This is a genomic window from uncultured Dokdonia sp., from assembly GCF_947492815.1.
Taxonomy (GTDB): domain Bacteria; phylum Bacteroidota; class Bacteroidia; order Flavobacteriales; family Flavobacteriaceae; genus Dokdonia.
Map to the genome: position 1 here is coordinate 1 of NZ_CANLOB010000035.1, position 47,325 is coordinate 47,325.

At 34.5% G+C, this 47,325-nt stretch carries 41 protein-coding genes; 19 read left to right on the plus strand and 22 right to left on the minus strand.

The window, feature by feature from the left end:
• Positions 1 to 794: 794 nt before the first annotated feature.
• The 6 genes from Q1A01_RS21400 to Q1A01_RS21425 form a co-directional block, all read right to left on the minus strand.
• A complete protein-coding gene (locus Q1A01_RS21400) occupies positions 795 to 974 on the minus strand; it encodes a CPXCG motif-containing cysteine-rich protein (protein ID WP_299684959.1) in 180 nt (59 codons plus the stop codon).
• Between the two features lie 32 nt (positions 975 to 1,006).
• A complete protein-coding gene (locus Q1A01_RS21405) occupies positions 1,007 to 2,365 on the minus strand; it encodes a TolC family protein (protein ID WP_299684961.1) in 1,359 nt (452 codons plus the stop codon).
• Between the two features lie 7 nt (positions 2,366 to 2,372).
• Positions 2,373 to 3,083: a hypothetical protein gene (locus Q1A01_RS21410; protein ID WP_299684963.1), complete on the minus strand. Its 711-nt coding sequence runs from the start codon at positions 3,081 to 3,083 to the stop codon at positions 2,373 to 2,375.
• 1 nt (position 3,084) lies between these two features.
• The gene (locus Q1A01_RS21415; RefSeq protein WP_299684965.1) at positions 3,085 to 6,324 is read right to left on the minus strand and encodes an efflux RND transporter permease subunit; all 3,240 of its coding nucleotides are present in this window, start codon (positions 6,322 to 6,324) and stop codon (positions 3,085 to 3,087) included.
• Between the two features lie 2 nt (positions 6,325 to 6,326).
• Positions 6,327 to 7,496: an HlyD family efflux transporter periplasmic adaptor subunit gene (locus tag Q1A01_RS21420; protein ID WP_299684967.1), complete on the minus strand. Its 1,170-nt coding sequence runs from the start codon at positions 7,494 to 7,496 to the stop codon at positions 6,327 to 6,329.
• A gap of 121 nt (positions 7,497 to 7,617) precedes the next feature.
• Positions 7,618 to 9,534, minus strand: a complete 1,917-nt coding sequence (locus Q1A01_RS21425; RefSeq protein WP_299684969.1) for an ABC-F family ATP-binding cassette domain-containing protein — start codon at positions 9,532 to 9,534, stop codon at positions 7,618 to 7,620.
• An 81-nt stretch (positions 9,535 to 9,615) separates the two neighbouring features.
• Here Q1A01_RS21425 and Q1A01_RS21430 point away from each other — a divergent pair, with 81 nt between their 5' ends.
• Positions 9,616 to 10,011: a DUF983 domain-containing protein gene (locus Q1A01_RS21430; RefSeq protein ID WP_299684971.1), complete on the plus strand. Its 396-nt coding sequence runs from the start codon at positions 9,616 to 9,618 to the stop codon at positions 10,009 to 10,011.
• On the opposite strand, the gene Q1A01_RS21435 is transcribed toward Q1A01_RS21430, so the two are convergent.
• The 11 genes from Q1A01_RS21435 to Q1A01_RS21485 all read right to left on the minus strand — a co-directional run bounded on the left by Q1A01_RS21435 (position 10,008) and on the right by Q1A01_RS21485 (position 23,764).
• Complete coding sequence (locus tag Q1A01_RS21435) at positions 10,008 to 11,066, minus strand: FAD-dependent oxidoreductase (RefSeq protein WP_299684973.1); 1,059 nt, start codon at positions 11,064 to 11,066, stop codon at positions 10,008 to 10,010. The two genes, Q1A01_RS21430 and Q1A01_RS21435, sit on opposite strands and share 4 nt — an antisense overlap.
• Positions 11,067 to 11,174: 108 nt before the next feature.
• The gene (gldN, locus tag Q1A01_RS21440) at positions 11,175 to 12,074 is read right to left on the minus strand and encodes a gliding motility protein GldN (RefSeq protein ID WP_299684975.1); all 900 of its coding nucleotides are present in this window, start codon (positions 12,072 to 12,074) and stop codon (positions 11,175 to 11,177) included.
• Positions 12,075 to 12,086: 12 nt separating this feature from the next.
• Positions 12,087 to 13,646: a gliding motility protein GldM gene (gene gldM / locus Q1A01_RS21445; protein ID WP_299684977.1), complete on the minus strand. Its 1,560-nt coding sequence runs from the start codon at positions 13,644 to 13,646 to the stop codon at positions 12,087 to 12,089.
• 49 nt (positions 13,647 to 13,695) lie between these two features.
• Positions 13,696 to 14,337 (minus strand): gliding motility protein GldL, encoded by a 642-nt coding sequence (gene gldL, locus Q1A01_RS21450; RefSeq protein WP_299684979.1) that lies wholly within the window; start codon positions 14,335 to 14,337, stop codon positions 13,696 to 13,698.
• Positions 14,338 to 14,404: 67 nt separating this feature from the next.
• Positions 14,405 to 15,778, minus strand: coding sequence for a gliding motility lipoprotein GldK (gene gldK, locus Q1A01_RS21455; RefSeq protein ID WP_299684981.1), 1,374 nt, complete (start codon positions 15,776 to 15,778; stop codon positions 14,405 to 14,407).
• A gap of 109 nt (positions 15,779 to 15,887) precedes the next feature.
• Entirely contained in the window at positions 15,888 to 17,054 is a 1,167-nt protein-coding gene (locus Q1A01_RS21460) for a formimidoylglutamase (RefSeq protein ID WP_299684983.1), read from the minus strand.
• 3 nt (positions 17,055 to 17,057) lie between these two features.
• Positions 17,058 to 19,547 (minus strand): type I DNA topoisomerase, encoded by a 2,490-nt coding sequence (gene topA, locus Q1A01_RS21465; RefSeq protein ID WP_299684985.1) that lies wholly within the window; start codon positions 19,545 to 19,547, stop codon positions 17,058 to 17,060.
• Between the two features lie 154 nt (positions 19,548 to 19,701).
• Positions 19,702 to 20,472, minus strand: coding sequence for a hypothetical protein (locus Q1A01_RS21470; protein ID WP_299684987.1), 771 nt, complete (start codon positions 20,470 to 20,472; stop codon positions 19,702 to 19,704).
• 98 nt (positions 20,473 to 20,570) lie between these two features.
• A complete protein-coding gene (locus Q1A01_RS21475) occupies positions 20,571 to 21,800 on the minus strand; it encodes a hypothetical protein (RefSeq protein ID WP_299684989.1) in 1,230 nt (409 codons plus the stop codon).
• Between the two features lie 93 nt (positions 21,801 to 21,893).
• A complete protein-coding gene (locus tag Q1A01_RS21480) occupies positions 21,894 to 22,838 on the minus strand; it encodes a lipid A deacylase LpxR family protein (RefSeq protein ID WP_366520125.1) in 945 nt (314 codons plus the stop codon).
• 65 nt (positions 22,839 to 22,903) lie between these two features.
• The gene (locus Q1A01_RS21485) at positions 22,904 to 23,764 is read right to left on the minus strand and encodes a hypothetical protein (protein ID WP_299684993.1); all 861 of its coding nucleotides are present in this window, start codon (positions 23,762 to 23,764) and stop codon (positions 22,904 to 22,906) included.
• Between the two features lie 149 nt (positions 23,765 to 23,913).
• Between Q1A01_RS21485 and miaB the strand changes: the two genes are divergently transcribed.
• From miaB to Q1A01_RS21540, 11 genes are all read left to right on the plus strand, one after another.
• The gene (gene miaB, locus Q1A01_RS21490; protein WP_299684995.1) at positions 23,914 to 25,368 is read left to right on the plus strand and encodes a tRNA (N6-isopentenyl adenosine(37)-C2)-methylthiotransferase MiaB; all 1,455 of its coding nucleotides are present in this window, start codon (positions 23,914 to 23,916) and stop codon (positions 25,366 to 25,368) included.
• 61 nt (positions 25,369 to 25,429) lie between these two features.
• Positions 25,430 to 26,713: a sigma-54 dependent transcriptional regulator gene (locus tag Q1A01_RS21495; protein WP_299684997.1), complete on the plus strand. Its 1,284-nt coding sequence runs from the start codon at positions 25,430 to 25,432 to the stop codon at positions 26,711 to 26,713.
• Between the two features lie 61 nt (positions 26,714 to 26,774).
• Entirely contained in the window at positions 26,775 to 27,290 is a 516-nt protein-coding gene (locus tag Q1A01_RS21500) for an LptE family protein (protein ID WP_299684999.1), read from the plus strand.
• Positions 27,290 to 28,198 carry a hypothetical protein gene (locus tag Q1A01_RS21505; RefSeq protein ID WP_299685001.1) on the plus strand — a complete coding sequence of 303 codons (909 nt, stop codon included), beginning with the start codon at positions 27,290 to 27,292 and terminating at the stop codon, positions 28,196 to 28,198. Before Q1A01_RS21500 ends, Q1A01_RS21505 begins: the two co-directional genes overlap by 1 nt.
• 6 nt (positions 28,199 to 28,204) lie before the next feature.
• A complete protein-coding gene (gene secG / locus Q1A01_RS21510; RefSeq protein ID WP_299685003.1) occupies positions 28,205 to 28,543 on the plus strand; it encodes a preprotein translocase subunit SecG in 339 nt (112 codons plus the stop codon).
• 182 nt (positions 28,544 to 28,725) lie between these two features.
• Complete coding sequence (locus tag Q1A01_RS21515; RefSeq protein WP_299685005.1) at positions 28,726 to 29,001, plus strand: co-chaperone GroES; 276 nt, start codon at positions 28,726 to 28,728, stop codon at positions 28,999 to 29,001.
• 68 nt (positions 29,002 to 29,069) lie between these two features.
• Positions 29,070 to 29,420, plus strand: coding sequence for a four helix bundle protein (locus Q1A01_RS21520; RefSeq protein WP_299685007.1), 351 nt, complete (start codon positions 29,070 to 29,072; stop codon positions 29,418 to 29,420).
• A 55-nt stretch (positions 29,421 to 29,475) separates the two neighbouring features.
• Positions 29,476 to 31,110 carry a chaperonin GroEL gene (gene groL, locus Q1A01_RS21525; RefSeq protein WP_299685009.1) on the plus strand — a complete coding sequence of 545 codons (1,635 nt, stop codon included), beginning with the start codon at positions 29,476 to 29,478 and terminating at the stop codon, positions 31,108 to 31,110.
• A 279-nt stretch (positions 31,111 to 31,389) separates the two neighbouring features.
• The gene (locus Q1A01_RS21530; protein ID WP_299685011.1) at positions 31,390 to 32,889 is read left to right on the plus strand and encodes a sodium/proline symporter; all 1,500 of its coding nucleotides are present in this window, start codon (positions 31,390 to 31,392) and stop codon (positions 32,887 to 32,889) included.
• 39 nt (positions 32,890 to 32,928) lie between these two features.
• Positions 32,929 to 34,671 carry a redoxin domain-containing protein gene (locus Q1A01_RS21535; protein ID WP_299685013.1) on the plus strand — a complete coding sequence of 581 codons (1,743 nt, stop codon included), beginning with the start codon at positions 32,929 to 32,931 and terminating at the stop codon, positions 34,669 to 34,671.
• Positions 34,672 to 34,753: 82 nt separating this feature from the next.
• Positions 34,754 to 35,899, plus strand: coding sequence for a serine hydrolase (locus Q1A01_RS21540; protein WP_299685015.1), 1,146 nt, complete (start codon positions 34,754 to 34,756; stop codon positions 35,897 to 35,899).
• Between the two features lie 247 nt (positions 35,900 to 36,146).
• Here Q1A01_RS21540 and Q1A01_RS21545 read toward each other — a convergent pair whose 3' ends face one another.
• The 4 genes from Q1A01_RS21545 to xrtF form a co-directional block, all read right to left on the minus strand.
• Positions 36,147 to 36,476 (minus strand): hypothetical protein, encoded by a 330-nt coding sequence (locus Q1A01_RS21545; RefSeq protein WP_299685017.1) that lies wholly within the window; start codon positions 36,474 to 36,476, stop codon positions 36,147 to 36,149.
• Between the two features lie 94 nt (positions 36,477 to 36,570).
• Positions 36,571 to 37,128, minus strand: a complete 558-nt coding sequence (locus Q1A01_RS21550) for a hypothetical protein (protein ID WP_299685019.1) — start codon at positions 37,126 to 37,128, stop codon at positions 36,571 to 36,573.
• Positions 37,129 to 37,162: 34 nt separating this feature from the next.
• Positions 37,163 to 37,597, minus strand: coding sequence for an exosortase F system-associated protein (locus tag Q1A01_RS21555; RefSeq protein WP_299685021.1), 435 nt, complete (start codon positions 37,595 to 37,597; stop codon positions 37,163 to 37,165).
• Complete coding sequence (gene xrtF / locus Q1A01_RS21560; RefSeq protein ID WP_299685023.1) at positions 37,594 to 38,139, minus strand: exosortase family protein XrtF; 546 nt, start codon at positions 38,137 to 38,139, stop codon at positions 37,594 to 37,596. Before xrtF ends, Q1A01_RS21555 begins: the two co-directional genes overlap by 4 nt.
• Positions 38,140 to 38,173: 34 nt before the next feature.
• Between xrtF and Q1A01_RS21565 the strand changes: the two genes are divergently transcribed.
• A complete protein-coding gene (locus tag Q1A01_RS21565) occupies positions 38,174 to 38,629 on the plus strand; it encodes a GAF domain-containing protein (protein WP_299685025.1) in 456 nt (151 codons plus the stop codon).
• A gap of 76 nt (positions 38,630 to 38,705) precedes the next feature.
• Here Q1A01_RS21565 and Q1A01_RS21570 read toward each other — a convergent pair whose 3' ends face one another.
• Positions 38,706 to 39,962 (minus strand): ABC transporter permease, encoded by a 1,257-nt coding sequence (locus tag Q1A01_RS21570; protein ID WP_299685027.1) that lies wholly within the window; start codon positions 39,960 to 39,962, stop codon positions 38,706 to 38,708.
• 145 nt (positions 39,963 to 40,107) lie between these two features.
• On the opposite strand from Q1A01_RS21570, the gene purH reads away from it, so the two are divergent.
• The 6 genes from purH to rodA all read left to right on the plus strand — a co-directional run bounded on the left by purH (position 40,108) and on the right by rodA (position 47,297).
• Positions 40,108 to 41,640 (plus strand): bifunctional phosphoribosylaminoimidazolecarboxamide formyltransferase/IMP cyclohydrolase, encoded by a 1,533-nt coding sequence (gene purH, locus Q1A01_RS21575; protein ID WP_299685029.1) that lies wholly within the window; start codon positions 40,108 to 40,110, stop codon positions 41,638 to 41,640.
• Between the two features lie 109 nt (positions 41,641 to 41,749).
• Positions 41,750 to 42,778, plus strand: a complete 1,029-nt coding sequence (locus tag Q1A01_RS21580) for a rod shape-determining protein (protein ID WP_299685030.1) — start codon at positions 41,750 to 41,752, stop codon at positions 42,776 to 42,778.
• A gap of 14 nt (positions 42,779 to 42,792) precedes the next feature.
• Positions 42,793 to 43,626 carry a rod shape-determining protein MreC gene (gene mreC, locus Q1A01_RS21585; RefSeq protein ID WP_299685032.1) on the plus strand — a complete coding sequence of 278 codons (834 nt, stop codon included), beginning with the start codon at positions 42,793 to 42,795 and terminating at the stop codon, positions 43,624 to 43,626.
• Complete coding sequence (locus tag Q1A01_RS21590; RefSeq protein ID WP_299685034.1) at positions 43,616 to 44,122, plus strand: rod shape-determining protein MreD; 507 nt, start codon at positions 43,616 to 43,618, stop codon at positions 44,120 to 44,122. The genes mreC and Q1A01_RS21590 overlap by 11 nt, the downstream gene beginning before the upstream one ends.
• Positions 44,119 to 46,041, plus strand: a complete 1,923-nt coding sequence (gene mrdA, locus Q1A01_RS21595; protein WP_299685036.1) for a penicillin-binding protein 2 — start codon at positions 44,119 to 44,121, stop codon at positions 46,039 to 46,041. Before Q1A01_RS21590 ends, mrdA begins: the two co-directional genes overlap by 4 nt.
• Positions 46,038 to 47,297 carry a rod shape-determining protein RodA gene (gene rodA, locus Q1A01_RS21600; protein WP_299685038.1) on the plus strand — a complete coding sequence of 420 codons (1,260 nt, stop codon included), beginning with the start codon at positions 46,038 to 46,040 and terminating at the stop codon, positions 47,295 to 47,297. Before mrdA ends, rodA begins: the two co-directional genes overlap by 4 nt.
• The last annotated feature ends 28 nt before the right edge of the window (positions 47,298 to 47,325 follow it).

The window sequence follows — 47,325 nt, forward strand, 5'->3', positions numbered from 1 at the left end:
CGTTCATCCTGAGCCAGGATCAAACTCTTCATCGTGTGTCTTTAATATATTTCAACTCACAATAAATAAGAAATTAATCGTCTCAAAATTCTTCTAGTCTTCAATTCTTTTATAGTTCCTATAAACTCATAGAAACTTGTATAATTTAAAAATTATACGCGCTGTCAATTCAATATGTCAATGAACTTAGAATCCTAAATCTTAAAACCTAAAATTCTAATCAAATAATTACTCTTAATAAGTAATCAATTTTCTTGGTTAGTGTAGAGGAATCGAACCTCCTATTTTAATGCTTTAACACACCTGTTAAAACCAATTACCAAATCACTACAATATACTTATGAACTCTTGCGAAATAACCTCCCTCGCAAAGCGGGTGCAAATATACAACTATTATTTTCTTTCCAGCAAAGAAAAAAAGAAAAAAATTAATCTTTTTTTAATCCTTAAAAAACAACACTAAAACTATATAAATGAACAAACGCTTTCTACTTATCTCTCCTACATAAATCCCTCTCTCAAAGCGGGTGCAAATGTACAATTATTATTCCTTCTAAAACAAATTAAAAAAATATTTTTTTTCAACCTATTCCTACAAACAAACAACAACTTTATAAAGAACTCTTTTCGCGAAAGCGGACCGCAAAGATAACACCTCTTTTTTAACTGAAAAGAAAAATAACAGCCTTTTTTGAAAAAATATGTAAATGACTGAAAAACAAATAACTCTAACCAATAGAAAACTCACCAGCACTCCTTCTTATATGTACACTAAATTTGTAAAGAAAGACGCTTTATTGTTCGATACTTTCGGCTTGAAAAGATTGTAACTCTCCTTGATCAAAAGCAACTGATATCTGAATAGGGTTACAGCAAATCTCACAGTCTTCTATATATGATGTATTTACAGAAGGATCTATTAACATAGACACTTCTTCCCAACAGTGCGGACATTGAAAAAAATGTTCAAACATACTCGTATTCTTAAAGTATAATATCTCTATACTTAAAAAGCAACATTAAGAAGTTGTCCTGTAAGTTGTAATAATTGTAGCTCTGCTAATTTTGCAGTATACTTTGCTGTATTCTTAGTGACTTGTGCATTTAACAGGTTTAATTGCGCTTGTCTAAACTCAACACTTGTGATTTGCCCAAGCTTTAAACGTTCTTGTGAACGTTTAAAATTATCTTCATTAGTTTTTACATTTTGAGTTTGAAGATCATAAATTGTCAGTGCATTTCTATAATCTCCTTTGGCATTGGCAATATCTCGTTGCACCTGCTGTTTTAGTTGTTCTTTTACCAATTCTTGACTTTCTCTAAATATCTTAGCGTTTTTAAGCGCAATTATTGATCTACCACCATCAAAAATATTCCAACGCAAGCTTGCTCCTGCCGCAAGTGAATTAGAAGTAGACGTTGTACTAGGAAAAAAGGCTGAAGCTGGATTATTGGATTGGTTCCATCCGTAACTTCCTGTCAAACCTACTGTGGGCAAGAATAATGCTCTGGCACTTTTAATCTGATAATCACTAATCACTATATCTTGTTCAGATTGAAGTAGGGTTACATTATTTTGTATTGATTGTTCTATATGACTATCAATAACTAATGCATTTACAAAAGTAATAGTAGTATCTGCCTGAAAAGTCTTTTCTAAATCTCTATTAAGCACTACATTCAAATCGCGTTGTGCATTTCTGAAATTTTGACATGCATTCAACACATTAATACTATCTGTCGTAATATCTACTTTTGCATTCAGGACTTGAAGTTTATTTACCTGTCCATAATCAAACTGATATTGTGCCCGAACAGCTCTATCTTTACTTACACGAAGCGCTTCTTCTAGTATAAGAACATTTTCTTTCAGCCTCGCCACTTCATAATATACAGAGAATAATTGCAACATGGTATTCTCTATCGTTTCTCTCGCTTGTAATTGTGTAAGATTGTATTGCTCTTTAAGTTGTTTGTAATTATAATAGCGTCCTAATCCATCAAACAGCGTATAATCTAGATTGATAGATGCATTATATCGAGTGGTCTCAGCTCCTACAATTTCGATATCTGGTCTTGGATTACCATCTTGATCTGTTGCTCCACCAAAATCTGTATTACTCGTTGTCCTATCAAAATTTGCTCCTGCATTTCCCGTAAGACTAGGCAAAAACCCAGCATTCAAGATGCTTGTATTATTTTCAGAGATAGCTACTTGATTATTTGCTAACTGAATTCCAAAGTTATTTTCAAGCATTATCGCTACTGCTTCTTCTTTAGAAAGTATTTCAGACGGGATTTCTTGTGCATACGCTTTCGCGAAAGCGGATAAAAAAATAAGCGCGCTATAAAACCATTTTATCATATAAAAACTATGCTTCTTCTTGTTCATCTTCCTGTACCTCTTCATTATTTTTAATTCTTAAAGCCAATTCTTCTATCGTCATACGCTGAATTAAATTATCAGAGCTTCCCGTGATTACAGGTACATTGCCTAGCGATAGTACAATTTCACCTCCGTTTATTTCAATAGCGACCTCTTCAGGTTTAAACTCCTTAGTTTCTAAGGTGAGATCAAAACGTTTTTTTAATCTTACAAATCCTTTTTCTGACAATAGCTCAAATCCCATATGATCTATGAGTCTTTTAAAACCTGATAGCATATTAAATCCAATGTACCCAATCACCACAACAGCTCCATCTGACAAAAAAGCCATCAAATCAAAAGGAGCATCACCTACAAAACCGAATATAATTTTAATGAACCTAACAAGTCCGAAATAACTTAGTACAACACCTAAAACAATTGCTACAATATCAAGAATAGAGGCTTTTGTCATTCTTATGATCCTTACAGTATCTTCTAATCCTGTAGACTTATATCCTAGATCTTTAAGGTATTCTAAATTTTTAATAGCTTCTGATTTTTCAGCTATTGTATTATTTAAGTCTTTTACATCTAATGCAAGCTTTCTATAAAGAATTTCATCTTTAAGTTGAATTTGCGCTTCATACGTCAATGCTTGTCTTTCTTCAAAGACGCTTAACAATTCTCGATTAGTATGTTCTTTATATAAATTCATACTAGTTATTTACTATTGTTACAAGCTCATCAGGATCTTCTTTGTGATGTTCTTCTTCTTTTAATTCTTTAACAGAACGTTCTTCTTGTTCTTTCTCTACTTTTCTACCAATACTTAATACCCCTATATTAATTTTAACCCAATTACTAAATGACAAGAATATAGGCAACATTATTAGGGTAAGAAGTGTTGCAAAACCAATACCATATGCAATAGAAATTGCCATAGGTTTCAGAAACTGTGCCTGCCTACTTGCTTCAAAAATAAGAGGCGCTAGTCCTGCTATTGTTGTAATAGATGTTAGGAATATAGCTCTAAATCTAGAACGACCTGCTTCAAAGATTGCATTATCAAATGTCATTCCTGACCTTAAATTGGTATTAAACTTTCCTATAAGTACTAAACCATCATTCACCATAATTCCAATAAGCGCTATAATGCCTAACATAGATAGAATATTAATTGGAAATCCATGAATCCAATGTCCCCAAGCTACCGCAGGTAAACTAAACGGGATCAACAACAACAGCATTAATGGTTGACTATAGCTTCTAAAAGTAAATGCTATCGTTATATATATGAGTAATAATACAGCTAAGCCAACAGGTCTTGCAGATCTTATTAATTTTCCAGCCTCTCTATTTTGACCTTCATACGATGGAGTTACTGTTGGGTATTTAGATAAGATTTCTGGCATCACTATATTCTGAATATCTGCCATTACATCTGTAGAACTTGTATTTTTAGGGTCTTTAATATCTGCAGACACTTGAATTTCTCTACGTCCATCCAAGTGATTTACGGCTACATCTCCTCGTTCTATAGTATAGGTTGCTACTTCAGATAAGGGAATACGTTCTCCTGAAGGTGCCACAATACGCATATCATCTAAATCATTGATAGAGGATCTATTGTCTCTATCATAACGTACCCAAACTCTTATCTCGTCTTGACCTCTTTGAAAACGTTGTGGTTGCACCCCAAAAAAGGCAGATCGAACTTGAGACATCACATCTCTGAGGTTTAGTCCTAATGAGTACGCATAATCATTAAGTTCTAAACGTACTTCTTTTATACCAGCAGGATCATTATCTGTTACATCTTTTAGCAACTGATTGCTTTCTAGATTTTGTTTTAGTTCTGCTTTAACTGCTTTTAATTCTGAAATATTATTCCCTAATAAAGAAACAGACACAGGGCGACCCCCAAAATTTCCTCCCGTACCATACACCAAGCTCTCTACTCCTATCACCGGGCCTACTTTTTCGCGTAAGCGATTTGTGACCAGGTCTGAAGTAATCTCATCGGGTCTTTCTTCTCCGGGAAGTAAATTGATTGTTAATGATGCAGCTGAAGCTCCTGGTCCTAGATTTTTAATAAAGTTTTCTACAAGGATTCTATCATCATCCCCAGTAAAATATTCTTTAGACAATTCATCATTAACTTCCATCGCTTTACTTTCGATTAAAGAAATAATACTATCTGTAACCTTCTCATTGGTACCATTAGGCATTGCTAATGTAATTCTAATCTGATCACTGGCTATTTGCGGAAAAAATGCCCCTCGTATAATACCAGCATCAAAACTTCCTTTTGTCAACAAAATAAATACACAGAAAAGAGCGAACATAAAGAATTTATATCTTAAGGAAAATCGAAGTATAGGACTGTATAATGTATCTCGGAGCCAACGCATAATTGCATCTCCAACTTTATTGATATAACGTAATTTTGAGAATAATCTTCCTAATCCTGATTTAGGCTTTTCTTGTTTACGTAATGCTTTAGAGTGCGCAAGGTGTGCAGGAAGAATAATCAAAGCTTCTACTAACGAGACTACCAGCGTTAAAATAACAACCACAGAAACTTCTCCAAAGAAATCACCTATTCGTCCATCTAGAAACAAGAATATTCCAAAGGCAAGTATGGTTGTAATAATTGCAGATACGATAGGTGGAATTACTTCCATGGTTCCATCTACTGCTGCTTGAATAGGAGTTTTTCCGCGCTCATAATGCTGATAGATATTTTCTGCAATTACAATACCATCGTCTACCAAAATCCCGATAACAATAATCATCCCAAATAATGATAATACATTAATGGTTACATTAAAATAGCTTGCAAACATAAACATTCCTAAAAATGCTACTGGCAATCCAAAGGCTACCCAGAAAGCAAGTCTCGTATTCAAGAAAAGGGAAAGAAAAATAAGCACCAGAATCATTCCTACTATTGCATTTTCTGTAAGTAATGCTGTACGCTGCACTAGCGTAATAGAAAGGTCTGTTACTACATTTAGCTGTACGTTATTATATTTTTGATTGAATTCTTCTACATATTCTTTTGTCTTTTCTGCAGAAGAGATAAGATCTTCTGTATTTGTACTAGTGATGGTAACATTTACCGCTAGCTCTCCATCATAGAAATTTGCATTTGGCGTTTCTGCAAAACGATCTCTTACAGTTGCCACATCTTTGAGACGTATAGTTCTTCCTGTAGCTTCTGAACGCACCACAAGGTTTGACAATTCGTTACCATAATACGAACGACTATTTGCTCTAATCAAATATTCTTCTTCCTCAGTCTTAATTGTTCCTCCAGTAGTAATAATATTTGCTCTAGCGACTGCTTGTGATATTTCATTAAATGATAAATCATAGGCTAATAGGCTATTCTCATCTACTGCTATCTCAATTTCTTCTGCGGGGTATCCAGTAACATTAATTTGAGAAATTCCATCAATACCTCTTAAATCATTTTCGACTTGCCGTCCTATCTGTTTTAATGTAGCTAAAGGAATATCTGTACCGCTTATCGCAAATGATATTGTTTGTCTGATGGCTTCTTGTTTTGCTACAACTAGCGGCTCCATACCTACAGGAAATGAAGGGACACGGTCTACTGCATTTTTAACTTCCAGCAACATAAAGTCAATGTCCTTTCCTTTCTCTATTTCTACATTAATATTACCGCTATTTTCCCTTGATGTAGAAGTTACACGCTCTACACCGTCCAATCCTTTTAGGTTATCTTCAATTTTAAGAACAATTCCCTCTTCTACCTCTAGAGGAGAAGCACCGGGGTATGTAACATTGATATTGATATTTTTTGAGCCCACTAAAGGAAAAAAAGAAGATTTCAGTGCTAATGCACCTACTACACCAAACACAAAAAAAGCAAGTACAACTATATTTACAGCTACGTGGTACTTAATAAAATACGTAATAAGTTTGCGCATAATTACTGAGGTGTTTCGGTAGTGCTTTCAGATTCTGTTTCTTTTACTGAATCTCTTTTATTATCGCCTTGGTACACCTTGACTAACATGCCAGCGTATGCTCCTGGGACAGGTTTACTCACAATCGTAGTTCCATTAGGAATACCCTTAACAACCATTGATTTTTCAGAAAAATACACAGGATTTACATCTATAAGATCCAGTATAGAATCCCTTACTACAAATAACTTATCATTAGGCTGCAAGAGCGTTCTATTTAGATTTACGGCATCTGTTTCTTCTTTTGCATTTAAGCTTGCCTCAAGATACATTCCTTCTCGTAGGTTTTTATCCCTTACTTCTATGTATGCATTAATTGTCTGAGAGGCCACATCTATATTACCATTAACTCTAGACACCGTTCCTTCATATTCTTTTTCTCCATCTAACGTAGTTAATGTTACTTTTTTTCCTATTTCCAGTAGGTCTGCGTATCGTTTACTAATGGCTACTTCAAGCTCATAAACATCGGCTTCAATGAATGTTCCTAACTTCTGCCCTTGTCTTACAAGTGTTCCTTCTGTAACGAGTGCTTCTGTTAAAATTCCAGAAAATGGTGCTGTAATTTTATATTTACCTAAACGTTGTTCTAGATTTTTTATATTGTAATATGTAGTCGTAATATTCCTACCAGTTATAAAATAGCTTTCTTTTTCTGAAGTTGCTTCAGGTAGTAGCGGTACTGATTTATTGATATCAAAATTATCGAGATAGGTTTGCCATTTTTTATAAGCATCAGGGTAATCCAAACGTAAATCTGGCATAATTGCCGTAACTTGATTATAAAAGTTACTTTTTTGCGATTGTACCGTAGCGTAATATTCTGAACTATTCAGTCTTAAAAGTGTTTGACCTTTTGAATACAACTGGCCTGGTTTAAATAACTTCCCTCCTTTTTGAAAAACTCCTTGCACTTCTGAAAAAAGTTCTAATCTCCTTTGAGCAACAAGGTTTCCATTAGCAGCTACCCGTATAGGAACAACATCGTTTTGAATTGTATCTACAAAAACTGTTTTTATTACTTTTTTGGGCTTTGGCCGTTCTTTTTGGTTACTTTCTACAATTTTTTGCGCTCCAAAATAGGCAGCAGTAATAAGGATTACTCCTAGCATTGTCATGATAACTTTTCGCATATAAAATTTGAGTTAAGTTTATTAGAGAACAGACCGTTTATCTAATTATGCAAAGCTAAAAACAGCAATATGGAGAAACGTTAAAAAACTGCTAAATTTAAATACACGATAAAAAGCTACATTACAATGTTATAGCGTCTATTTGTTCTGAGGTTTTTTCCCAATCTTCCATTAGCTGATCTAATGTTTTCTTTTTAGCTTGATAATTATCAAAAAAGTTAGGTTGCGCAACAGTAGCATCATAATTGACCTCCATCTCAACATCTATTGCTTTGATTTCGCGTTCTAATTTATTGATTTGAGATTCTATTTTACTTAACTTATTATTTAACCCTTTGAGTTTTTTCTGATCTTCGTATGATTGCTTATTGTCTTTTTTGATTTCTGTCTTTACAGGTTGATCGTCTCTTTTTTCTATTTCGCGTAAGCTTTCAACTGCACGAGCATCCAGATAATAATCTATATCTCCTAGATATTCTTTGATACGATGATCTTTAAATTCGTATACTCGATCTGTAAGGCCTTGTAAAAAATCTCTATCGTGAGATACAACAATAAGTGTCCCTTCAAAGTTTCTCAGGGCATCTTTTAATACATTCTTAGATTTTATATCAAGATGATTGGTAGGCTCATCCATTACCAATACATTAAAAGGTTGCAACATCATTTTAGCAAGTGCTAATCTGTTACGTTCTCCTCCTGAAAGCACGCGTACATATTTATCTACTTCTTCTCCTCTAAAAAGGAAAGATCCTAAAATATCACGAACTCTTGGTCTTGTTTTTTCATCGGCAGCATCTATCATAGTATCTTCCACTGTTTTGCTACCGTCTAGATATTCTGCTTGATTTTGAGCAAAATACCCTATCTGTACATTATGTCCTAATTTAAGAGTTCCATTGTGCTCTAATTCTCCTACAATAATTTTTGCTAATGTAGATTTTCCTTGACCATTCTGTCCAACAAAAGCAGTTTTAGTATCTCGCTCCACCAATAAATCAATGTTTTGCAACACCTTTTTATCCCCATAACTCTTTGCCACATGTTCTGCTTCAACAACTACTTTCCCTGGTGTCACAGACACTGGAAATTTAAGTGTCATCACACTATTATCATCTTCATCTACTTCAATGCGATCAATTTTATCGAGCTTTTTAATAAGTGATTGTGCCATTGTAGCTTTAGAAGCTTTTGCTCTAAATTTCTCAATAAGCTTTTCTGTTTGCTCAATATGTTTTTGTTGATTTTTTTGAGCTGCCAACTGTTGTTCTCTTAACTCTTTACGTAATACAAGATACTTTGAGTAGGCTTTAGGGTAATCGTATATACGACCTAATGATATCTCAATAGTGCGATTTGTCACATTATCCAAAAACATTTTGTCGTGAGATACAATAACAACAGCTCCCGTATAATTTTTAAGAAATCCTTCTAACCAGATAATAGATTCTATATCTAAATGGTTAGTAGGCTCATCCAACAGGAGAATATCATTACTTTGTAATAATAGTTTTGCCAATTCAATACGCATACGCCATCCTCCAGAAAATGTATCTGTAAGTTTATCAAAATCTTCTCTCTGAAATCCTAATCCTTGTAAAATACGTTCGGTATCTCCTTGATAATTGTACCCTCCATGTATTTCATATTGATGTTGGATCTCATTAAGGTCAATCATCAATTGATTATAACTATCACTTTCATAATCTGTACGTTCAGAAAGTTGCGTATTTATTTCTTCAAGCTGTTTTTCTAATTTTTTAATATCAGAAAATGCTTCATAAGATTCTTCTAGTACTGTACGCCCTTCTATAAAGTCAATATCTTGCTTTAGAAATCCAATCTGTATTTCTTTTTCAATAGCAATAGAGCCGGTATCATATTCTTGCTCTCCAGATATAATGCGTAACATCGTAGATTTACCAGCTCCATTTTTTCCAACAAGTCCTACACGGTCTCCGCCGTTAAGTCTATAAGTTATTTCTTCAAAAAGATATTCTCCTTGAAATGATACTGAAAGGTTATGAATATTAAGCATTTCTCAATAGATAAAAATTATGGTCTTCTCTAAAAGAAGAATGCAAAGATGCTTAAATTTGTACTGTAAATCAACATCATTATGGCATTTTTAAAAGGAACAAAAATCAATAGTATACTATTTGGCAAATGTCCTGTTTGCCAGAATGAATCTATGTATACTCAATCTAATCCCTATGTACTATCACAAACATTAGATATGAAAGAGCGTTGTTCTCACTGCAATACTAAATATAAAATTGAACCATCATTTTTTTATGGAGCCATGTATGTAAGTTATCCTGTAGGAATTATTTTTGCAGGTATCGCATTTGCTATTACCTATTTCTTTATTGGAGCCACGTTATTAAATACTTTTTTTGCAATTGTAGGCACTATGGTACTATTCCTACCTATTATTATGAGGCTTTCACGAAATATCTGGATTAACTTTTTCATGAAATATGATAGCACTAAAGATCAATTAGTCAAAGCTTAATCTGACTTCCTCTTTCCGAAGCGACTTATATTCACCTCTTTAAATAGATCTTTTCCGTTTTCTAAATGATCAAAAAGATGCATCGCTAGCATAGCAGACATCATAATACCACGTGTTCCTAAGCCATTAAAAACAACCAACTCAGAATACTCTGGATGGATTCCAAGTAAAGCTCTACGATCACCTACTGTAGGGCGGATTCCTACTTCTTGGTCTACAATTTCGTACTCACAAGAAACTAAAGAAGCTAATTTTTCAATAAGTTCTTCTCTCGCCTCTTTTGACGGCTCTGTATCTTTATCTTTCCAATTAAATGTAGCGCCTACTTTATACAAATCCCCTCCAAGAGGCACCACAAAGAAAGATGTTTTAATAGCTGCTGTTAGCTTCAAGTCTTTTGCCTTTATAATGATATATTCCCCTTTATTTCCTACTAAAGGTAATTGCTTGAAATAAGGATTCTTCTTTACACCATAACCCTCAGCAAATACAATACGTTTTGCTCTGACTTCCTTATACACTACTCCATTAGATGTAAATTCAATTGCTGAGTGTTCAAATTCCGCTTTCGCGAAAGCGTTTTTAGACTCCAAATATGCTTGATACTTTTGTTGAAGTAATTTTATATCAATCCTTCCAGTTTCTAACACTTTTCCATATGCGTATGGCGCTTCAATATACTGGTTACTATCTGGGATTAACTCCGTAGCAATAAAACGTTCCAATTCTGGTTTATCTGAAGCTGCAAACCAATTATTTTGATCTTCTATAGATGAAAAGACTTTTTGAACTGGCAATTCTTGCATACATTGCGCTTGAATCTTTTTTTCAATCTTTTTAAAATAAGGTACTGCAATATCTAATTGTTCTGTCGCCTTCCAAGGCAAAGTATATCGTTTTAAGATCACAGGATTATACAACCCTGCTGCTACGCGACTTGCACCATCTACACCACTATCAAAAACTAAGAACTCTTTATGGGCGTTTTCTAGCTGTTCACAGAAAGCTATACCTGCCAATCCTAAACCCACAATAATATAATCTACATCTCGCATAAAGCAAAGATAACATCTATACACTGAGATTACATATTTAAAAAAGGCAATAAAAAAAGCCACTTAGAATACTTCTAAATGGCTTTTGAATTTTATATTAAAATTACATTAGTAATTCCAAAGATCTTGTTCGAGATTTCGAATTGTTTCTTTAATACGAGTAGATTCTAGTAATTGCATCATCGCATTATTGTTAATATACTCCTTGACCTCTCGATCACCTTGCACATTATCTTCTTGATAAATAACACCACTAAAACGCCTACTATTCAATAAGTGATCAAAGGAAATAGGCATGGAAGTGTTCTTACGATTAAATGCTTTTGCTTTATGTAAAACTTCTCTAGCTCCTGGAAACCATACCCAAAACAATTCCAAAGGTTCTTGACCAAATTGATCTTCCGATCCAATAAAATTAATATCAGTTGATACAGGTGCAATACCCAACAAACGATATTTCAACTCACCTTGACGCTTATCAACATACCAATACCCTCTAATGTGATATGCATTGATATCTTGAGCAGTTATTGTTTTTGTTTCGATATTATAATCAGAAATAGGCAATCCTTCATTAAGCTCTCTAAATCCATCATCTGCAGTATCTGTTACTTTAAGTGCAGCAGAAATATCATCTAAGGTAATTTTATTAGTAAAATATGAATCATCATAGATTGCATCTATAGTTCCGTTCTTAATGTTTTTCATTAAGACTTGGTATAATGAACGTCTATCAGAACCTATCCCTATTGTATCAACAGGGTAATATAAAGGAAAGTTCACACGTTCATCTAGATCTACTACTTCCCATGTATTTTTAGACCAAAGAACATCTCTTTTTTCTACATATCCATATGGAAGTGGTTCGTCATTATCGTTTGCTTTCTGCTCTTCTGTTATTTCAAACATTTCGTCTGGAGTCTTTGCATTAAGGATATTTCCCTGTGCAAATACAGAAGATGTCATTATAAATGCAAACGCTATAAGAATTAAGTTCTTAAGATTCATAATTATTAATTATTAATTTGTTAACTCGATAATCACAGGAGAAACTTTTCTCAGATTATATGATGAGTTTCCTTGTATTTTAGCTTTTATGTCAAATATTTGCACAGTCGAGCCTCTTTTTGCTTTCTTAAGTGCATTTTTAGCAGCAGGGTTTAACTTATTCCCTTGTACTAATACAGTAGCAGATCCTGGCGCTTTAAACTTAAAACTATTCACTCTAAGATTAAGATCAAAATCAAAGTCTACTAATGTTGCTCCAACAGGTGCTCCACCTACTGCTTCTCTAGTCATCTTTAATGCACCACCGTCATCATTACGCATCGTTCCTGTAGGTCTCGGTATATCTTTAATACGGAATTCCTTAGAGTCTCTTGCATCAGCAGCTCCGTCTGGTAATTTTCCAACTACATTAATAGTAACCGTCTTACCTTTTCCAGGACTCATTAGATATGAACTACCTTTAACTCTTCGTAATCCATTTCCACTAGCTGAAACACTATTATCATCAACACCAGCAAAAGAGATAGTCATTGGATTTTCTACACCACGATATACTACATTCATCTTATCTGCAGCAATTGTAGCAGAATTAGGTCTGTTAATTACTGTATATTCTGAAGCAATTGGAATACTTTTTTGCTCTCCTCCTTCTGTATAAAACAATTCACCTTGAATCTTTTTTGTACCTACGTTACCTGTAGGAAGACTCAATTGAACTTGACCTGCTTTTAGATCATTCACTTCTGATCCATTTACAACAACTTTATCAAAGTTTAATGTATTATCAAAACGTCCAAGAACTACTTTTCCTGTAAATTTCTCTCCAGAAAAGAAAGCTGTTTTGTCTGGAATAACAATAGCTTGATAATTTTTAAGAGAAATCTCTTCACTTAATTGTCCTTGTAACATTGCTGAAAGCACCTCAGATTGTGTTGTCTTCACATCATTCTGGAGTCCTGACATTTTAGCAATAGATGCTATTTCTGGGAATCCAAAATAATGATAGTTTAAATAGTCAACTGTAGGACCGTCATTTGTTTTAACTCCATCTGTGTTAAACTTTTGGTTAACAGCATCAACAATATCTTTAAATTGATCTGAATCACCTAAAATTCCAACAACTCCAGTTCTAAATGCATCGATTTTATCTATAAATGCCTGTCCTTCTGGCTTCAACTTATCACCTATGAATAAAAGACCATCAAAATAATCTCCTTTATCCATTAACTCAGCATTTAACTGACCGCTTTCTAAACGTTCTTCTTCAGAAATTGCGCCTTTCTTTAAATCTTCTATGTAATTAGAAAGATCGTCAGCTAATACATTAATCTGATCTGCTTTTGCTTTTAAAGCTTGAAACTTCTCAGGTTGTTCACTTGCTTTTTCGCCAAGATTATTAAGGAACGCCATGTTTCTAGTTGAAGCAGCGCTGTTATTCTCTTCTAATCTATCGTTCATTAAGCCAAATGCTTGAAGTACTTCTTTAGACATATTCAAAGCTAGCATCGCAATGAATATTAAATACATCAAGTTAATCATTTTCTGCCTTGCAGATAATTTTCCTCCTGCCATGTCTTTATATTTTTAAAGGTTAGTTATTAGTTATGGTAACTAACTTAAATTATTTAGACATTGCAGATAACATACCTCCATACACTCCATTAAGAGAAGAAAGGTTTGTTGCTAAGCTTTCCATTTGCTCTTTAAGTTTTCCTGCATTTTGAGTTACTTGCTCGTTAATCTCAGCTTGACGGCTAGAAGACTCAACTTGCACTTTGTAAAGACTATTTAATGACTCCATTTGAGCAGCAGCTAACGCCATCTCTTCACTATATTTCTTAGTAGAAGACATTGCATCTGCTGTAGGAGCAATTCCTTTAGCAGCTCCTTCAAAGTTACGGATGCTATTTCCTAAGCTTGCCATTAACTCTCCATCAATTTTAGCTTCTTTAAGCATACTGTCTAATTTTTGAGAAAGTAATGCTTCAGCATCTTTTGGTGCTTCTTTCTTTTTTCCTTTAGTTTGACCTCCTGCTAATTCAGGATATACTAAAGACCAGTCTAGATCGCTATCTACTGGTTCAAATGCTGAAATTGCAAAAACGATTGCTTCAGTTACTAATCCAATAGTAAGCATTACGTTTCCAGTTAATGGTCCTATCTCAAAATGTATAATTTTAAATAGAGCTCCAATAATTACGATTGCTGCTCCTAGTCCGTAGACCATATTCATTAATTTCTTACTAGCTTTTGACTGTGCCATGATAATTTAGTTTTTTTGTTAAGGTTTAGATTTAGTTAAATATAATTTGGGGTAATTAATTACAATTTTATTTTGGTGCCTTACGAAGGTTCACCTTTTCATCAAGTCCTAAGAAGTCTTGTACCGTTCTGAATCCAATATAGCTACGCGCTGAATCTTGGTATTCATAATCACGAGAACTTACTTGAAGAAAATAAGCTACATCTTTCCATGAACCTCCACGTATTACTTTTCTTCTATTAGAAATATCGTTTACATTAGGATTCATTGTAGACATATATTCATATGAGTTAGGGTCGTAGGATGACGCTACCCATTCTGAAACGTTACCAGCCATGTTGTATAAGTTGTAATCGTTAGGCTCGTATGCATCTGCCTCTACAGTATATAATGCTTGATCTGCACCATAATCACCACGTAAAGGCTTAAAGTTTGCTAAGAAACATCCTCTATCGTTTTTAGCATAAGGACCTCCCCAAGGGAAATCTCCTCCTTCTAGTCCACCACGAGCAGCATATTCCCACTCAGCTTCTCCAGGAAGTCTAAAACGATTAACAAATTGTCTCTTCTTTGTTTTTTGATATTCATTTTTATGAAGTGTTCTCCACTCACAAAATGCTTTTGCTTGCATCCAATCTACACCTACTACAGGGTAATCTCCATAAGCATCATGCCAGAAGTAATCATTATGCATAGGCTCATTATAAGAGTATGCAAAATCTTTAATCCAAACAGTAGTGTCAGGATACACCTTTACTCTTTCTGTCTTGATATAATCTTTACGCTTACCACCTTTAACTCTTGCAGCAGCTTCAATATCTAGATATGTATATCTAAACTCAAGTTTATCTACATCAATAGTACGCTGACCATTGTATGCTTCTTCAACAGGGATATACATTGTATCCATTACTTCTGAGTAATACTCATCTGGATATTCATTTGTATCCCATATAATATCTATATCTTTATTAAGCTTACGGCCTTCAAAACCAGTTTCGCCTAATCCATAATAGTTATCATACATATACTGTTGATATGGATTTAGATTTTCAGTATCTCCATCAGCAAATGCAAAGTCACCGATACCTCCACTACCTGGGGTCTCTCCTAAGTCATCTGCCATAATAGCAAGCTTAGTTCGTACTGTTGAGTCTCTAACCCAATTTACGAATTGTCTATACTCTGAATTTGTAATTTCTGTTTCATCCATGTAGAATGAACGAACTGTCACTGTTTTCGTAGGGGCGTCTTCTACAGCAGCGATGTCGTCGTCACTTTTACCCATTATGAATGCACCTCCTGATATAAGGGTCATTCCGTAAGGTTTTTCTGGATGCCAGCTCTTGCCTTTAACACCGACAAGTTCTCCTCGATCGTTTCCTTTGCCACAACTGTATAACAAAGTCATTATCGCAATAAATGCAACACACTTTTTCATAGGATATAGGTTAAGTATTCTAGATTTTAGGGCGTAAACCTATTTATTTATTTTCAAATAAACAATTTATTTACCTAAAACCTTTCATTCTATTTTTAGTTAGTACTGGTTATACCTCATTCTTTTTACGCGCCTTAAACCATCTTTCAGGAATATTCTGATGAATAGCGTCTAGATAGTCTTGATGCGTGCAAGGTAATAACGTATGCCTTTTCAATTTATTATTCAAACCTGAAATAAATGGTATTTCTATCCACCATCTTTCAGTTTTTTCACTCTTATAAAATGTAAGAACCTCATCATCAACAGGTACTTGATAGGTAATAAAATTACCTTTTTCCACATCTAAATCTTCATTTGTTCTATAATTGACTCCTTCTATAAAATACCAAAGCATTTGAGCTACAAGCATTGCAGCTGTTTCCTCTTGTGAATCATTTTTATATTCAAAAATCCCAAATGAACTTACTTTATCACTTATACCTGCATACCTGCATATGGCGCAAATTTCTTTTCCTTCAAAGCCATTTGGTATTTTATTGTGTCTATAGCTCAACTCACTACTTTTTATAGATCCCATATCAACTGCAACAATATCTGCATCTCTCATTACAGGTTCTACACTTTTTATATTTGCAGTGACATTCCCTAAACGATATGCATCAAAATACAATCGTTTCATCAGATCAATCTCTTCTTGCGGATTAAAATATGTCTGAAACCCTATATTGCTATAATTAAAAAGATTATAAGGCTTATCAACTATAATTCTGCCTACATACGAATGACTTTCTAAAGGCTTACTTGTATCTCCTAGATCAAAACGACTATCTACATTTACGAGATTCACCATTTGATCTAACTTATCATAAGATCTATAAATAGGATATACTAAATCTTGACTACCTCCTAAGAATACAGGAACGATATTTTTTTTAACTAGGGATTCGGTAATGCTTCTCACTGCAAAATAAGTATCTTCCACACTAGCTCCTTTGTCTACATCTCCAAGATCTGCTATAACTGCATGCCAATTTCCAGGAAACAATTCATAAAATGCTCTTCGTATCTCTGTAAATGACAGTGTCTCTCCTAAGTGATTTTGATCTCTTCTATTTTCGCGCAAGCCTATAAGCGCTATTTTAACACCCTCTAAATCAGGATAGCCTTCACGCTCACTATGTACTCTAATTGTATTACCTACGCATTGATGGTGCAACAACTGTATATGCGCAATAGCAACATCTGTTACGGGCAACAAAAAATCAAATATCATCTTTTATTTCTTTTTTGTAGTTGCCTTTTTACGTGTTGTTTTCTTTTTTGGCGCTTGTTTTTCTATGATATCTTGCACTTCAGCTAGCGTCAGCTTTGCTGCATCTACCGTTTTAGGCAATTCAATCTTGATTTTTCCTTTAATAATATTAGATCTCCCCCAACGTGCTTTTTCTACTCGTATTCCTTCAGCTTCAAAATTATGAATCACTTTATCTATTTCTTTCTGCTTCTTATCTTCAATAAGTTGAATGATATCTGCATCTGATAAATTATCAAAGTCATATTTTTTATTAACGTTGATAAACATTCCATTCCATTTTATAAATGGTCCAAAACGCCCTGTTCCTTTTTGAACCGGCAAATCTTCATAGGTGTATATAGGAGCATCTGCAGCTTGTTTTTCTTTAATATACACAATAGCTTCATCAAGATCTACATCCATAGGATCTCTCCCTTTTGGAAGCGACACAAACATTTTACCAAAACGCACATAGGGTCCAAAACGACCATTATTAACCTGCACATCTTCACCTTCATATACTCCTAAATCTTTAGGCAATTTAAAGAGATCCATTGCCTCTTCAAATGTAATACTACCTAATTGCTGATCAGGGCCTAAACTTGCAAATTTTGGCTTTTCTTCATCTTCTACAGTTCCTATCTGAACCATAGGCCCAAATTTCCCTAAACGCACGCTCACAGGTTTTCCGCTTGTAGGATCTGTACCTAATACACGCTCTCCTACTTCTCTCTCAGCATTTTGCTCAACATCTTTTACATGTGGATGAAATTTTTGATAAAAATCCTTCATCATTGTAGTCCACTCTTGCTTCCCTTCTGCTATATCATCAAAATCCTGCTCAACTTTTGCTGTAAAGTTATAATCAAGAATATTTTCAAAATGATTTACTAAAAAATCATTTACAACCATACCCACATCAGTAGGCACTAATTTTCCTTTATCTGAACCTACTGTTTCTGTAAGCTTCTTTGCAGACACTTCTCCATTAGAAAGCGTAAGTACATCATAAGATCGTTCTTTTCCATCTACAGTTCCTTTCTCAACGTATTTACGATTTTGAATGGTCGTAATTGTAGGTGCATACGTAGAAGGTCTTCCTATACCTAGTTCTTCTAATTTCTTAACAAGAGATGCTTCTGTATATCTATATGGAGGTCTTGTAAATCTTTCTGTTGCTGTTATAACTGTATTAGAAAGGACCTCTCCTTCTTTAAGAGCTGGAAGTAATCCTGTCTCTTCTGCATCTTCATCATCATGACCTTCTAAATATACTTTTAAGAAACCTTCAAATTTCAACACCTCACCATTTGCAGTAAAGTTATCTGTTCCTGCAGAAGAAGCAATTTGCACATTTGTACGCTCTAATTTTGCCTCACTCATTTGAGAAGCAATTGCTCGTTTCCAAATAAGTTCATAGAGTCTTGCTTGATCTCTATCTATATTTACTGTATGACGTGAAAAATCTGTAGGACGAATCGCTTCGTGAGCCTCTTGAGCTCCTTTTGATTTCCCTTTATAATTACGCTCTTTACTAAAAGACTCACCATAAGCAGATATTATTTCTGCTTTCGCTGCATTTTTAGCATCTACAGACAAGTTAACACTATCTGTACGCATATATGTAATAAGTCCTGCTTCATATAAACGTTGTGCAAGTGTCATGGTCTTGCTCACTGAAAAATAAAGTTTACGACTTGCTTCTTGTTGTAATGTTGATGTCGTAAAAGGTGGTGCTGGTGATTTTGAAGCTGGTTTTGTTGTAAGAGATGCTACTTTAAATTGAGCATTCGCATTTTTAGCTAAAAAATCTTCTGCTAGATTTTTACTTTTAATATTTTTAGGAAGTTTTCCTTTAAAGGATTTTCCATTTTCGTTCACAAAAGTTCCATCAACGCGATAAGATGCTTGCGCAGAAAACTTCTGAATTTCTCGTTCTCTCTCTACAATAAGACGTACAGAAACTGATTGCACTCTTCCTGCAGACAATCCTCCTTTGACTTTACGCCATAATACGGGAGACAACTCATACCCTACTAAACGATCTAACACACGACGTGCTTGCTGAGCGTTTACAAGGTGGTAATCTATTTTTCTTGGATTTTCTATAGCACGCTTGATAGCCGTTTTTGTAATCTCATGAAAAACAATACGCTTGGTGCGTTCTGGAATCAACCCAAGCTCTTGCTCTAAGTGCCACGCAATAGCCTCTCCCTCGCGATCCTCATCACTTGCTAACCAAACCATCTCTGCTTTCTTAGCGAGATCTTTCAGTTTTTTGACTACCTTTTTCTTATCGTCTGAGACAATATAATTTGCCTTAAAATCACCATCTACATTTACACCTAATTCTTTAGATGGTAAATCTGCAATGTGACCAAAACTACTTTCTACTTTATAGTCTTCTCCTAAAAATTTCTCAATAGTTTTTGCCTTTGCTGGTGACTCCACAATGACGAGATTCTTTGCCATACTTTCCTTTTTTGGGAATACAAAAGTAGATTAAATATTTAATTAAAAAATCTAACCCGCATAATTCTATTTAAAAAAGTTTAAAAAAACGTGTTAAAAATAGCTGTTTCCCAAAAGGTTACGCTTTCGCGAAAGCGTATAAAAAAGAAATTACTTATCGTCCAATTTGAGCAATTGCCTCATCATCTTCGTAAAAACCAACAACTTCTTTATAGATTAAATAGGCAGGAAGGTATACAATTGAAAGCGTAAAATAGACTCCGATAAAACAAGCGATAAGTCCAATGATTACCGCCAATAATCCTAAAACAAATACAAGTCCAAAAGTAACACCCCACTTAGCATTTCCTAATTTAAATGCGGCAGTATAAATATCATTAATTGTCAAGTCTGGATTAAATGCAAAAATGATAATTGCAAATTGCAACGGAACAAAAACATAAAAAATAGGAATCACACAAAGCATCAACGCTACAATTGTGATCCCCATTTGTGCCATAGAAAGCACAAATAGCTTTTTAATATGTTCCTTTTTTAAAAACATTCCAAAATTAACTCCTTGTTCTGTTTGTTTATTTCTATCTCTTACTCTAACTATTCTATAGAAAGCAGCTTGAAGTCCAAAATTAAATGTCGTCACAGCAATTAACACAGCCAAATAAAGTACAAAAAATAAGACCCCTAATACAATAGCCATTACATTAAAATCCCCATCTAAAGATTGTTCATCAACCATAAATTCCATACCAAGCGCTGGTATGTACATAATTAAGGACAAACCATACTGGATAAGAATACCTAACAGTAATAGCAAAAATCCTTGTAACCATACCATTTTAAATAATTCAAAGGCTTTCCCGAATATATCTCCAAAATCTACGGGTGGATTTTTAATTATCTTTTCTTGGATTTCTGAAAGTGTCATTTTGCAAATTTTTGAACAAAAATAACAGAATATATCACATAAAAAAGAGTGCTGTTTACAACAGCACTCTTTTTTATTCTTGCAGCAATTTCTATGTGTTAATTAATTACATACTCACTAAGCAATGAAAGTCCATCTTCTTCATATGTATATTGATACAATACATTATCTGCAATAGCAAGCAATTTATCTTCAAGCGGAATCACATCAAACACATTAATATCTTCTATAACTTCTATAAGCACGAGTTCTTCAGGATTACTTTTATCATAGATATGAAATCCATTAGGACCATCACTTACAAATAACAAATCTTCCTTTATACCTAACCCATAAGGTTCTTGCATTTCATATTGATCTATAGAATATGGATTGCTTTTATCTTCAATGTTAATTACCTCCAGAATACTTAAATCCTGACCGCAGGTATTTCCACCTCTTAATGTAAGATAGGCATAATCACCATCTACTACTACAGGATCACACCCTTCCCAATGACTAATTTCCGAAGTGTATAGAGGTTGTGTTCTATTCTCTATATTATAGATAAGCATTCCGTTTTGACTTCCGATATATAAATAGTCATCTCTATTAAATATGGTTTCTATTTGCCAACCTACACCTTGCTGCCCCACTTGATTTGCAGTTCCAGCAACACTGATATCAAATATATAGAGATCAGCGATATCTATAATATACAAATATGAATCTACAATCTTAAATCTTGCAAAAGACCCACCTTGTCCAGTTACATCGCCAGAAGCACTGTCAGTAGTTTCTAGATCAAAATTCTGAATCTCTACTTGAATTTCTGAATAGGTCCAATCTACAATAAAGGATTCTGAGGAATTATAATTTCCATAATCTATTTGATCGAAAGGCTCTGTGATAGCAGCTTGTGCAAAACCAAAATCATTAAACACATCTTCATATCTATCAACAAGAGTAATATTATCTATATCAGCAATATTGAATAATACTAAGTCAGTATAACTATCTGCATATAATATGTCATTTCGAACTTCGATATCAAAGTTTCCAGGGATTTTCAAAAACGAAATCTTTTGAGGATTTTCTGGATTACGATTATCAATAACGTGTACTCCAAGGTTTCGATCATTTACAAAAACATAATTTGTATACGTAAATATTTTTCCTGATTCGTTAATAGGACGTTCTGATTCAACCGCTATAGAAGCTCGAATTGCGTCTTTACTTTCAAGTACTGCATTAGCAACAATTCTGGTTTCAAACCTAGTATCGTCATCATTACAAGAAAAAAATAAGGTAAAAACACTCAGAAATGATAAAAAGATGATTTTTTTCATAATAGTCTTGTTAATTTGATTGATTGTATACTACTAAGATGTCAAAAATGAGTAAAAGTTGCGTTCCCGACAGATTGGTAACAATTACTTAACTTAGAATAACCTAGCGACTGTGATAGCCGCATATTGTAAACGCCCTTCTCTTAAGGTTTCTTTTGTGTTGTAGTGATATACCACACTATATGTAGTTCTTCTTTTTCTATATACAATACCAGACTCAAACCTCCCAACAGAAGCTATAGCATCTAAGGTAAAAGGAGAATCATCTCCAAAAGGATGTCCTTCAATAACAGCATTATTTATAACATATCGATATGCGACTCCTACATACCCATAAAATTCACGTTCACCTCCTATACGGTTAAAAGTTGAACGTGTTGCCAAAGAAGATTGCTTTCCTATATATGCATTGACACCTTGTTCTACATAAGATAATCTTGTACCTAAAGACACTGTAGAGAGCAATGAAATATTTTTAAAGAAATATGATGTATCCAAATCAATAGCAGCAATATAAGCGCCTTTAAAATTTACATGTGCACCATTAGCTATTTGACCTTCCCACACAGGAATAAAAGTATCTATGAGTTCGTGATATGCCACTTGAATATCTCCTGCAAGAGATTGTGGACCTGTTAAGCCAAATTCTCCTTGAAGTGTCCAAATATGATTCTTTTTAACCTTAGATAACTGACCAGATACAAATAAGTAGCCAGCATAAGGTCGTTCTAAAAGATCAAAGTTTCTTTCAAAGAGTTCTCTTGGTGTATACGTCTCTTGCCCCAAACGTAGGTCTAACTGTATAGGCGCATCTTTTTCTCTTTTAAATATAAAATCCCCTTCTAATAAACGACTATACCCTATAAAAGTACCTGCCGAATAATATCGATCTATTGCAAAAAGAAAATCATTATCATGCTGTAATGACACCTGTTGTTTATATGACTCTTGAGAAAAAGTAGCCACGCTAAAAAGAAGAAGAGTATATTGTAAAACCATATTCCTTAGAACAGACCTACAGTTAAAAAATATATTCATACAACAAATGGTGTTTTTAATAGCATTATAAAATCAATAATTCGTTAGTCGAAAAAAAAGTGAAATTATTTATCCTTTAACGATTTTAATGAAGCTTCTTGATTCTTAAGAAGAGAATCTATTGGAATAAACTCATACGATAGATCAGTATCTTTTGCTTTTGAAAACAGTAACACCTTATTCCAATCTTTTTTAAACCAAAATCCATTTCCCAGAAACACAATACCTTGATCATCTACATACTCAAATTCTGAGGTTTTATACCCCAAATCACCTCCTACCCATAGCACTTGTATACCTCTTTTTTTAACTTCCAACAATTTAGGATACACAGTTGTATAAAAATTATTAGGATTATGACAATGAAAGCAATCTCCTTTATTAGCATTACACACTTTACTTATTTTCTTATCAAGCACAGGGTGATCATTCATAAAAATTAGTTTATGAGTCATTATCAACACAGAACGTGTTTGTATAGTATCTAACACAGAAAACAAAAAGTTTTTTTGATTCCCCACAATAGAACTTAAACTATCTTGAGAGTTTAAGGTGATAAATGTCACATCATCTCTTTGATATAAATGAAATTTATTTTTTAAAGTGGTCTCATAAAATCTTTTATTTGACACATTATCATGATTTCCAACACTCCAAAGAGTATTAGGGCTTTTAAAATCAAAGACACTATCTAAATGAGGAAGTATCACTTTTTTTCTAGAGAAAGAACTCATACTTAAATCTCCTCCCAACAAAGTCATATCATAGCTAGAAAAATCAATACCATAGACCTTATCATATAAACCATCATTAGAATTTATTCTTGTATGAGCTACATATATATACGAACTCGGAGGATCTATAGTAGATTGCTTACAAGAAAAAAGTGTTATCACAACAGCAATCAAAAAAAGTCTTTTACACATACAGATAGCTATATTTAAATAAGTAGGTCTCAATAATTCTCTAAAGTAGTAAAACTAGGTTCAAAAATAAAACTGACACTTTGTCACAATGCGTTCTAAACTGTATCTTTGCACGATCATTGACAATTAATAGTGAGTCAATCAATAGAATGGAGAAAATAATAGACGAAAATAAACAAGGAGAAGCCTTAGTTATAGAAGGGAATGCAAGCAATAGCAAAAAGCTGTTTATAGAAAGCTATGGTTGCCAAATGAATTTTTCCGATAGCGAAGTGGTGGCTTCTATACTTGCCAAAGAAGGATATAATACAACGCAAGATCTTGAAGAAGCAGATCTTGTTCTTGTAAACACGTGTTCTATACGTGAAAAAGCAGAAATTACTGTTCGTAAACGTCTAGAAAAATACCAAGCCGTTAAAAGAAAGAAAAATTCTAAAATGAAAGTAGGCGTTTTAGGCTGCATGGCTGAACGCTTAAAAAGTAAATTTTTAGAAGAAGAAAAGATTGTAGATCTCGTGGTAGGCCCAGATGCCTATAAAGATATTCCAAATCTTTTAAGTGAAGTAGAAGAAGGACGAGATGCCATTAATGTCATCTTGTCTAAAGAAGAAACCTATGGCGATATTTCCCCTGTTCGATTACAAACCAATGGTGTAACTGCATTTGTATCTATTACCAGAGGATGTGATAATATGTGCACATTTTGTGTGGTTCCATTCACAAGAGGACGTGAGCGTAGTCGTGATCCGCAGTCTATTTTAGAAGAAGTACAAGACCTTGTTTCAAAAGGATATAAAGAAGTGACATTATTAGGTCAGAATGTAGATTCTTACTTATGGTATGGAGGCGGACTCAAAAAAGACTTTGAGAAAGCTAGTGAAATGGCAAAAGCTACTGCCGTAGACTTTGCTCAACTCATGGATATGGTAGCGACAGCACATCCAAAATTACGTATTCGTTTTTCTACCAGTAACCCTCAAGATATGACACTAGATGTCATAAAGGTTATGGCAAAGCATAAAAACATTTGCAATTACATACACCTACCTGTACAAAGCGGAAGCGATCGTATTTTAAAGTTGATGAATCGTCAACACACAGCTGCCGAATACAGAACACTTATAGATAATATCAAACGTTTAATTCCAGATATTGGAATTAGTCAAGACATGATTACAGGATTCCCAACAGAAACCGAAGAAGATCATCAAGATACATTAGCACTCATGGACTATGTAAAGTATGATTATGGATTTATGTTCTATTATTCAGAACGTCCAGGCACATTGGCCGAGCGTAAGATGGAAGATGATATCCCTCTAGAAGTTAAAAAACGTCGCTTGCAAGAAGTAATTGATTTACAACGAGACATGTCTCGTGATAATTTAAAGAAGTATTTACACCAAACCGTAGAAGTTCTTATAGAAAAACAATCTAAAAAGAACGAAAACGAATGGAGCGGACGTAACGATCAGAATATTGTAGCAGTTTTCCCTAAAGGAAATTATAAAATTGGGGATTATGTAGATGTAAAAATCACAGAATGCACTACGGGAACACTTATAGGTGAGCCTGTAGGATATGCCGCATACTGGCAAGAATAACTAATACTTTATACGCTTTCGCGAAAGCGTGTAAAAGAATACACCCGTTGAAGACATACACATGGAAGGAATACAAACTACAAAACAACGATTTGGAATTATAGGAGATGATCCTAAATTAAATCGTGCTATTGAAAAAGCAATTCAAGTAGCACCTACAGATATTTCAGTATTAGTAACTGGAGAATCTGGTGTAGGAAAAGAAAGTATTCCAAAAATTATCCATTCATTATCACATAGAAAACACAATAAATACATTGCCGTAAACTGTGGAGCTATTCCCGAAGGAACGATAGATAGTGAACTTTTTGGCCATGAAAAAGGAGCTTTTACAGGAGCTACTCAAACCAGAAGTGGATACTTTGAAGTAGCCGATGGCGGTACGATCTTTTTAGATGAAGTAGGCGAACTTCCATTACCTACACAGGTACGTTTACTCCGTGTTTTAGAAAATGGAGAGTTCTTAAAGGTAGGATCTTCCAAAACGCAAAAAACAGACGTACGTATTGTCGCAGCTACCAACGTACACATGTTTGAAGCGATTAAAGAAGGGAAATTCCGAGAAGACCTTTACTATAGATTAAGTACTGTTGAGATTAATTTGCCTCCATTAAGAGAACGCAAAAATGATATTCACTTATTGTTTAGAAAGTTTGCATCAGATTTTGCAATGAAATACAAGATGCCAACCATTCGTCTTGATGAGCTAGCCACACAATTATTGGTTCAATACAGGTGGTCTGGTAATATTAGGCAATTACGAAATGTGGCAGAACAGATTTCTGTTTTAGAACAAAATCGTTCTATCACTGCAGATACCATTCGCAATTACCTCCCTGACACTGGCAGCAAGCTTCCAGCCGTCATAGAGAAAAAAGAATCTTCAGATTTTTCTAATGAACGTGAGATCTTGTATAAGGTCTTATTTGATATGAAAGCAGATCTTAATGACCTTAAGAAGCTTACATTAGAACTCATGAAAAATGGGAATACCGCAGATGTAAGAGAAGAAAACGAGTCTCTTATCAATAAGATCTATAATAAGGAAGACAGCTACGATACTGCGAATGAGGTTATGGAAGTATTGCACATTCCAGAACAAGCCACTCCTGCGACTCCCGTTACTCCTATCACTTCTCCTCTTCCTACTCAAGAAATTAAAGAAGACCCATATCATTTTGCAGAAGAGATAGAAGAAGAAGAAACACTTTCTTTACACGATAAAGAATTAGAGCTTATTAAAAAATCACTAGAACGTCACAATGGCAAACGTAAAGCTGCTGCAGATGAGCTTGGAATAAGTGAACGCACATTGTACAGAAAGATTAAACAATTTGACTTATAATTTTATAAGATCATTGTATATTGCTTAAGGAATTTTAACAGACATTAGCCGTTATATTGGAATGAAAAAAACAATTACCATACTATGTGCCTTTTTATGCATGCTCACCTTTCAAGGGTGCGGGATTTATTCATTTAATGGCATCTCTATTGACGAAAATATAAAAACCTTTCAAGTCAATTTTTTCCAAAACCAAGCGCCTATTGTAGAGCCTGGTATTGACCGTACCTTTACATTCGCATTGCAAGATTTAATTCAGGATCAAACAAATTTAAGTCTTGTTTCTAATAATGGCGAACTCCTTTTTGAAGGAGAAATTGTAGAATATTATATCGCGCCACAAGCATCTACATCAGAAAATACAGCCGCTCAAAATAGGCTGACCATCAGTGTAAACGTACGCTATTATAATAATACCAAAACTGATGGAGAAGATGATTTTGAAAGACGCTTTTCTTTCTTCTCTGATGTTCCTGCTACCACACAATTAGTAGGAAGTGAATTAGATACTGCTCTAGAAGAGATTTTTGAACGTATCACTCAAGACATTGTTAATGAATCACTCGCTAAGTGGTAATGAATAAACAAGCACTTACATACCTATTAGAAAACCCTGAGAATATTTCAAGTTCTCAAACTACAGAGATTAGAGGACTAATAGATGAGTTTCCGTATTTTCAAAGTGCCCATGCCTTATACATTAAAGGTCTTAAAAATCAAGAAAGTTTTGCTTATAACAAAGCACTTAAAATAACAGCAGCACATACAACAGACAGATCTGTTCTATTTGAATACATCACCTCAGATATATTTATTCAAAATGAAATAAGTACTCAAATAAAAGAACAAGAAACACATCTTAGAGCATTACACGTAGACGGCTTACAAGATATCTCATTACAACTTCAAGAAGAAAAGCAAGAAAAAGCTACAAAAATTTTAGATCCTAATTTATTTGTAGAAAAAGAAAACTCAGAAATCACAAAGCGTTCTCCCAAAGAAATACTCTCAGTAGGAAAACCGTTAGACTTTAATCAAAATGAAGTACATTCATTTCAGGAGTGGCTACAACTCTCTAGATTTTCTCCTATAAAAAGAGAAACTCCTTTAGAAAAAACAGCTTCAAAAGAAACAACTCTAACACATGAGAGTACAGAAAAAACATCTCCTTCTCAACAAGCAGCAATTCAAGATACTGACCTCATTGTAAAGAAGCGTAAACAAGATATTATAGACTTTTTTATAGAATCTAATCCTAAAATTGAGTTTTCACCAACAACAGCACCGCCTAAAAAAAATCTTTCAAAAGAATCTCTCATACCTTCTGAGTCCTTAATGACAGAGACTTTAGCACGTGTTTATGTAGAGCAAAAAAACTTTAAAAAGGCAAAGCAAGCATATCGAATTTTAAGTTTGAAATATCCAGAAAAAAGTGGTTTCTTTGCAGACCAAATTCGAGCAGTAGAGCAATTAGAAGAAAAATAAAGAATTATGAGTACATTTTATATATTTTTAGTACTAATCGTTATCGTAGCATTTTTACTAGTCGTAGTAATCATGGTACAAAACCCTAAAGGTGGAGGATTATCTTCTTCTTTTGGAGGAGGAGGAACACAGCAATTAGGTGGTGTTCAAAAAACAACCGACTTCTTAGACAAAGCAACTTGGGGATTAGCGACCTTATTATTGGTACTTATACTATTAAGTAACATTCCTATTTTTGGAGGAAATGGAAACGAGTCTCAAGTATTTGATGAAAATGCAGCACAAACTACAGCTCCAGCTCCATTAAACACACCAGCAACAAACGATGATACATCGCAAGAATAATATATCGCATGTAAATGCCTCTAAAATGCCAGCTTAAAAAGCTGGCATTTTTTGTTTGACATCATCGTGTCATTTGCGCTGTAAATTTGTCAGCCCAGTAGTGTTGGCATAATTTCTGACTATCTGACTACTAGAGATTATAAAATTTAACTTATTTAACCTTAATAAATACGAATCAAAAAATGGCTTTAAACATTAAACCACTTGCTGATCGTGTAGTGATAGAACCACTACCAGCAGAGACACAAACCGCATCTGGACTTTATATTCCTGATTCGGCGCAAGAGAAACAACAAAAAGGAAAAGTTGTTGCTGTAGGCTCTGGTAAAAAAGACCACGATATGACTGTAAAGACAGGGGATATTGTTATTTACGGAAAGTATGCTGGTACAGAACTTAAATTAGACGGCAATGATTATATGATTATGAAGGAAGAAGATATTCTTGCTATCGTATAATATATGATGGCTTTAGGCAATATGCTTTAAGCACCATGTGGTATACCTTAAATAATAAAACGAAGTAAATGAGAGATTTTAGAAAATATAATATCTGGAAGTTAAGTCATTCACTTACGCTAGATATATATACAGTTTCTAAAAACTTTCCAAAAGCTGAAGTTTATGGTCTTACCTCACAAATACGAAGAGCTGCTTCTTCTATTCCAACAAATATAGCTGAAGGTTGTGGTAGAGATAGTGATGCAGAATTCAATCGCTTTTTAACAATAGCAATGGGTTCCGCAAGTGAAACAGAATACTTACTTATCCTATCTAAAGATCTTCAATATATAGATAACACTTCATACGAAGATTTAAACTCAAAAGTAAACATCTGTAAACAAAAGATGTATTCTTTAAAACAAAAATTAAAATAACTTAGCATATAGCTTAACGCTTATTGCTTAAAGCTTTTTTTAAAAATTTAAAAATATGGCAAAAGATATAAAATTTGACATCGAAGCACGTGACGGTATTAAACGTGGTGTAGATGCACTTGCAAATGCAGTAAAAGTAACATTAGGACCTAAAGGACGTAATGTAATTATAAGTAAATCATTTGGTGCTCCTCACGTAACAAAGGATGGGGTTACTGTTGCAAAAGAAATCGAACTAGAAGATGCTCTTGAAAATATGGGAGCTCAAATGGTGAAAGAAGTAGCTTCAAAAACAAATGATCTTGCAGGAGACGGTACTACTACAGCTACTGTTCTTGCACAGTCTATCGTAAAAGAAGGACTTAAAAACGTAGCCGCTGGTGCGAATCCAATGGATTTAAAACGCGGTATCGACAAAGCAGTAAACGCAATTACTGAAAATTTAGAAAAGCAAACAACAAAAGTAGGTAACTCTTCAAAAAAGATAGAGCAAGTAGCATCTATCTCTGCAAATAACGACAGTGTTATTGGAGAGCTTATTGCTGAAGCTTTTGGAAAAGTAGGAAAAGAAGGTGTCATTACTGTAGAAGAAGCTAAAGGAACAGAAACGTATGTTGATGTTGTAGAAGGAATGCAGTTTGATCGCGGATATTTATCTCCATACTTTGTAACAAATAGTGAGAAAATGCAGGCAGAATTAGATAGTCCATACATCTTGCTTTTTGATAAGAAAATCTCTTCTATGAAAGATTTACTTCCTGTATTGGAGCCTGTAGCTCAAACAGGAAAACCACTTCTTATTATTGCAGAAGATGTAGATGGTGAAGCACTTGCTACATTGGTTGTAAATAAACTACGTGGTGCATTAAAAATTGCTGCTGTAAAAGCACCAGGATTTGGAGATCGTCGTAAAGCAATGCTAGAAGATATCGCTATCTTAACAGGTGGTACTGTAATCTCTGAAGAGCGTGGATTTACATTAGAAAACGCAACAATCGATATGTTAGGAACTGCAGAGACCGTAACTATAGATAAAGATAATACGACTGTAGTAAACGGGGCTGGTCAAAAGAAAATGATCAAAGCACGTGTAGGAGAGATCAAATCTCAAATAGAAACTACTACTAGTGATTACGATAAAGAAAAATTACAAGAACGTCTTGCTAAATTAGCAGGAGGGGTTGCTGTACTTTACGTAGGTGCTGCTTCAGAAATTGAAATGAAAGAAAAGAAAGACCGTGTAGATGATGCACTTCATGCAACACGTGCTGCCGTAGAAGAAGGTATTGTTGCTGGTGGAGGTGTTGCACTAGTACGTGCAAAAAGCGTTCTTGCAAAAGTAAAAACTGAAAATGCAGACGAAGCTACAGGTGTACAAATCGTAAATCGTGCTATAGAAGAGCCATTACGTACTATTGTTTCAAATGCAGGTGGTGAAGGATCTGTTGTTATTGCAAAAGTAATGGAAGGTAAAAAAGACTTCGGATACAATGCAAAAAATGGAGAATATACAGATATGATCAAAGCTGGGATCATCGATCCTAAAAAAGTAACGCGTGTTGCTTTAGAAAATGCAGCTTCTGTATCTGGAATGATCCTTACGACTGAGTGTGCTCTTACAGATATTAAAGAAGATGCTGCTCCTGCAATGCCACCAATGGGTGGAGGCGGAATGCCAGGCATGATGTAGCCACAGCATGGCAGGCAATTATTTAGCTATTCCTGAATAGACAACTAATTGTTCAGTTATATATAGAATATAAAAAGGTCTTTGTTTCGCAACAAAGACCTTTTTATATTTCTAAAGAATCGAAAACAATCATTATATCGTTTAATGTTCTTTTTACGCTTTCGCGAAATGAAATGAAGCTGAAGTTTATACTGAGCTTGACGAAGTATGAAAGCATATACAACCACACACCAATGCTTATTCAAAAATCCGTACATTACAAATTCTAAACAATACCATATGCTTACAAAACTGATTGTCTTAGGATTATATTTTGCTATTCTTGTTATTATAGGTGTTGTTGCCTCTAGAAGAGTAAAAGGAGTTAGTGATTTTTATGTAGGTGGTAAAAAACTAGGCTATTGGGCAGTTGCATTTTCTGCAAGGGCCACTGGGGAATCTGGATGGCTCCTTTTAGGACTCACAGGAATGGGAGCTATAGCAGGGTTTTCGGCATATTGGGTAGTTTTAGGAGAAGTATTAGGCGTAGGCATTTCATGGTTTTTTATGGCCAAACGTTTTAAACGCGCTACAGATACATACGACTCTATTACTGTGCCTGATTATTTAGAAAGTCATTTTGATACAGGCAGAAAAACCATTCGTAAAGTAGCCGCTACTGCACTTTCATTATTTGTGGTTATCTATGTGAGTTCGCAAATAGATGCTACTGGAAAAGCTTTTGAATCATTATTAGGTATTAACTACTTTACCGGAGCTATTTTAGGCTTTGTTATTGTAATGGCCTATGTATACATCGGGGGATTTCTAGCGGCTGTTTGGTCAGATTTCTTTCAAGGTGTTCTCATGTTTTTCGGACTTGTTTGTTTGCCGTTTATTGCATGGTTATCTATTGATGATGGAGGGAGTATTGTAGAAGGGCTTACACAAATAGATCCAAATCTTACCAGTATTTGGGGAGATACTTCTTCTCCACTACTTACGGTATTTAGCATTTTAGGTTTTGCCATGATTGGACTTGGGTTTTTAGGTTCTCCACAGATTTACGTACGATTTATGTCTGTAAAAAATGAGGCAGAAATAGACAAAGGAAAATGGGTTGCTATCTTATTTACACTCCTCACCGATTTTGCCGCAGTAACCATTGGTTTATTAGGTCGCTATTTATTCACATCAGTTGGGCAAGACCCAGAAACTGTACTTGGTACAGCAGGAGAAGGTGTTTTAATTACTATGATAGAAAACTTATTACCTCTTGCCATTGTAGCTATTTATATTGCCATTGTATTATCGGCAATCATGTCTACGATAGACTCTCTTATAGTAGTAGCTTCAAGTGCATTATCCCGAGATTTTTATCAAAAAATCATCAATCCTGCAGTAGAACAAAAAAAACTAACTCGAATTTCAAGAGTCATCACATTGGCACTTGCTGTTGTTGCTTTAATCATAGCAATGACTGTTGCCGTACTATCACCAGATAGAACTATTTTCTGGTTTGTGATTTTTGGATGGTCAGGGATTGCAGCTACTTTCTGCCCTGTTATTATTTTATCCTTATTCTGGAAATCTTATTCAGAAAAAGGAGCATTAGCTTCTATGATTACTGGATTTTTAAGTGTCCCCATATTCAAGTTTGTTGTTCAAGAAATTGATGGTATTGGAATTTATTTCGAAAAACTGGATGTGCTCGCGCCTTCTTTTTTATTATCAATTATTGCAGGAGTTATTTTCACAAAACTGTATCCTAGGAAGAACAAAAGCATATTGCCATTTTAACAACAATAATCCGTACGATTTATCTATTTTTGTGTCCTAATGAAAAAGATATTTATATACCTGTTTTTATGCTTATTGTGCCTATCTGCATGTAAAGAAATTCCTGTAGCAATTCCTGACGCCAGAATAAATGATTATGCACTGTATGATGAGACAGGTGATTTTCACAGACTATCTACCTATAATGACAGTAAGGCTATTGTATTATTTGTTCAGGGAAATGGTTGTCCTATTGTACGCAATGCACTATCAGATTTCCATGAAATAGTAAATGACTATCAATCGGAAGGGTTTACCTTTTTTATGATCAACAGTAATATGCAAGATCATAGAGATGCTATCGCAAACGAGGTTAGTGATTTTAAATTTGAAGTTCCTGTATTACACGACGATGTACAATTAATAGCAGATAAATTAGATATTACGATTACTGCAGAAGCTATCATATTAGATCCTACATCTAGGAATATTATTTTTAGAGGACCTCTCAATAACAGGTTGGACTATGAAACCCAAAAAACAAAACCTACTGAAACTTACTTGAGAAATGCGCTTGATGCTATTCTAGAAAACAAGGCACCTATCAGTAAGCAAGAAGTTGCTAGAGGCTGTAGAGTTACTAGAAGAAACACCATAGAAAAAGATACACTCACCTTCACAAAAGACATTGCCCCTATTCTAACAAATCATTGTGTTCGGTGTCATATAGACGGTGGTGTTGCTCCATGGTCTATGACCGATTATGATAAAATTGTTGGCTGGTCTGCGATGATAGAGCAAGTAATGCTCAGTAAACGTATGCCCCCTTGGAAAGCAGATCCTACGATTGGTTCATTTAGTAATACCTTTGGACTTGCTGAAAAAGATCGTAGAAAATTAGTCCGTTGGATTAATGATGGAATGAATTATGGAGAAGGAAACGACCCTTTAAAAGCATTAAAACCTCAAGAAGCGCTTATTCCTGAAACTACTTTAGTACCAGATACTACTATTGTTCTTAAAAAAGAAATCATACCTGCCACAGGACTAATCGATTATCGTCATCAAAGAATTAAACTAAATCTTCCTGAAGGAAAATGGCTTGCTGGGGTAACGATTGTACCTGGTAATCCTAAGGTGGTCCATCACGCTACATTAGCAAGTTCTTCAAAACCTCAACTTGTCGTAGACCGACCAGAAAGACAATGGATTGATAATCTTATTGCAGTAGTTGCAAGCGGAACTTCCAAGTCTACTATCTTTCCAAATAAATCTGGAATTTATATCGATAAGGATATAGAATTAATATTACAAACACATTACACAACTACTGGAAGGCAAGAAGAAGACATCACTAAAATTCATTTGTATTTTCATGATGAAAAACCTGAAAAGCAATACTATTCTTTAGGGGTATTCTCTGAAAATTTTGAAATACAACCGTATGAAAAAAGTACACCAGCTGTAGCGCAAGACAAGATAACAGAAGATGTATATGTACATAGTATTTTCCCACATATGCATTTTCGTGGTAAGCAAATGAAAATTACAGCTCAAAAACCTGATGGCGAAATAATTGATTTAATTTCCGTACCTGATTTTGACTTTAACTGGCAACTAGTATATACTTATACAGAGCCTATATTATTACCTAAAGGAACTGTCATTACTGCTAAAGGTATTTTTAATAATTCTTTTCAAAACCCTCTAAATCCTGACCCTTCTAAAGAAGTAACTTTTGGATATCAGAGTAGTGACGAAATGTTTATGGGACTTGTAAATTATACAATTGTAGGAGAATAAGTAGTGTATCTTTAGTTTCTGAACGTAAGTATTTAAAAAATACGTGTACTAATCATTTTAATACTCGTCAAACACTATTTATATGAAGTTGCAACGTTACCTTATACTATTAAGCTTTCTCTTTCTTTTAAATTCGTGCCACGTAGGTAGGTTTTTCTATTGGAATTTTGCTGACACAGGTGATTTAGAAAAGTTTGAAAGTGTTCCTATTAAAAAAGGAGGGGCTCCCTTTTTATTTAAAGAAGTCAAAGACGACATCAACTTTGTATTTCCAGAAATAGATGAATTTGAGAAAGTACTTGAAAAAAGTAAGACCACCGCTTTTTTAGTGATTAAAGATGATCAAATCTTATATGAAAAATACTTTAATGAGTACACCAAGGCGACTGACCACCCATCATTTTCTGTATCAAAATCGTTTATCTCTGCGCTTATTGGAATTGCTATCCAAGAAGGACATATTACATCCCTAGAAGATCCTATAAGAAAATATCTTCCTGAGCTTGACGCTTCTTTTGATCCGGTTACTTTAGGTGATGTTATCAATATGCAATCAGGCATTAAATTTAGCGAAGGCTATTTCAATCCTTTTGGAGAGGTTGCAAAATTCTATTATGGAACCAACTTAAAAAAGTATGTCAAGAAATTAAAAGTAAACGAAACCCCTGGTCTTGTCTGGAAATATAAAAGCGGAAATACACAATTATTGAGTCTCGCTTTAGAAAGCGCTACTCAAAGACCTCTACATGAGTATTTTCAAGAAAAAATATGGCAACCATTAGGAATGGAGTATGATGCATCGTGGAGCATAGACAGTAAAAAACATCAAACTGCAAAAGCATTTTGCTGTTTAAATGCCAAGGCTAGAGATTATGCAAAGTTTGCTCGGTTATACCTTAAAGAAGGCACTTGGAATAACACACAAATTGTTCCTAAAGAGTGGATATCTAAAACCACCTCATTTACAGATAAAAGAAGTAAGTATATATACTCACATCATTGGTGGCGAAATATCACAAGAGAAGACTATGTCAAATCTCAAAAAGATACCACAAAACTAATACTTAAAGAAGCTAAAGCGCCTTATACAGATTATCAAGCTAGAGGTATTTTAGGTCAGTTTATGTATATCAATCCTGAAAAAGATATTGTTATTATACGACTAGGAGATCGGTTTAAGGGTGTGAATTGGTCGTCACTCTTTAGAGATATTGCAGATCTAAATTAGTGATACCGTTTACTATTCAACTATGCTCTCTTTTTCCATTGACGGATTGAAACAACGATAAGTACTATTAGTATAGGAAGACTTACGAACAGATCTTTTCGTGTTTCCAAATTGTTCTCTAGAAGATGTTCCGTTAGATATATTTGGATATTACGTTCCCACACAAGAAAAAGTATTACAAAAGCAATGGTAATTAATTGAAGTGTACTTAATTTTCTTTTTTTCATAATTATGATAAACGAGATTCTTACTCTAAGATTAACAAACTTCCAGGTAATGGTCTAATTACTTTTTCATCAATTCTAATTTCTTTCCAGCTTTGATTTTTGTCAGATTCAAAATCTTCTACTATCCTATATTGAACACAAGCTGTTTGAGTTTGAGTTGGTGGCAATTTCACTATTGATTTATCTGGATCAATATCAAAGTCTTCTCCTTTTTTCAACCACTTAATAGCCATCTCAACCATTCTTTTTTCAGAAACTAACGCTTCTGTTTGTTGTCTTTTAAGTGCTGTAATGATATCTTTTCTTCTTTTTTCGAGTATTATTATGGGGGTTTTATAATTAGTTTTCATGTCCATAATTCTCATCTTAAATCCAAAACCATTTAAAACTACTCAAATGATCATTATATTTACTCGCTTTCAAATAAGTTAATATACAAGCAGCTTATTTAATTTCTTTTTCTACAACACCACATTTAAGCATTTGATCTCCAAAATAAGGATTACGAACCTCGTTAGAGTTTGATAACCAATAAGCACCTTTACCATTAAAAGCCATAGGACAGTATTGCTTATACACAGCTCCAGAAATAATTTTTTCGTTGGCTATTTGTACTTCTACCGCTGCAGATACTTTTTCAAAAATAGTACGTCTTTCTTTTACGGTTGTTGCCTCCGTAAAAGGTATTGTTGCAGTATGTATAGCAGCATAAGTTTCGTCACCTTTTAAAAGCATAAAAAAGGCACGTGTTGAAGCAGCACTCGCTTCGTTATCTGTATTTACTAAAGATGCTTTTACATCTAGGTATGCATTATAAATCTTTGTGAATTTTTCGTTTTCAAAAGTTACATCAACTTTAGTACTTGTTTCATTCAAATCACTAGAAACAGGCTTAGAAGAAGGTGCTTTTTGAGAAGGGGCTGTTTTTAATACATCTTCCGTTTCATTATTCTTACAAGAAAAAAAAGCGATCAATACTAGAAGATACAGGTACTTTTTCATAGTCGTATTATTTACCCACAAAGATACAACCTGATTAAGAATTACTCACCTTCCGGTAGTAATAAAATGCAGGCAATAACATAAATAATAAGATAGGTTGTATTAAAAATCTTCGCACATAAAAAATAGGTAAATATTCCCCAATTCCTTGTGTTTTAAGTAGAATTCCAAATATGACTATCAATACAATAAAGACCACTCCATAAAAAAGTGATGCAAAAGTAATTATCCCTTTTTCTTTAAACGCCATCCACAATATAATGAGTGACAATAAAGTATTAATAGTATATCGTAAAAACACATGAAAAAACAATCGCCAAGACTCCATCGTTGGTAACGTCATTTTCTGGTAATTACTCTTAAAAAAAGCAATGAGAGGGTCGTAGAAGAGTTCGCTTTCGCGAAAGCGTATAAAAGCAAATCCTACAAGGCATAAAAAAACAACAAATACACGTAAAGCTACTTTCATGACTTGGGTTGTTTTTTATACGATCGAATCCATCCTAGCCATAACAAAAATACCGTTCCGTAGATGACTGCTGGAAAAATAGTGCCATGTAATAATTCGGTATATTCTGGGTACTCATAAATTCCTATGGTAAGTAATGCAATCCGAGTGACATTCATCACATAAATAAGCGCAACACCACCAAGAATGTAAAACAAGGTACGTTTCCACCCATCAAAAAAAGCAAGCATAAAAGAAATATACAGCAACATCACACTTACTGCATTACACCCTTCTACAACACGAGCTAACACTTTATCATTAATCGTAAGATTCATAGCGGCCTCTACTTTACTTGGAACAACTTTCATATTGTATCCAAATGCATTTATAATAGATTCACTCTGTTTTGCTACCGTGTGTGTAACAATATCCGGGTAATATGTAGTACTTCCACCATAGGTTAAGTATAAATTATAAAGCATGACCAATACAAAATAACTTCCTACAAACGTAAGGATAAAACGAAGTACCGACTTATATTTGCTTATTAGTTTGAACAAATTATTGAGGTTTAGCCTCAAAAATACATTAAAAATGGCTTTTGAAGATTTAAAAAAAGAAGTTAGTGCTATTGTTTCTAAAACAACAGTATCCACAAAAGATAGATTAACTGAAATTTGTGAAGTTTTACGCTCTACAATTCCTTACTACAATTGGGTAGGTTTTTACTTTGCAAACCATGAGACACAAACATTACACTTAGAAACATATGTAGGAGAACCTACAGACCATACAGTTATCCCTTTTGGAAAAGGAATTTGTGGTCAAGTAGCTGTTTCTAATGAAAATTTTGTCGTTCCCGACGTAGCTGCACAAGATAATTACATTGCTTGTAGCATTACTGTAAAAAGTGAAATTGTAGTTCCTCTTTTCAAAGACGGAAAAAATATAGGGCAAATAGATATTGACTCTAACACACCAGACCCTTTTACAGCAGAAGACGAACGTTTTCTAGAATGGGTAAATGAGCAAGTAGTTTCTATTTTATAAGCACTCATTATCAAAAATAAAAGGCCCCAAAATGCGATTGCATTTTGGGGCCTTTTATTTTCTTTTAGATTGTTATTTACATACCTGTACGTATCGCTTCTACTGGATCTAATCGTGAAGCTCCTATTGCAGGAATAATACCTGCTAATATCCCTATAAAGAACGTAACTGTGAGCCCTAGAAAAATATTAAACAAAGACAGCACAAATGTAAAATCTCCTGTAATACCTGAAAAATTAACCAGTAACGTAATCATCCAAACTAGAAACATTCCTATAAGACCTCCAAAAATAGAGAGAAGAATAGACTCAAATAAGAACTGAAATAATATAAAACGTCGTTTTGCGCCTAATGCTTTTTGTATTCCAATAAGGTTCGTTCGTTCTTTTACACTTACAAACATAATATTTGCAATTCCAAAGCCACCTACCAATAAAGCAAAAGCACCTATTCCCCAGCCAATTCCTTTTAAGGTAAAAATAAGACCATCAATCAGATCTGTTAACCCTTTAAATTGATTTGGAAAAAACGTACTTACTTCTCCTGTTTTAAGACCTCGTTTAGATCGTAATTTCTGGTCAAGGTTTGCTAGAAAACCTGCGTTATCTATACCTGACTCTGGAAGAATTACAACTCTAGGAAATCCAGATTTAGTTTCTCCATAAATTTTTCGAGTTAAATTTACTGGAACAATGACAACCTCATCTTTAGAATCACCTAACCCAATGCCTTCTTTTTTAAGAACACCTATTACAGTAAGCTTACGGCTTAAAATGCGTATTTTCTTTCCTACTGCATTACCATCTTTTCCAAAAAGTTGATTTTTAATTTCATCTCCAATAACAATCACATTAGAACCGCCTACTGACTCGGCCTCATTAAAGAATCTCCCATCTTGAAATTGTAATGCCTCTACATCATAGTATTCATTGGTTGTCGAAATTGTTTGTATATTCTCAAGTGTTTCATCTTGATATTTTATAATTTGCTGAGGAACATTCACAAGGTAAGACATTGCCTTAGCATCTGACAGTGTTCGCTTTAAATACTGAAATTCTTCATAAGAAATCAGATCAAATTGTTCTCTTTTCCATCGAGGTACTTCTGTAGGTCCAAAAGATGCATGGCATAATATGATGGTGCTTTGATCTAAGGAAGACAGACTTCCTTTCACCTGCCTTTCTAAGGAATCTACAGCAGCCAACACGCCTATGATTGAAAAAATACCAACAGTTACTCCCATAAGTGAAAGAAATGTTCGGAGCTTATTATTTCGCAAAGCATTTACTGCAAAACGAAAGCTTTCTTTAAGTACACGTAAGTAAATAAACATCGATATATTTTGGAAAATTTAAAGATAAGACGCCTATCTTTAAATTATGTTACAAAAGTGCCAAATTTATATATATAAACCACGCGCTATAAACTGTTAAATTGCTATTTTTGCCACTTATCCAAAATCACATAAAATTTCTACAATGAGCGATGTTAAAAAAGCAAGTTCCGCTTTAGTTTCTGTTTTTAGTAAAGAAGGTCTTGCACCCCTAGTTCAAAAGCTTCACGACTTAGGAGTAACTCTATATTCTACTGGAGGAACTCAAAAATTCATTAACGATCTTGGAATCCCTGTAGTACCTGTTGAAGATGTTACATCATACCCGTCTATTTTAGGCGGACGTGTAAAAACACTACACCCAAAAGTATTTGGAGGTATTCTTAACAGACAAGATCATGAGGGAGATGTTGCGGAAATGAGCGAATATGAAATTCCACAACTAGACATTGTTATTGTAGATTTATATCCATTTGAAAAAACAGTAGCTTCAGGAGCTTCTGAACAAGATATTATAGAAAAAATAGACATCGGAGGTATTTCGCTAATCCGTGCTGCTGCCAAAAACTTTAAAGACACCCTATGTGTTTCTTCAGTAGATGATTATGCCGAAGTATTACAAATGGTAACTGATGGTAATGGTACAACTACACTAGCAGATCGTAAACGATTTGCAGCAAAGTCTTTTGGTATATCATCTCATTATGACACTGCTATTTTTAATTATTTTAATGCAGATCACGAGATTCCTGCTTTAAAAGTAAGTGAACATAAAGGACAAGTACTTCGTTATGGGGAAAACCCACACCAACGTGGATTCTTCTTTGGTGATTTTGATGCAATTTTTGATAAACTTCACGGAAAAGCACTTTCTTATAATAATTTACTAGATGTAGATGCCGCCGTAAACTTAATGAATGAGTTTGCTGGAGAGGCTCCTACATTTGCCATACTAAAACATAACAATGCTTGTGGTTTTGCGCAGCGTGACACTATGCACACAGCGTATGTAGATGCCTTAGCAGGAGATCCTACTAGTGCCTTTGGAGGGGTTCTTATTGCAAATGGAACAATAGACAAGGCAACTGCAGAAGAAATACATAAGTTATTTTGTGAAGTAGTAATAGCTCCTTCTTTTGATGATGATGCTCTTGAAATTTTGAAAGGGAAGAAAAATAGAATTATCCTTATTCAAAAAGAAGTAACGCTTCCACAAACCATGATGCGTACATGTCTTAATGGAACTCTCGTTCAAGATAGAGACAATCAAACAGATACCGCAAAAAATTTAACACACGCAACACATACTAAACCAACAGATAGCGAGTTAGAAGATTTACTATTTGCTTCAAAAATATGCAAACACACAAAGTCAAATACCATTGTACTTTGTAAGAACAAACAACTTTGTGCAAGTGGAACAGGTCAAACCTCAAGAGTAGATGCTTTACGTCAAGCCATTGAGAAAGCAACTTCTTTTAATTTTGATCTAAAAGGAGCGGTCATGGCAAGTGATGCATTTTTCCCATTTCCAGACTGTGTAGAGATTGCAGACAAAGCAGGTATTACTGCTGTAATTCAACCAGGAGGATCTATAAAAGACCAACTGACTATAGATTACTGTAACGATCATAACGTATCTATGGTGATGACAGGAATACGTCATTTCAAACATTAATTGTTTAGGATGTCATACGCTTTCGCGAAAGCGTAAAAAAACACAATATTATTTGTACATTTAGAGAATACGACAAACCGATTTAAAATTTAATACCCTATCTCGCCCTATGGGATTTTTTGATTTCCTGACTGAAGACATTGCCATTGACCTTGGTACTGCGAACACACTGATTATTCACAATGATAAAGTTGTGGTGGATAGCCCTTCTATTGTTGCCCGCGATCGTACAACAAAGAAAATTATTGCTGTTGGAAAAGAAGCGGCACAAATGCAAGGAAAAACACATGAAAACATCAAAACGATTCGTCCTCTTAAAGATGGGGTGATTGCAGATTTTGATGCCAGTGAGCAAATGATCAGTATGTTCATCAAAGAAATTCCTGCCCTTAAGAAAAAACTTTTCCCTCCTGCATTGCGTATGGTTATTTGTATTCCTTCTGGAATTACAGAAGTAGAGATGCGTGCGGTAAAAGAAAGTGCAGAGCGTGTGAATGGAAAAGAAGTACATCTTATTCACGAACCTATGGCAGCGGCTATTGGTATTGGTGTAGATATCATGCAACCTAAAGGAAACATGATTGTAGATATAGGGGGTGGTACTACAGAAATTGCGGTCATTGCTCTTGGAGGAATTGTCTGCGACAAGTCGGTAAAAATTGCAGGAGATGTATTTACAAATGATATTATTTACTACATGCGTACACAACATAACCTTTATGTAGGTGAGCGCAGTGCAGAAAAAATTAAAATACAAATAGGAGCTGCTACAGAAGATTTAGAAGTTCCACCAGAAGAAATGAGCGTGCAAGGACGTGATTTGTTAACTGGTAAACCAAAACAAGTACAAATCTCTTTTAGAGAAATAGCAAAGGCATTAGACAAATCTATTCTTCGTATTGAAGATGCCGTGATGGAGACCTTATCACAAACACCTCCAGAACTCGCTGCCGATATTTATAACACTGGAATTTATCTTGCAGGTGGTGGATCTATGCTAAGAGGCTTAGATAAACGCCTTTCTCAAAAAACAGATCTTCCTGTATATATCGCAGAAGATCCATTAAGAGCCGTTGTAAGAGGAACAGGAATTTGCCTTAAAAACATTGCAAAATACAAGAGCGTACTCATCAAATAATCCGTCGTTTACCCATGCAGCAGATCATCAATTTTTTGATAAGGAATAAAAACTTCCTACTGTTTGCCTTTTTATTTTGCCTCTCCCTTGTATTTACGATTCAATCTCATTCATACCACAAGAGTAAGTTTATCAATTCAGCCAACTTCCTCTCAGGTGGTATTTATGAATCTGCAAGTAGTATTCAAGACTATTTTCATCTTAAAACATACAATAAGCAATTATTAGAAGAAAATGCCCGCTTGCGCGAAAAGGAAGCCAGATTATATACAATTACTGGTTCATCAGATTCACTATCGATATATGATGCGATAGAAAGTCAGTTTAGATATATCCCTGCCAAAGTACTTAAAAACTCTTACTCAAAAACAGATAATATTATCACCTTAAAAGCTGGGCGTAGAGATAGTATTTTACCTGAGATGGGTGTGATTACAAGTCAAGGAATTGTAGGCTTTATTGAAAAAACATCTACAAAGTATAGCACTGTATTATCCATATTAAATACGAATTTCAAAACCAATGCGAAATTACGTGCTTCAGAACACTACGGTACTTTAGAATGGAATGGTCAAGACCCTAATATCATGACGGTAATTGACATGCAAGAACAAGCACCTGTAAAGATTGGAGATACAATTGAAACTAGCGGACAATCTGCTATTTTCCCTAAAGGAATTCCTATAGGTACTATTGAAGAATTTGAACTAGATAATAGTAAAAATTTCTATACATTATCCGTACGATTATTTAATGATATGACAAGTCTTGGCCATGTGTATATTATTGAAAACACAGATAAGAATGAAATAACAACACTACAAGAAAATAGCATTGATGAAGAATAGTATTCTTGTAAATAGTGTCCGTTTTATCAGTTTGATATTAGCACAGGTATTGATATTTAATAATATTGATTTTATGGGCTATATCAATCCATATCCATATATATTATTCGTTCTGGTATTTCCCTTTAATGCAAATCGTTCTTTATATCTAGTGATTGCATTTTTAACAGGACTTACTATAGATATGTTTGGAAATAGTGGTGGTATTCATGCCGCAGCATCTCTTGTGATAGCTTACATAAGACCAATAGTATTACGACTTACTTTTGGAGTAAGTTATGAATATAATGCTATTAAACTTCCTAACGTTACTTTTTATGAACGTTTAATATACATTTCAAGTTTAGTATTAATACACCATTTAGTACTATTTTCTTTAGAGGTTTTTAACATAACTAATATAATTTATATCCTTAAAAAAACGTTGTTTACTGGTATATTCACGAGTATTTTATGTCTTATGTTTAATATTCTTTTTAGCAGTCGTCAAGAATGAGAAAACTATTACTTTTTTCTATTGTGCTTAGTACTGGCCTATTATTTATGGGACGGCTATTCTATTTACAGATATATGACACTTCTTCAGTTATAAAATCAGAAAACAACGCTATAAAAGTAGAATACGATTATCCACAACGAGGGCATATTTATGATCGTAATAATAAATTACTCGTTTCAAATCAGCCATCGTATGACCTGATGGCAATCCCTAAAGATATAAAGCCTTTTGACACATTAGGATTATGTAAGCTTTTAGGTATTGAAAAAGAAAAATTACTTAAAGAATTAAACAGAGCTCGAAGAAGGGCTTCTTGGCTGCCTGCTGTGATTGTTCCTACCATGTCTACAGAAGATTATGCATACCTTGGAGAGCAAATGCACAAATACGAAGGGTTTTATATTCAAAAACGTTCGCTTCGAGATTATCAAATAGACTTTGGCGCTAACTTCTTAGGATATATTCAAGAAGTAAATCAAAGCATGATCAAAAAAGACCCTTATTATAAATCAGGAGATTTAATAGGTCGTCAAGGTGTTGAACAACAATATGAAGAGGTTTTACGCGGTGTCAAAGGCGTAAAAAGATATCAGAAAGATCGATTTAATAGAGTCATTGCTCCATACAAGGAAGGCAAATTAGATACATTACCCGTTCCTGGTCGCAATATCCAATTAACTATAGATGCTGAACTTCAAAAATATGGAGAAGAGCTCATGGTTAATAAGCGAGGAGGTATTGTTGCATTAGAACCTGCTACAGGAGAAATTCTTGCCTTAGTTGCGGCTCCAAATTATGACCCTGCTTTACTCGTGGGAAGAGAGCGTTCTAAAAATTACACAAAACTAGATGCAGACTCAATTGCAAAACCGTTATTTGATCGTGTTCTTTTAGGAGAATATGCTCCTGGCTCTCCATTCAAAGCCTTAACTTCTCTTATTGCCTTGCAAGAAGGCGTTGTAAATACAGAGAATAAGGTGTATTGTAATGGGGGATATCGCTATGGAGGAAAAAAACCACTAGGATGTCATCATCATAGAAGCCCTGTAAAGCTCGTAGACGGTATAGCATATTCCTGTAATAGTTATTTTGCAAGTGCATACCGAAGTACTATTGATAAGTACGATACCCCGCAAGAAGGCATCGAAAAATGGCGAGCGCACTTAGCTAGCTTTGGACTTGGGGATTTTATGGGGTATGACCTGCCTTCTGGGAGAAGAGGATTAATTCCTAATGCAAAATATTATAATAGAACGTACAATTATCCAACCTATCGTTGGGGAACTACAGCTACCATCTCTAATGCGATAGGTCAGGGAGAAGTGCTTATGACTCCTATGCAAATGGTAAATTTTACAGCGGCTATTGCCAATAGAGGTTGGTTTTATAAACCCCATATCATTAAAAACATAAAAGGAATAGATACCATCCCTTCTAAATATAAAGAAAAGCATATTACCACAATCGACCCTCAACATTTTGAACCTGTTATCGAAGGGCTTAACAACGTATATAATTATATTGGTGGTACAGCAAACTTTCTTAAAGTACCTGGTATAGAAATCTGTGGAAAAACAGGAACTGCTGAGAATAGTATTCGTATTCAGGGGAAAAAAGTAGAATTAACAGACCATTCTGTTTTTGTGGCTTTTGCTCCTAAAGACAATCCTAAAATTGCTATTGCTGTATTTGTAGAAAATGGGTATTGGGGAGCTCGCTTTGGTGGGCGCATTGCTTCTGTTATGATAGAAAAATATCTTAAAGGGGAAGTCACTCGTAAAGATCTAGAAAACTGGGTACTCACCCATAGTCTTGAAGAGGAGTATGAAAAGCCATTACTAGGTAGACCCTTCCCGATAAACGACGGAAAAAAAATAAGTGCTAAATTCTTGGCAGAAGAAGAAGTAAAATTATGAGTGCTGGATCGCGTAGTGTAGGAAGTTTTGATTGGGCACTTATTTTAATATACCTAGCACTAATTAGTATAGGATGGTTAAGTATCTATTCTGCTACTTATAATCCAGAAATTCAAAATTTCTTTGTTTTAGAAAACCTTCCTTTCAAACAATTAATTTGGATTGGCTTAGGGTTTATCATTATCACGTTTATTTTATTTCTGGATACTAAGTTCTTTGAACGGTTTTCAAGTTTAATTTATGTAGTTGCTATTATCTCGCTTCTCCTTTTATTTCCATTAGGAAAAAATATAAATGGTGCCACGAGTTGGTTTGCTTTTGGGTCTTTTACCCTACAACCTAGCGAATTTGCTAAAGTTGCCACCGCACTAGCACTCGCCAAATATCTAAGTGATATCCAAACCAATATAAAAACAATCCGAGATCAATTACGAGCATTCCTTATTATTGCGATTCCTGCCTTAGTTATTATACCGCAACCTGATCCTGGAAGCGCCTTAGTATATGCTGCTTTTTTCTTTCCACTATACAGAGAAGGTATCGCCGCAGTATATCTTATTTTAGGAGCTTCAGTTATTACATTATTTGTACTCACACTTCTTTTTGGTCCTTTATATATTGCATTGGGAGTCACTGCTATTGCCCTATTACTTTTTCTAAAAAACAGAAAAAGACGTCCTTCTAGACCATTGTATTTAGGTGTTATTCTTGCCTGTACTTTATTTTCTTTTTCTGTGAATTATATCTTCGAAAATGTATTTCAACAGCGTCACAGAGATCGTTTCAATATTGTTTTAGGGAAAGAAGCAGATACGCAAAGTATTGGATATAATACGCGTCAAAGTGAGATTGCTATCGGAAACGGAGGATGGACTGGACAAGGCTTTTTACAAGGAACACAAACCACTGGGAAATTTGTCCCTGAACAAGACACTGATTATATTTTTAGCGCAGTGGGTGAAGAATGGGGGTTTATGGGAAGTGCTTTAGTTGTGATTCTTTTTGTCCTTCTTATTTTACGGGTTATACAGCTTTCTGAAAAACAAAAAAACGAATTTAGTCGTATTTATGGTTATGGTGTCGCTGGGATTATATTTATTCATTTTGCTGTAAATGTCGGTATGGTTACAGGTTTATTACCTACTATCGGGATACCTCTCCCCTTCTTCAGCTACGGAGGCTCCGGCTTTTGGGGATTCACTATTTTACTATTCATTTTTATTAAATTGGATGGGAATCGTGTAAACGAATGGTGACTTCAATACGATGTTGCACTTATCAAAG

Coding starts and splice junctions, on each gene's coding strand:
- Q1A01_RS21555 (WP_299685021.1), bottom strand. CDS start 37,597: ATGAAAGTAGCTTTACGTGTATTTGTTGTTTTTTTATGCCTTGTAGGA.
- Q1A01_RS21400 (WP_299684959.1), bottom strand. CDS start 974: ATGTTTGAACATTTTTTTCAATGTCCGCACTGTTGGGAAGAAGTGTCT.
- Q1A01_RS21410 (WP_299684963.1), bottom strand. CDS start 3,083: ATGAATTTATATAAAGAACATACTAATCGAGAATTGTTAAGCGTCTTT.
- gldK (WP_299684981.1), bottom strand. CDS start 15,778: ATGAAAAAGTGTGTTGCATTTATTGCGATAATGACTTTGTTATACAGT.
- groL (WP_299685009.1), top strand. CDS start 29,476: ATGGCAAAAGATATAAAATTTGACATCGAAGCACGTGACGGTATTAAA.
- Q1A01_RS21535 (WP_299685013.1), top strand. CDS start 32,929: ATGAAAAAGATATTTATATACCTGTTTTTATGCTTATTGTGCCTATCT.
- Q1A01_RS21430 (WP_299684971.1), top strand. CDS start 9,616: ATGGCATTTTTAAAAGGAACAAAAATCAATAGTATACTATTTGGCAAA.
- Q1A01_RS21485 (WP_299684993.1), bottom strand. CDS start 23,764: ATGTGTAAAAGACTTTTTTTGATTGCTGTTGTGATAACACTTTTTTCT.
- Q1A01_RS21530 (WP_299685011.1), top strand. CDS start 31,390: ATGCTTACAAAACTGATTGTCTTAGGATTATATTTTGCTATTCTTGTT.
- Q1A01_RS21545 (WP_299685017.1), bottom strand. CDS start 36,476: ATGAAAACTAATTATAAAACCCCCATAATAATACTCGAAAAAAGAAGA.
- secG (WP_299685003.1), top strand. CDS start 28,205: ATGAGTACATTTTATATATTTTTAGTACTAATCGTTATCGTAGCATTT.
- Q1A01_RS21480 (WP_366520125.1), bottom strand. CDS start 22,838: ATGAATATATTTTTTAACTGTAGGTCTGTTCTAAGGAATATGGTTTTA.
- Q1A01_RS21405 (WP_299684961.1), bottom strand. CDS start 2,365: ATGATAAAATGGTTTTATAGCGCGCTTATTTTTTTATCCGCTTTCGCG.
- gldM (WP_299684977.1), bottom strand. CDS start 13,646: ATGGCAGGAGGAAAATTATCTGCAAGGCAGAAAATGATTAACTTGATG.
- Q1A01_RS21500 (WP_299684999.1), top strand. CDS start 26,775: ATGAAAAAAACAATTACCATACTATGTGCCTTTTTATGCATGCTCACC.
- gldN (WP_299684975.1), bottom strand. CDS start 12,074: ATGAATCTTAAGAACTTAATTCTTATAGCGTTTGCATTTATAATGACA.
- Q1A01_RS21425 (WP_299684969.1), bottom strand. CDS start 9,534: ATGCTTAATATTCATAACCTTTCAGTATCATTTCAAGGAGAATATCTT.
- Q1A01_RS21590 (WP_299685034.1), top strand. CDS start 43,616: ATGAAGAATAGTATTCTTGTAAATAGTGTCCGTTTTATCAGTTTGATA.
- Q1A01_RS21540 (WP_299685015.1), top strand. CDS start 34,754: ATGAAGTTGCAACGTTACCTTATACTATTAAGCTTTCTCTTTCTTTTA.
- Q1A01_RS21460 (WP_299684983.1), bottom strand. CDS start 17,054: ATGATATTTGATTTTTTGTTGCCCGTAACAGATGTTGCTATTGCGCAT.
- Q1A01_RS21570 (WP_299685027.1), bottom strand. CDS start 39,962: ATGTTTATTTACTTACGTGTACTTAAAGAAAGCTTTCGTTTTGCAGTA.
- topA (WP_299684985.1), bottom strand. CDS start 19,547: ATGGCAAAGAATCTCGTCATTGTGGAGTCACCAGCAAAGGCAAAAACT.
- miaB (WP_299684995.1), top strand. CDS start 23,914: ATGGAGAAAATAATAGACGAAAATAAACAAGGAGAAGCCTTAGTTATA.
- Q1A01_RS21415 (WP_299684965.1), bottom strand. CDS start 6,324: ATGCGCAAACTTATTACGTATTTTATTAAGTACCACGTAGCTGTAAAT.
- mrdA (WP_299685036.1), top strand. CDS start 44,119: ATGAGAAAACTATTACTTTTTTCTATTGTGCTTAGTACTGGCCTATTA.
- Q1A01_RS21470 (WP_299684987.1), bottom strand. CDS start 20,472: ATGACACTTTCAGAAATCCAAGAAAAGATAATTAAAAATCCACCCGTA.
- Q1A01_RS21435 (WP_299684973.1), bottom strand. CDS start 11,066: ATGCGAGATGTAGATTATATTATTGTGGGTTTAGGATTGGCAGGTATA.
- Q1A01_RS21550 (WP_299685019.1), bottom strand. CDS start 37,128: ATGAAAAAGTACCTGTATCTTCTAGTATTGATCGCTTTTTTTTCTTGT.
- Q1A01_RS21520 (WP_299685007.1), top strand. CDS start 29,070: ATGAGAGATTTTAGAAAATATAATATCTGGAAGTTAAGTCATTCACTT.
- Q1A01_RS21495 (WP_299684997.1), top strand. CDS start 25,430: ATGGAAGGAATACAAACTACAAAACAACGATTTGGAATTATAGGAGAT.
- Q1A01_RS21420 (WP_299684967.1), bottom strand. CDS start 7,496: ATGCGAAAAGTTATCATGACAATGCTAGGAGTAATCCTTATTACTGCT.
- Q1A01_RS21505 (WP_299685001.1), top strand. CDS start 27,290: ATGAATAAACAAGCACTTACATACCTATTAGAAAACCCTGAGAATATT.
- rodA (WP_299685038.1), top strand. CDS start 46,038: ATGAGTGCTGGATCGCGTAGTGTAGGAAGTTTTGATTGGGCACTTATT.
- Q1A01_RS21565 (WP_299685025.1), top strand. CDS start 38,174: ATGGCTTTTGAAGATTTAAAAAAAGAAGTTAGTGCTATTGTTTCTAAA.
- gldL (WP_299684979.1), bottom strand. CDS start 14,337: ATGGCACAGTCAAAAGCTAGTAAGAAATTAATGAATATGGTCTACGGA.
- Q1A01_RS21580 (WP_299685030.1), top strand. CDS start 41,750: ATGGGATTTTTTGATTTCCTGACTGAAGACATTGCCATTGACCTTGGT.
- mreC (WP_299685032.1), top strand. CDS start 42,793: ATGCAGCAGATCATCAATTTTTTGATAAGGAATAAAAACTTCCTACTG.
- Q1A01_RS21475 (WP_299684989.1), bottom strand. CDS start 21,800: ATGAAAAAAATCATCTTTTTATCATTTCTGAGTGTTTTTACCTTATTT.
- Q1A01_RS21515 (WP_299685005.1), top strand. CDS start 28,726: ATGGCTTTAAACATTAAACCACTTGCTGATCGTGTAGTGATAGAACCA.
- purH (WP_299685029.1), top strand. CDS start 40,108: ATGAGCGATGTTAAAAAAGCAAGTTCCGCTTTAGTTTCTGTTTTTAGT.